Origin of the sequence: Bartonella sp. P0282 (assembly GCF_048452985.1) — a bacterium.
Classification (GTDB): Bacteria; Pseudomonadota; Alphaproteobacteria; order Rhizobiales; family Rhizobiaceae; genus Bartonella; species Bartonella choladocola.
Genome location: NZ_WTFO01000002.1, coordinates 621,049 through 678,719, shown reverse-complemented (window position 1 = coordinate 678,719; position 57,671 = coordinate 621,049). Strand labels below are relative to the sequence as shown.

General features: G+C 46.0%; 57 protein-coding genes (1 of these 57 running past the window's edge). 48 read left to right on the top strand and 9 right to left on the bottom strand.

Annotated features, from left to right (window positions below; all coding sequences use genetic code 11):
- The first annotated feature begins 576 nt into the window (after positions 1-576).
- The 32 genes from rpsL (at position 577) to GQS64_RS08190 (ending at position 22,217) form a co-directional block, all read left to right on the top strand.
- Positions 577-948: a 30S ribosomal protein S12 gene (gene rpsL, locus GQS64_RS08345; protein ID WP_002964366.1), complete on the top strand. Its 372-nt coding sequence runs from the start codon at positions 577-579 to the stop codon at positions 946-948.
- Positions 949-966: 18 nt separating this feature from the next.
- Positions 967-1,437, top strand: coding sequence for a 30S ribosomal protein S7 (gene rpsG / locus GQS64_RS08340; RefSeq protein WP_075868529.1), 471 nt, complete (start codon positions 967-969; stop codon positions 1,435-1,437).
- A 30-nt stretch (positions 1,438-1,467) separates the two neighbouring features.
- On the top strand, positions 1,468-3,552 hold the full coding sequence (gene fusA / locus GQS64_RS08335; RefSeq protein ID WP_077992537.1) for an elongation factor G: 2,085 nt from the start codon (positions 1,468-1,470) through the stop codon (positions 3,550-3,552).
- A gap of 64 nt (positions 3,553-3,616) precedes the next feature.
- Positions 3,617-4,792, top strand: a complete 1,176-nt coding sequence (gene tuf, locus GQS64_RS08330) for an elongation factor Tu (RefSeq protein WP_077991855.1) — start codon at positions 3,617-3,619, stop codon at positions 4,790-4,792.
- 66 nt (positions 4,793-4,858) lie between these two features.
- Positions 4,859-5,167: a 30S ribosomal protein S10 gene (gene rpsJ / locus GQS64_RS08325; protein WP_075870855.1), complete on the top strand. Its 309-nt coding sequence runs from the start codon at positions 4,859-4,861 to the stop codon at positions 5,165-5,167.
- 27 nt (positions 5,168-5,194) lie between these two features.
- Positions 5,195-5,932, top strand: a complete 738-nt coding sequence (gene rplC, locus GQS64_RS08320; protein WP_077992535.1) for a 50S ribosomal protein L3 — start codon at positions 5,195-5,197, stop codon at positions 5,930-5,932.
- Between the two features lie 2 nt (positions 5,933-5,934).
- Positions 5,935-6,555 carry a 50S ribosomal protein L4 gene (gene rplD, locus GQS64_RS08315; RefSeq protein ID WP_077992534.1) on the top strand — a complete coding sequence of 207 codons (621 nt, stop codon included), beginning with the start codon at positions 5,935-5,937 and terminating at the stop codon, positions 6,553-6,555.
- Positions 6,552-6,845 (top strand): 50S ribosomal protein L23, encoded by a 294-nt coding sequence (locus GQS64_RS08310; RefSeq protein ID WP_077992532.1) that lies wholly within the window; start codon positions 6,552-6,554, stop codon positions 6,843-6,845. The genes rplD and GQS64_RS08310 overlap by 4 nt, the downstream gene beginning before the upstream one ends.
- Positions 6,846-6,865: 20 nt before the next feature.
- On the top strand, positions 6,866-7,699 hold the full coding sequence (gene rplB / locus GQS64_RS08305; RefSeq protein ID WP_077992531.1) for a 50S ribosomal protein L2: 834 nt from the start codon (positions 6,866-6,868) through the stop codon (positions 7,697-7,699).
- A 15-nt stretch (positions 7,700-7,714) separates the two neighbouring features.
- Positions 7,715-7,993, top strand: a complete 279-nt coding sequence (gene rpsS, locus GQS64_RS08300; protein ID WP_075870482.1) for a 30S ribosomal protein S19 — start codon at positions 7,715-7,717, stop codon at positions 7,991-7,993.
- A 2-nt stretch (positions 7,994-7,995) separates the two neighbouring features.
- A complete protein-coding gene (rplV, locus tag GQS64_RS08295; protein ID WP_075870483.1) occupies positions 7,996-8,385 on the top strand; it encodes a 50S ribosomal protein L22 in 390 nt (129 codons plus the stop codon).
- Positions 8,385-9,095 carry a 30S ribosomal protein S3 gene (rpsC, locus tag GQS64_RS08290; protein WP_077992529.1) on the top strand — a complete coding sequence of 237 codons (711 nt, stop codon included), beginning with the start codon at positions 8,385-8,387 and terminating at the stop codon, positions 9,093-9,095. Before rplV ends, rpsC begins: the two co-directional genes overlap by 1 nt.
- Before the next feature lie 38 nt (positions 9,096-9,133).
- Positions 9,134-9,547 carry a 50S ribosomal protein L16 gene (rplP, locus tag GQS64_RS08285; protein WP_077992527.1) on the top strand — a complete coding sequence of 138 codons (414 nt, stop codon included), beginning with the start codon at positions 9,134-9,136 and terminating at the stop codon, positions 9,545-9,547.
- Positions 9,548-9,559: 12 nt separating this feature from the next.
- Complete coding sequence (rpmC, locus tag GQS64_RS08280; RefSeq protein WP_077992526.1) at positions 9,560-9,760, top strand: 50S ribosomal protein L29; 201 nt, start codon at positions 9,560-9,562, stop codon at positions 9,758-9,760.
- A gap of 12 nt (positions 9,761-9,772) precedes the next feature.
- On the top strand, positions 9,773-10,012 hold the full coding sequence (gene rpsQ / locus GQS64_RS08275) for a 30S ribosomal protein S17 (RefSeq protein ID WP_077992524.1): 240 nt from the start codon (positions 9,773-9,775) through the stop codon (positions 10,010-10,012).
- A gap of 146 nt (positions 10,013-10,158) precedes the next feature.
- Positions 10,159-10,527: a 50S ribosomal protein L14 gene (gene rplN / locus GQS64_RS08270; RefSeq protein WP_008039971.1), complete on the top strand. Its 369-nt coding sequence runs from the start codon at positions 10,159-10,161 to the stop codon at positions 10,525-10,527.
- A 12-nt stretch (positions 10,528-10,539) separates the two neighbouring features.
- Entirely contained in the window at positions 10,540-10,854 is a 315-nt protein-coding gene (gene rplX / locus GQS64_RS08265; RefSeq protein WP_077992523.1) for a 50S ribosomal protein L24, read from the top strand.
- Positions 10,847-11,404 (top strand): 50S ribosomal protein L5, encoded by a 558-nt coding sequence (gene rplE, locus GQS64_RS08260; protein WP_077992521.1) that lies wholly within the window; start codon positions 10,847-10,849, stop codon positions 11,402-11,404. Before rplX ends, rplE begins: the two co-directional genes overlap by 8 nt.
- 24 nt (positions 11,405-11,428) lie before the next feature.
- On the top strand, positions 11,429-11,734 hold the full coding sequence (rpsN, locus tag GQS64_RS08255) for a 30S ribosomal protein S14 (RefSeq protein WP_077992517.1): 306 nt from the start codon (positions 11,429-11,431) through the stop codon (positions 11,732-11,734).
- Positions 11,735-11,748: 14 nt separating this feature from the next.
- Entirely contained in the window at positions 11,749-12,147 is a 399-nt protein-coding gene (rpsH, locus tag GQS64_RS08250) for a 30S ribosomal protein S8 (RefSeq protein WP_077992515.1), read from the top strand.
- Between the two features lie 37 nt (positions 12,148-12,184).
- Entirely contained in the window at positions 12,185-12,718 is a 534-nt protein-coding gene (gene rplF, locus GQS64_RS08245) for a 50S ribosomal protein L6 (RefSeq protein WP_077992513.1), read from the top strand.
- 12 nt (positions 12,719-12,730) lie between these two features.
- Positions 12,731-13,093, top strand: a complete 363-nt coding sequence (rplR, locus tag GQS64_RS08240; protein WP_077992511.1) for a 50S ribosomal protein L18 — start codon at positions 12,731-12,733, stop codon at positions 13,091-13,093.
- 101 nt (positions 13,094-13,194) lie between these two features.
- Positions 13,195-13,755, top strand: a complete 561-nt coding sequence (gene rpsE, locus GQS64_RS08235; protein ID WP_077992509.1) for a 30S ribosomal protein S5 — start codon at positions 13,195-13,197, stop codon at positions 13,753-13,755.
- 33 nt (positions 13,756-13,788) lie between these two features.
- Positions 13,789-13,995, top strand: coding sequence for a 50S ribosomal protein L30 (gene rpmD, locus GQS64_RS08230; RefSeq protein WP_077992507.1), 207 nt, complete (start codon positions 13,789-13,791; stop codon positions 13,993-13,995).
- A 20-nt stretch (positions 13,996-14,015) separates the two neighbouring features.
- Positions 14,016-14,483: a 50S ribosomal protein L15 gene (gene rplO, locus GQS64_RS08225; RefSeq protein ID WP_198231239.1), complete on the top strand. Its 468-nt coding sequence runs from the start codon at positions 14,016-14,018 to the stop codon at positions 14,481-14,483.
- A 228-nt stretch (positions 14,484-14,711) separates the two neighbouring features.
- A complete protein-coding gene (secY, locus tag GQS64_RS08220) occupies positions 14,712-16,058 on the top strand; it encodes a preprotein translocase subunit SecY (RefSeq protein WP_077992503.1) in 1,347 nt (448 codons plus the stop codon).
- Complete coding sequence (locus tag GQS64_RS08215; protein ID WP_077992500.1) at positions 16,055-16,633, top strand: adenylate kinase; 579 nt, start codon at positions 16,055-16,057, stop codon at positions 16,631-16,633. Before secY ends, GQS64_RS08215 begins: the two co-directional genes overlap by 4 nt.
- 185 nt (positions 16,634-16,818) lie before the next feature.
- Positions 16,819-17,187, top strand: a complete 369-nt coding sequence (gene rpsM / locus GQS64_RS08210) for a 30S ribosomal protein S13 (protein WP_075870498.1) — start codon at positions 16,819-16,821, stop codon at positions 17,185-17,187.
- Positions 17,188-17,316: 129 nt separating this feature from the next.
- The gene (gene rpsK / locus GQS64_RS08205) at positions 17,317-17,706 is read left to right on the top strand and encodes a 30S ribosomal protein S11 (protein ID WP_075870499.1); all 390 of its coding nucleotides are present in this window, start codon (positions 17,317-17,319) and stop codon (positions 17,704-17,706) included.
- Between the two features lie 93 nt (positions 17,707-17,799).
- Positions 17,800-18,813, top strand: a complete 1,014-nt coding sequence (locus tag GQS64_RS08200) for a DNA-directed RNA polymerase subunit alpha (RefSeq protein WP_198231238.1) — start codon at positions 17,800-17,802, stop codon at positions 18,811-18,813.
- 23 nt (positions 18,814-18,836) lie between these two features.
- Positions 18,837-19,262, top strand: a complete 426-nt coding sequence (gene rplQ, locus GQS64_RS08195) for a 50S ribosomal protein L17 (protein ID WP_077992496.1) — start codon at positions 18,837-18,839, stop codon at positions 19,260-19,262.
- A gap of 1,722 nt (positions 19,263-20,984) precedes the next feature.
- Positions 20,985-22,217, top strand: coding sequence for a DNA cytosine methyltransferase (locus GQS64_RS08190; RefSeq protein WP_198231237.1), 1,233 nt, complete (start codon positions 20,985-20,987; stop codon positions 22,215-22,217).
- Between the two features lie 9 nt (positions 22,218-22,226).
- Here the strand turns inward: GQS64_RS08190 and GQS64_RS08185 are convergent, their stop codons facing one another.
- Both GQS64_RS08185 and GQS64_RS08180 read right to left on the bottom strand, forming a co-directional pair.
- Positions 22,227-23,150: a response regulator gene (locus GQS64_RS08185; protein WP_198231236.1), complete on the bottom strand. Its 924-nt coding sequence runs from the start codon at positions 23,148-23,150 to the stop codon at positions 22,227-22,229.
- A complete protein-coding gene (locus tag GQS64_RS08180) occupies positions 23,147-25,519 on the bottom strand; it encodes an ATP-binding protein (RefSeq protein ID WP_198231235.1) in 2,373 nt (790 codons plus the stop codon). The genes GQS64_RS08185 and GQS64_RS08180 overlap by 4 nt, the downstream gene beginning before the upstream one ends.
- A 1,965-nt stretch (positions 25,520-27,484) precedes the next feature.
- On the opposite strand from GQS64_RS08180, the gene GQS64_RS08175 reads away from it, so the two are divergent.
- From GQS64_RS08175 to alaS, 6 genes are all read left to right on the top strand, one after another.
- Positions 27,485-28,882, top strand: a complete 1,398-nt coding sequence (locus GQS64_RS08175; RefSeq protein WP_369805240.1) for a DegQ family serine endoprotease — start codon at positions 27,485-27,487, stop codon at positions 28,880-28,882.
- A gap of 48 nt (positions 28,883-28,930) precedes the next feature.
- Complete coding sequence (locus GQS64_RS08170; protein ID WP_077994571.1) at positions 28,931-30,211, top strand: replication-associated recombination protein A; 1,281 nt, start codon at positions 28,931-28,933, stop codon at positions 30,209-30,211.
- 111 nt (positions 30,212-30,322) lie between these two features.
- On the top strand, positions 30,323-30,994 hold the full coding sequence (locus GQS64_RS08165) for an OmpA family protein (protein WP_077992493.1): 672 nt from the start codon (positions 30,323-30,325) through the stop codon (positions 30,992-30,994).
- A gap of 220 nt (positions 30,995-31,214) precedes the next feature.
- Positions 31,215-32,297 (top strand): recombinase RecA, encoded by a 1,083-nt coding sequence (recA, locus tag GQS64_RS08160; protein ID WP_077992491.1) that lies wholly within the window; start codon positions 31,215-31,217, stop codon positions 32,295-32,297.
- A 477-nt stretch (positions 32,298-32,774) separates the two neighbouring features.
- Positions 32,775-32,954 (top strand): hypothetical protein, encoded by a 180-nt coding sequence (locus GQS64_RS08155; protein ID WP_198231233.1) that lies wholly within the window; start codon positions 32,775-32,777, stop codon positions 32,952-32,954.
- A 131-nt stretch (positions 32,955-33,085) separates the two neighbouring features.
- Entirely contained in the window at positions 33,086-35,752 is a 2,667-nt protein-coding gene (gene alaS, locus GQS64_RS08150) for an alanine--tRNA ligase (protein ID WP_198231232.1), read from the top strand.
- Positions 35,753-36,130: 378 nt separating this feature from the next.
- Here the strand turns inward: alaS and GQS64_RS08145 are convergent, their stop codons facing one another.
- A complete protein-coding gene (locus GQS64_RS08145; RefSeq protein ID WP_198231231.1) occupies positions 36,131-36,271 on the bottom strand; it encodes a hypothetical protein in 141 nt (46 codons plus the stop codon).
- Between the two features lie 71 nt (positions 36,272-36,342).
- Between GQS64_RS08145 and GQS64_RS08140 the strand changes: the two genes are divergently transcribed.
- Entirely contained in the window at positions 36,343-36,519 is a 177-nt protein-coding gene (locus tag GQS64_RS08140; RefSeq protein ID WP_198231230.1) for a hypothetical protein, read from the top strand.
- A gap of 217 nt (positions 36,520-36,736) precedes the next feature.
- On the opposite strand, the gene GQS64_RS08135 is transcribed toward GQS64_RS08140, so the two are convergent.
- Positions 36,737-38,554 (bottom strand): glucan ABC transporter ATP-binding protein/ permease, encoded by a 1,818-nt coding sequence (locus GQS64_RS08135; RefSeq protein WP_077992481.1) that lies wholly within the window; start codon positions 38,552-38,554, stop codon positions 36,737-36,739.
- Between the two features lie 209 nt (positions 38,555-38,763).
- Between GQS64_RS08135 and GQS64_RS08130 the strand changes: the two genes are divergently transcribed.
- From GQS64_RS08130 to GQS64_RS08115, 4 genes are all read left to right on the top strand, one after another.
- Entirely contained in the window at positions 38,764-39,747 is a 984-nt protein-coding gene (locus GQS64_RS08130) for an RluA family pseudouridine synthase (protein WP_198231351.1), read from the top strand.
- Positions 39,744-40,421, top strand: coding sequence for an HAD-IA family hydrolase (locus GQS64_RS08125; protein WP_198231229.1), 678 nt, complete (start codon positions 39,744-39,746; stop codon positions 40,419-40,421). The genes GQS64_RS08130 and GQS64_RS08125 overlap by 4 nt, the downstream gene beginning before the upstream one ends.
- The gene (locus tag GQS64_RS08120; protein WP_198231228.1) at positions 40,414-41,202 is read left to right on the top strand and encodes an ATP12 family chaperone protein; all 789 of its coding nucleotides are present in this window, start codon (positions 40,414-40,416) and stop codon (positions 41,200-41,202) included. Before GQS64_RS08125 ends, GQS64_RS08120 begins: the two co-directional genes overlap by 8 nt.
- Before the next feature lie 91 nt (positions 41,203-41,293).
- Positions 41,294-41,722: an organic hydroperoxide resistance protein gene (locus GQS64_RS08115; protein WP_077992475.1), complete on the top strand. Its 429-nt coding sequence runs from the start codon at positions 41,294-41,296 to the stop codon at positions 41,720-41,722.
- Positions 41,723-42,641: 919 nt separating this feature from the next.
- Here the strand turns inward: GQS64_RS08115 and GQS64_RS08110 are convergent.
- The 3 genes from GQS64_RS08110 to GQS64_RS08100 form a co-directional block, all read right to left on the bottom strand.
- Positions 42,642-43,187, bottom strand: coding sequence for a hypothetical protein (locus tag GQS64_RS08110; RefSeq protein ID WP_077992473.1), 546 nt, complete (start codon positions 43,185-43,187; stop codon positions 42,642-42,644).
- A gap of 142 nt (positions 43,188-43,329) precedes the next feature.
- A complete protein-coding gene (gene glnA, locus GQS64_RS08105) occupies positions 43,330-44,739 on the bottom strand; it encodes a type I glutamate--ammonia ligase (RefSeq protein ID WP_198231227.1) in 1,410 nt (469 codons plus the stop codon).
- A 75-nt stretch (positions 44,740-44,814) separates the two neighbouring features.
- Entirely contained in the window at positions 44,815-45,153 is a 339-nt protein-coding gene (locus GQS64_RS08100; protein ID WP_198231226.1) for a P-II family nitrogen regulator, read from the bottom strand.
- A gap of 224 nt (positions 45,154-45,377) precedes the next feature.
- Here GQS64_RS08100 and GQS64_RS08095 point away from each other — a divergent pair, with 224 nt between their 5' ends.
- The gene (locus GQS64_RS08095) at positions 45,378-46,922 is read left to right on the top strand and encodes an NAD(P)H-hydrate dehydratase (RefSeq protein ID WP_246798523.1); all 1,545 of its coding nucleotides are present in this window, start codon (positions 45,378-45,380) and stop codon (positions 46,920-46,922) included.
- 130 nt (positions 46,923-47,052) lie between these two features.
- The gene (locus GQS64_RS08090) at positions 47,053-48,294 is read left to right on the top strand and encodes a porin (protein WP_198231225.1); all 1,242 of its coding nucleotides are present in this window, start codon (positions 47,053-47,055) and stop codon (positions 48,292-48,294) included.
- A 1,037-nt stretch (positions 48,295-49,331) separates the two neighbouring features.
- Here GQS64_RS08090 and uvrA read toward each other — a convergent pair.
- Positions 49,332-52,250 carry an excinuclease ABC subunit UvrA gene (uvrA, locus tag GQS64_RS08085; protein ID WP_198231224.1) on the bottom strand — a complete coding sequence of 973 codons (2,919 nt, stop codon included), beginning with the start codon at positions 52,248-52,250 and terminating at the stop codon, positions 49,332-49,334.
- Positions 52,251-52,486: 236 nt separating this feature from the next.
- Here uvrA and GQS64_RS08080 point away from each other — a divergent pair, with 236 nt between their 5' ends.
- Positions 52,487-52,984, top strand: a complete 498-nt coding sequence (locus tag GQS64_RS08080) for a single-stranded DNA-binding protein (protein WP_077992462.1) — start codon at positions 52,487-52,489, stop codon at positions 52,982-52,984.
- A gap of 429 nt (positions 52,985-53,413) precedes the next feature.
- Here the strand turns inward: GQS64_RS08080 and GQS64_RS08075 are convergent, their stop codons facing one another.
- Complete coding sequence (locus GQS64_RS08075; protein WP_077994569.1) at positions 53,414-54,046, bottom strand: MarC family protein; 633 nt, start codon at positions 54,044-54,046, stop codon at positions 53,414-53,416.
- 402 nt (positions 54,047-54,448) lie between these two features.
- Between GQS64_RS08075 and gyrA the strand changes: the two genes are divergently transcribed.
- Both gyrA and coaD read left to right on the top strand, forming a co-directional pair.
- Positions 54,449-57,169, top strand: coding sequence for a DNA gyrase subunit A (gyrA, locus tag GQS64_RS08070; RefSeq protein WP_198231349.1), 2,721 nt, complete (start codon positions 54,449-54,451; stop codon positions 57,167-57,169).
- A 41-nt stretch (positions 57,170-57,210) separates the two neighbouring features.
- Positions 57,211-57,671 carry the 5' portion of a pantetheine-phosphate adenylyltransferase gene (coaD, locus tag GQS64_RS08065; RefSeq protein ID WP_198231223.1) on the top strand. The gene runs 34 nt beyond the window's last position, so only the first 461 of its 495 coding nucleotides appear in the window; the start codon lies at positions 57,211-57,213; its stop codon lies off the right edge, out of view.

The following is a 57,671-nucleotide window of genomic DNA, read 5'->3' as shown; positions in this document are numbered from 1 at the left end:
AAAAGCACCGCATCAATTCAAGGGAACGTTTTTTTAATGATTCCGTTCAGACTCATGCTTCGATTCTCTTGATAGAGGAAATCGGGCGCACATGCGCAGTGCGTCAAAATTCGGAATATTCATAAATTACCGGATTTATCGGAATTTTTGCGGCGTGTGATTTCTCCTGAAATGGTCTCAATCGACAATCTTCCTGTTATAAACTGTCGATTGGTCGTCCAAACGCCGTAAAAATCGCGATTTCATTGTTTTTCTCGGCTATAGGACTTGACGCAACACTTGTTTATCGTTAATAAACCGCCATCGGAGCCGATGTGAGGTTAGCTACATTTTCAAAACGACACGTTTTGGAGTTCGCCTCAAACAGGGTTCGTTTTACGGTTTTGAAACGCAAATGCCGGATGCATGAGGCTTTTACGGTCTCCTCTGCTTATAGTCGGGTGATCTGCACGATAGCGGTGAAGCCCGGTTTTTTGTGCATGCGTTTACTGTTGTCGCCAGTTTTTGCTGGCAACTGAATAAAGTGAAGCGGCCCAGATTGGGCGAGACAAAAGAGATTGAAAAGAGGAAGGTTGAATGCCTACCGTAAACCAGTTGATCCGCAAGCCGCGTACAGCGCCGGTCAAGCGTAATAAGGTTCCTGCATTGCAGGCAAACCCGCAAAAGCGTGGCGTGTGCACACGCGTTTATACAACGACACCAAAGAAACCGAATTCGGCTCTCCGTAAGGTTGCCAAGGTTCGTTTGACCAATGGTTTTGAAGTTATTGGTTATATTCCCGGTGAAGGTCACAACCTTCAGGAACACTCCGTTGTCATGATTCGTGGCGGACGTGTTAAGGATTTGCCTGGTGTTCGTTATCACATCATTCGTGGTGTGCTCGATACGCAAGGTGTCAAGAATCGTAAGCAGCGCCGTTCCAAATACGGTGCCAAGCGTCCTAAATAAGTTTGAGAGACGAAGCCAATGTCCCGTCGCCATAGAGCAGAAAAACGTGAGATTAATCCAGATCCGAAGTTCGGTGATCTTGTGATTACAAAATTTATGAATGCCATCATGTTTGATGGTAAGAAGTCGGTTGCAGAGCGCATTGTTTATGGTGCGCTTGATGCAGTTGGTGATAAAGCAAAAACGGAGCCGGTTGCTCTGTTTCACCAGGCATTAGAGAATGTTGCTCCTCATGTTGAAGTCCGTTCTCGTCGTGTTGGTGGTGCAACTTATCAGGTTCCTGTTGATGTACGTCCCGATCGCCGTCAGGCATTGGCCATTCGTTGGCTTATTGCAGCGGCACGTAACCGTAACGAGACAACCATGGTTGATCGTTTGTCGGGCGAATTGATGGATGCAGCGAATAATCGTGGTTCGGCTGTCAAGAAACGCGAAGATACACACCGTATGGCTGAAGCCAACCGCGCATTCTCGCATTATCGTTGGTAAGTGAACTCTTTTTAATCGAAAGCAAAAAATATGGCTCGCGAGTATAAAATCGAAGATTATCGTAATTTTGGTATTATGGCTCATATTGACGCCGGTAAGACCACAATGACCGAGCGTATTCTTTACTATACCGGTAAGAATCATAAAATCGGCGAAACGCACGACGGCGCTTCAACAATGGACTGGATGGAGCAGGAGCAGGAACGCGGTATTACCATTACTTCCGCTGCCACGACAACGTTCTGGAAGGGGCGTAATGGTGAAAAATGCCGGTTCAATATTATCGACACTCCCGGACACGTTGATTTCACAATTGAAGTCGAGCGTTCATTGCGTGTGCTTGATGGTGCGATAGCTCTTCTTGATGCGAATGCCGGTGTTGAGCCGCAGACTGAAACTGTCTGGCGTCAGGCTGAAAAATACCATGTACCGCGTATGGTTTTTGTCAATAAAATGGACAAGATCGGTGCGGATTTCTATCGCAGTGTTGAAATGGTCGGCTCGCGTCTTGGCGCGAATGCACTGGTTCTCCAGTTGCCGATTGGTGCCGAGAACGATTTCGAGGGCGTCATTGATCTTATCGATATGAAAGCCCTTACATGGGATGGTTCTATTGGTGGTCACACTGTAAGCAGTGAAATTCCGGCAGATATGAAGGCTAAAGCCGAAGAATATCGTGAAAAGCTGGTAGAAGCTGCTGTTGAAGTTGATGAGGCGGCTACCGAGGCCTATCTCGAAGGCAAAATGCCAACCAATGAAGAGCTGATTTCACTGATCCGTAAAGGTACTTGTGAAGTGCTTTTCCATCCGGTTCTTTGTGGCTCTGCCTTTAAAAATAAAGGTATCCAGCCATTGTTGGATGCTGTTGTTTCTTATCTTCCTTCGCCGGTTGATGTTCCTGCTATTCAGGGCATTGACGTTAAGACGGGTGAAGAAACAACACGTGAATCGTCGGATGCAGCACCTTTGTCAATGTTAGCATTCAAGATTATGAACGATCCGTTTGTTGGTTCGTTGACCTTCTGCCGCATCTATTCGGGTGAGCTTCACAAAGGTGTCTCTCTTGAAAACACCGTAAAGGGTAAAAAAGAGCGTATCGGCCGTATGTTGTTGATGCATTCCAATGCCCGTACCGATATTGAAGAGGCTTACGCAGGTGATATTGTTGCATTGGCCGGTTTGAAAGAAACTACCACGGGCGATACTCTTTGCGATCCGCTTCATCCGGTTATTCTGGAACGTATGGAGTTTCCGGAACCGGTTATCGAAATTGCAATCGAACCTAAGACTAAAGCCGATCAGGAAAAAATGGGCATTGCTCTTAATCGTTTGGCGGCTGAAGATCCGTCATTCCGTGTAAAATCGGACGAAGAGTCGGGGCAGACAATTATTGCCGGTATGGGTGAACTTCACCTTGACATCATTGTTGATCGTATGCGCCGCGAATTCAAGGTCGAGGCGAATGTCGGTCAGCCGCAGGTTGCTTATCGTGAAACGATTACAAAGCCTGCTGAAATTGATTATACCCATAAGAAGCAGTCCGGTGGTTCGGGCCAGTTTGCACGTGTGAAGATTCTTTTTGAACCTTATGACGGTGACGGCTTGCTGTTTGAATCGAAGATCGTCGGTGGTGCGGTTCCGAAGGAATACATCCCCGGTGTCCAGAAAGGTCTGGAAAGCGTTATGGGTTCCGGCCCACTTGCTGGCTTTCCTATGCAGGGTGTCAAAGCAACATTGCTTGATGGTGCTTATCATGATGTTGACTCCTCCGTACTGGCATTCGAGATTGCTGCTCGTGCTGCTTTCCGTGAGGGAGCCCAGAAGGCCGGCGCACAACTTCTTGAACCTATCATGAAGGTCGAGGTTGTTACACCGGAAGACTATGTTGGTGATGTTATCGGTGATTTGAACTCCCGTCGCGGTCAAATTTCCGGCACAGAGCCAAGAGGTATTGCTACTGTGGTGGATGCCATGGTTCCGCTCGCAAACATGTTTGGCTATGTCAATAGTTTGCGTTCGATGAGTCAGGGGCGTGCCCAATATACAATGCAATTCGATCACTATGAACCAGTGCCTACGGCGGTGGCTCAGGAAATTCAGAAAAAATTCGCGTAATCAGGCGGTTACGTATTAACTTTCAACTCAGCCCCGAACGGGGCAGAAAATGGAGAGAGCTCAGATGGCAAAGTCCAAATATGAACGTACGAAGCCGCATGTAAATATCGGCACGATTGGTCACGTTGACCATGGTAAAACAACGTTGACGGCAGCGATTACAAAGTATTTTGGCGAGTTCAAGGCGTATGACCAGATTGATGCTGCGCCGGAAGAACGCGCTCGTGGTATCACGATTTCTACAGCACACGTAGAATACGAGACAGAGAAGCGTCACTACGCCCATGTCGATTGCCCCGGACACGCTGACTATGTCAAGAACATGATTACCGGTGCTGCCCAGATGGACGGTGCAATTCTTGTTGTTTCTGCTGCTGATGGCCCGATGCCCCAGACACGCGAACACATTCTTCTTGCCCGTCAGGTTGGTGTTCCTGCTATTGTTGTTTTCCTGAATAAAGTCGATCAGGTAGACGATGAAGAGCTGTTGGAACTGGTTGAACTTGAAGTTCGCGAACTTCTTTCAAAATATGATTTCCCCGGCGACGAGATTCCGATTGTCAAGGGTTCGGCATTGGCTGCTCTTGAAGGCACCAACAAGGAAATCGGTGAAGATGCTGTTCGTCTTTTGATGCACGAAGTTGATGAATATATCCCGACTCCGAAGCGTCCGATCGACCAGCCTTTCCTGATGCCGATTGAAGACGTGTTCTCGATTTCCGGTCGTGGTACAGTTGTGACCGGCCGTGTTGAACGCGGTATTGTCAAGGTTGGTGACGAAGTTGAAATCGTAGGTATCCGCCCGACGACAAAGACCACAGTGACCGGCGTTGAAATGTTCCGCAAGCTTCTTGATGAAGGTGAAGCAGGCGACAATATCGGTGCTCTTCTTCGTGGTATTGAACGTGAAGGTGTTGAACGTGGACAGGTATTGGCAAAGCCCGGTACTGTTACACCGCACACCAAGTTCAAGGCAGAAGCCTATATTTTGACAAAGGATGAAGGTGGTCGTCACACACCATTTTTCACCAATTATCGTCCTCAGTTCTATTTCCGTACAACAGACGTTACCGGTATTGTAACATTGCCGGAAGGTACAGAAATGGTTATGCCGGGTGATAACGTTACGATGGATGTTACACTGATTGTTCCGGTTGCTATGGAAGAGAAGCTCCGCTTCGCTATCCGTGAAGGTGGCCACACAGTTGGTGCCGGTATCGTTTCCAAAATCATTGAATAATTGAATTTTAATTGTTAAGGAGCGTCTTTGTGAAAAGACGTTCCGATTGACAGGGATAAAAAGAGTATGAACGGTCAGAACATCCGCATTCGCTTAAAAGCGTTTGATCACCGGATTCTTGACGCATCGACACGTGAGATTGTGTCGACCGCCAAGCGTACTGGCGCCAATATCCGTGGACCGATTCCGCTTCCGACGCGAATCGAGAAGTTCACGGTTAATCGTGGGCCGCACATCGATAAGAAGAGCCGTGAGCAGTTTGAGATGCGCACACACAAGCGTCTTCTTGATATTGTTGATCCGACGCCGCAGACAGTGGACGCGCTTATGAAGCTCGACCTTTCTGCTGGTGTTGATGTCGAGATCAAGCTTTAAGGCTTGGGGACGGAAGGAACGAACCCGATGCGTTCAGGTGTAATAGCACAAAAGCTGGGCATGACCCGCGTCTATAATGATGCCGGTGAACATGTGCCTGTTACAGTTCTTCGTTTGGAGAATTGTCAGGTAGTTGCACAGCGTACAGTTGAGAAGAATGGCTATACTGCTGTTCAGTTAGGCGTAGGGCTTGCCAAGGTAAAGAATACCTCTCAAGCATTACGTGGTCATTTTGCAAAAGCTTCGGTAGAGCCGAAAGCAAAAATTGCGGAATTTCGTGTAAGCCCCGATAATCTTTTGGAAGTTGGGGCTGAAATTACTGCGGAACATTTTGTTCCCGGTCAATTGGTTGACGTGACTGGTACGTCGATCGGTAAAGGTTTCGCCGGTGTTATGAAACGTCATAACTTTGGTGGACATCGTGCTTCGCACGGTAACTCCATTACACACCGTGCCCATGGTTCGACAGGCCAACGCCAGGATCCGGGCAAAGTGTTTAAGGGTAAGAAAATGGCTGGCCATATGGGGCAGACCAGAATAACGACTTTGAATATTGAAGTTGTGTCAACAGATGCCGATCGCGGGTTGATTCTGGTTCGTGGTGCTGTTCCGGGGTCAAAGGGTGCTTGGATTTTGGTGCGGGATGCTGTCAAGAAGAGCGTTCCTGAAAATGCGCCGAAGCCTGCCGCCTTGCGTCAGTCAAAGAATGCAAAAACAGATGCTGCTGCCCCGAAGGCGGAAGCTACAGTCGCTGAGGGAGCCTGATAATGGATCTCATCGTAACAACTCTTGACGGTAAGGATGCTGGCAAGTTGAAGGTTTCGGAAGAAGTCTTCGGTTTGGATCCTCGTGAAGATATTCTACAACGTGTTGTCCGTTGGCAGCTCGCCCGTCGTCAGCAAGGTACGCATCAAAGCCAGACACGTGCCGATGTATCGCGGACCGGTGCAAAGATGTATAAGCAGAAGGGTACTGGTCGTGCCCGTCACTCATCTGCACGTGTTCCGCAATTCCGTGGTGGTGGTAAGGCTCATGGGCCGGTTGTTCGCAGCCACGCTCACGAGTTGCCGAAGAAAGTCCGTGCTTTGGGCTTGCGTCATGCGCTGTCTGCAAAAGTGAAATCGCAAGATCTGATTATTGTTGACGAATTGAACGTCAAGGAAGCCAAAACCAAGGTATTGGCGAAGGATTTTGCCAAACTCGGTTTTTCGGATGCATTGCTCATCGGTGGTAAGGAAATTGATTTGAAGTTTTCCCGTGCCGCATCGAACATTCCAAATGTTGATGTTTTGCCGGTTCAGGGGATCAACGTTTATGACATTCTGCGTCGTGGCAAACTGGTTTTGTCCAAAGCAGCCGTCGAAGCCCTTGAGGAGCGGTTCAAATGACAGATCTTCGCCACTATGATGTCGTCGTAAGCCCGGTTATTACCGAAAAATCGACGATGCTATCGGAAAATAATCAAGTCGTGTTCAAGGTTGCACCGAAGGCGACAAAATCAGAAATCAAAGCGGCTGTTGAAGCTTTGTTCGGTGTCAAAGTTACAGCAGTGAATACAACAACCCGCAAGGGTAAGGTGAAACGTTTTAAAGGCGTTGTCGGTCGACAGAGTGATGTCAAAAAAGCGATCGTGACGCTGGCTGAAGGTCAGTCAATCGACGTTTCGACTGGTCTTTAAGAGGCTCGGAGTTAGGAATAATGGCACTCAAGCACTTTAATCCGACCACGCCAGGGCAGCGTCAGCTTGTCATTGTAGATCGTTCAGGTCTTTACAAAGGCAAGCCTGTGAAAGCGCTGACCGAAGGTCTGTCGTCGAAAGGCGGTCGTAATAATCACGGTCGCGTAACTGCCCGTTATCAGGGTGGTGGTCATAAGAGAACTTATCGCTTTGTGGACTTCAAGCGTTTGAAACGCGACATGCCTGCGAAAGTGGAACGTTTGGAATATGATCCGAACCGCACAGCGTTTATTGCGCTTATTCGTTATGAAGACGGTCATCTGAGCTACATTCTCGCTCCGCAACGTCTGGGCGTCGGCGACACAGTTGTTGCCGGTTTGAATGTTGACGTTAAGCCCGGTAACTCGATGCCTCTTGGCAATATGCCTGTTGGAACGATTATCCACAATGTCGAGATGAAGCCTGGTAAAGGTGGGCAGATTGCCCGTTCAGCCGGTACTTACGCCCAGCTCGTCGGTCGCGATCAGGGAATGGCTATTCTGCGTCTCAATTCGGGTGAACAGCGTCTGGTTGCCAGTGGTTGTTACGCAACGGTTGGTGCAGTTTCTAACTCGGATCATGGTAATATCAATGATGGTAAAGCGGGTCGTGCCCGTTGGCGCGGTAAACGTCCGCACGTTCGTGGTGTTGCGATGAACCCGGTAGATCACCCGCATGGTGGTGGTGAAGGCCGTACTTCTGGTGGTCGTCATCCGGTATCGCCTTGGGGCAAGCCTACAAAGGGTAAGCGTACACGCTCGAACAAAGCGACTGATAAATTCATTATGCGCTCACGTCATCAACGCAAGAAGTAAGAGAGGTAGTCTGAAGTGGCTCGTTCAGTATGGAAAGGACCGTTTGTTGACGGCTATCTTCTCAAGAAAGCTGAGAAGGTACGTGCCGGCGGTCGTAACGAGGTTATAAAAATGTGGAGCCGCCGCTCCACGATTTTGCCGCAATTTGTCGGCCTGACCTTTGGTGTTTACAACGGAAACAAGCATGTTCCTGTTTCTGTTTCGGAAGAAATGGTCGGACATAAGTTCGGTGAGTTCGCTCCCACCCGCAGCTATTATGGTCACGGTGCGGACAAGAAAGCGAAGAGGAAGTAATAATGGGCAAAGCTAAGGCTCCGCGCCAGCTTAAAGATAATGAAGCAAAGGCAGTCGCTCGCACAATTCGTGTAAGCCCGCAGAAGCTCAATCTTGTAGCAGCAATGATTCGCGGTAAAAAGGTTAATACAGCTCTTGCAGATTTGACGTTTTCTCGTAAGCGCATTGCCGATACGGTGAAAAAGACGTTGGAATCTGCGATTGCGAACGCAGAAAACAATCACGATCTGGATGTCGATTCGCTTATCGTAGCGGAAGCTTCTGTCGGTAAATCAATTGTTATGAAGCGGTTTCATGTGCGTGGCCGTGGTCGCGCAAGCAGAATTTTGCGTCCGTTCTCTCATCTTACAATTGTTGTTCGTGAAGTGTCCGATAAAGAGGAGGCCGCATAATGGGTCAGAAGATCAATCCAATCGGGCTTCGTCTCGGTATCAACCGCACATGGGATTCTCGCTGGTATGCTGATACAGGCGAATATGGTCGGCTGTTGCATGAGGATTTGAAAATCCGCAAATATGTTATGGACGAATTGAAACAGGCTGCGATTTCGGAAGTTGTTATCGAACGTCCGCACAAGAAATGCCGTGTGACCATTCATTCGGCTCGTCCTGGTCTTATCATTGGTAAGAAGGGTGCCGACATCGAGAAGTTGCGTCGCAAATTGTCTGAAATGACACATGCCGATACGGCTTTGAACATTGTCGAAGTCCGTAAGCCGGAAATTGATGCCGAATTGATTGCCCAGTCGATTGCACAACAATTGGAACGCCGTGTGGCTTTCCGTCGTGCTATGAAGCGTGCTGTCCAGTCAGCTATGCGTCTTGGTGCCGAAGGTATCCGTATCAATTGTGGTGGTCGTTTGGGCGGTGCTGAAATTGCCCGTATGGAATGGTATCGTGAAGGACGTGTTCCGCTTCATACCTTGCGTGCGGATATTGATTACGGTACAGCCGAAGCCAATACTGCCTATGGTATTTGCGGTGTGAAAGTCTGGGTATTCAAGGGTGAAATTCTTGAGCATGACCCGATGGCTTCCGAACGCCGTGCTATGGAAGGCGATAATCAAGGTTCAAACACGAACCGCCGTCGTGAAAACGCCTGATTTTTAGACGGGCAAAACAGGATTTGGAGTAGAGAACAATGTTGCAGCCAAAGCGCACAAAGTTCCGTAAGCAGTTTAAAGGCCGTATTCATGGCGTTTCTAAAGGCGGTACGGAACTTAATTTTGGTGCTTACGGCCTTAAGGCCATGGAGCCCGAACGTGTTACTGCACGTCAGATCGAGGCGGCTCGTCGTGCTATCACACGTCAGATGAAGCGTGCCGGTCGTGTGTGGATTCGCGTTTTTCCGGATGTTCCGGTATCATCGAAGCCTACCGAAGTCCGTATGGGTAAAGGTAAAGGCGCAGTAGAATATTGGGCAACACGTGTTGCACCAGGACGTATCATGTTTGAGCTTGACGGCGTACCTGAAGATGTGGCACGGGAAGCGTTACGATTGGGTGCATCAAAGCTTCCGATTAAAACACGTTTTGTCCAGCGTATAGCTGAATAAAGGGACTAAGCGATGAAAGCCGCAGAAGTACGGGCTCAGACGCTCGATCAGATGAATGATGAGTTGGCCAAGCTGAAGAAAGAGCAGTTCAATCTGCGTTTCCAGAAAGCAACCGGTCAGTTGGAAAAAACAGCGCGCGTTAAACAGGTTCGCCGTGATATCGCACGCATAAAAACAATCGCCCGCCAGAAGGCGGCCGAAAGCAAGGCTTAAGGAAGTTAAGACATGCCTAAACGCATTCTGCAAGGCGTTGTCGTCAGCGATAAGAACGACAAGACTGTTGTAGTCAAAGTAGAGCGGCGCTATTCGCACCCGCTGTTACAGAAGACTGTCAGCCAGTCGAAGAAGTACAAAGCGCATGACGAAAACAACGAGTTCAAAGTTGGTGACGAGGTTTTTATTCAGGAATCCAAGCCAATTTCCAAAGATAAACGCTGGGTCGTTGTAAAAGACGGCGCTGCTTAATCAATCGGATTTTTTTACAGACAGAAGGTTGGGTATTTTTGTGCCCAACATTTTGTTTTGAAAAAGTCTTAATCATAATTTGACAGGCAAGTCCGAATGTGTCAAATGCACTGCCGGACGTAAACATTAAGAGAAGGCGGCCAGTCATGATTCAGATGCAAACAAACCTCGACGTCGCGGATAATTCCGGCGCCCGTCGTGTCATGTGCATCAAGGTGCTGGGCGGCTCGAAACGGAAATATGCTTCTGTCGGCGACATTATTGTTGTCTCGGTCAAAGAAGCTATCCCTCGTGGCCGCGTAAAAAAAGGTGATGTGATGAAAGCCGTGGTAGTACGTACTGCCAAGGATATTCGTCGCGCAGATGGTAGTGTTATTCGTTTTGATAAAAACGCTGCTGTTTTGGTTGATAATAAGAAAGAGCCGATCGGTACTCGTATCTTCGGACCGGTTCCCCGTGAACTTCGCGGTAAGAATCACATGAAGATTATTTCGCTCGCGCCAGAAGTTTTATAGGGAGCCGTTGCGATGAATAAAATTCGTAAAGGCGATAAAGTCGTCATCCTTTCCGGTAAGGATAAAGGGCGTAACGGTGAAGTAATCAAGGTTAACCCTGAAGAAAATACTGCCATTGTTCGCGGTATCAATATGGTCAAGCGCCACCAGCGTCAGACCCAAACTCAGGAAGCCGGTATTATTTCCAAAGAAGCTCCACTTCATATTTCAAAATTGGCTATTGCTGATCCTAAGGACGGAAAGCCTACACGTGTCGGCTTTCGTATCGAAGAAGGCGGCAAGAAGGTTCGCGTTGCCAAGCGTTCGGGAGATCTGATCGATGGCTGATAAGATTCAAGCGCCGCGTTTGAAAACGCATTATGTCGAAGTTGTTCGCAAAGCCCTGCAAGAAAAGTTCAAATACGAAAACAGTATGCAGGTTCCTTGTGTCGAGAAAGTTGTTCTCAACATGGGTGTTGGCGAAGCAACTGCGGATTCCAAGAAACCTGCCAGAGCAGCCGAGGATTTGAGCCTTATTGCCGGGCAGAAAGCTATTGTTACACATGCACGTAATTCTGTTGCGACGTTTAAAGTTCGCGAAGGAATGCCTCTCGGAGCAAAAGTAACATTGCGTAGAGACCGTATGTACGAATTTCTGGATCGTCTGGTAACGATTGCTTTGCCACGCGTTCGCGATTTTCGTGGTCTTAATCCTAAAAGTTTTGACGGTCGTGGCAATTTTGCCATGGGTATCAAAGAACACATTGTGTTCCCGGAAATTAACTACGATCAGGTAGATCAGATCTGGGGTATGGATATCATCGTTTGTACGACAGCGAAAACGGATGATGAAGCACGTGAATTGTTGCGTGGTTTCAATTTTCCGTTCCGTGCGTAACGGCAAGCGTAGCGAGGTAAAATTATGGCCAAAACAAGTGCCGTTGAGAAGAACAATCATCGTCGTGCGATGGTTAAGCAATATGCCGCACGTCGTGCGCGTCTGAAAGCAATTATAATGGATCAGAAGGTTCCGCTTGAAGAGCGGTTCCGTGCATCTATTCAACTTGCAGAGTTGCCTCGTAACTCTGCAAAGGTTCGTATTCGCAACCGCTGTGAAGTAACCGGTCGTCCGCGTGGTTATTATCGCAAGCTTAAAATGTCGCGTATTGCATTGCGTGATCTTGGTTCGTTCGGTCATATTCCGGGCGTTGTCAAATCAAGCTGGTAAGAGGAGTTTTGTAAATGTCTATGTCAGATCCTCTTGGAGATATGCTTACCCGCATTCGTAATGCGCTCGGACGTAAAAAAACCAGAGTTTCGACTCCTGCGTCCCGGTTGCGTGCGCGTGTTCTCGACGTTCTTCAGACAGAAGGTTATATCCGCGGATATAGCCAGATCGATTTCGAGAACGGAAAATCGGAACTTGAAATTGAATTGAAATATTTCGATGGTGCACCGGTTATTCGGGAAATTTCCCGTGTTTCAAAGCCCGGTCGCCGCGTTTATGTTTCAGTGAAGTCTATTCCACAAGTTGCAAACGGTCTCGGCATTTCGATCCTTTCAACTCCGAAAGGTGTGATGGCCGATCATGAGGCTCGTGAGCAGAATGTTGGTGGGGAGCTTCTTTGCCGCATCTTCTAATGGATGTCGGAGAAAGCTAGAAAGATAGGTTATAACAATGTCACGTATTGGAAAAAAACCGATTCATGTCCCGGCTGGCATTACTGCTTCAGTTGACGGGCAGGCGATCAAGGTCAAGGGGCCGAAGGGCGAGTTGAGTTTTGTCGCTGATGATGAAGTTCATCTCAAATTGGAAGATAATGTGGTTCATGTCACGCCACGTGACCAAACCAAGGAAGCACGTTCTAAATGGGGTATGTCCCGTTCGATGATTGAAAATATCATTGAAGGTGTTAAGAGCGGCTTCGAGAAAAAGCTTGAAATAAACGGTGTCGGTTATCGTGCTGCGATGCAAGGCAAGAATGTTCAGCTTTCTTTGGGTTTTAGTCATGATGTCGTTTATCATGTTCCCGAAGGCATTACAGTTGCCGTGCCCAAGCCTACTGAAATTCTGGTTTCAGGTATTGATAAGCAGAAAGTAGGGCAGGTTGCTGCGGAAATTCGCGAATATCGCGGACCAGAACCTTATAAAGGTAAGGGTGTCAAATATGCGAACGAGCGTATTGTTCGCAAAGAAGGCAAGAAGAAATAAGGAACTTGGGTCATGGCTTCGCCTAAAGAAATACTTCAGCGCCGCGCACAGCGCGTTCGCCGGCAAGTTAAAGCAGTCGCTAACGGCCGCTTGAGATTGAGCGTTCATCGCTCGAATATGAATATCTATGTTCAGATCATTGATGATCTTCACAGTCGTACAGTCGCATCGGCTTCAACTTTGGATAAGGAACTTCGTTCCTCGCTTAAAGGTGGTGCCAATGTGGAAGCTGCAACAGCAGTTGGCAAGCTTATTGCCGAACGGGCAAAAGCTGCCGGTGTCAAGGACGTGGTGTTTGATCGTGGTGCCTATATTTATCACGGTCGTATCAAGGCTCTTGCCGATGCAGCCCGCGAAGGTGGTTTGAGCTTTTAAAATTGTCGGCCCGGATTTTTCGGGCTTCTCGCCCAGGAATTCCTCTTTTTGGAGGAATTCTTTTTTGATAAGTGCTTCCGGAAAAGAAAAAGGAATTAGGAATGGCACAAAAAGAACGTAACAATCGTGATGAGCGTCATGAGGAACGTGATAGCGAGTTTGTTGACAGACTCGTCCATATTAATCGCGTCGCCAAAGTCGTAAAGGGTGGTCGTCGCTTCGGCTTTGCTGCTCTTGTTGTTGTTGGTGACCAGAAGGGTCGTGTCGGTTTTGGTCACGGCAAAGCTCGCGAAGTGCCTGAAGCAATTCGTAAAGCGACAGAAGCAGCCAAGCATGAAATGATTTATGTGCCGCTGCGTTCGGGGCGTACACTTCATCATGATGTTGAAGGGCGTCATGGTGCCGGACGTGTATTGTTGAGATCGGCTGCTGCCGGTACCGGTATCATTGCCGGTGGTCCGATGCGTGCTGTTTTTGAAACACTCGGTATGCAGGATGTTGTTGCAAAATCGCTCGGTTCATCGAACCCTTACAACATGATTCGCGCGACATTCGATGCGTTGAAACGTCAGGTTCATCCGAAGGATATTGCTGCCCAGCGCGGCATTAAATATTCGACGTTGCAGGCCCGTCGTCAAAGCTTGATCGGCAATGAAGAGTAATTCGTGGAACTTGCGATATAGAGGAATTTGAAAATGGTTGGGAAAAAAACCCATAATGGCAAAAAGGTTACTGTCGAGCAAATCGGCAGCCCGATTCGTCGTCCGCAAGTTCAACGTGCCACGTTGAAGGGGCTTGGACTTAACAAAATGCATCGCCGCAGCACATTGAACGATACCCCGGCTGTGCGTGGTATGATTGCAAAAGTAGAGCATCTCGTCCGCGTTGTGGATGAAGGCTGAGGATTGTAGGAGTAAAGAACATGAAACTCAATCAACTGCGCGATCAAGAAGGCGCTACAAAGAATCGCAAAAGAGTAGGACGCGGCATCGGTTCCGGAATGGGTAAGACTGCCGGACGCGGTGTTAAAGGCCAGAAAGCACGTTCAGGTGTGGCTATTAACGGTTTTGAAGGCGGGCAAATGCCTGTTTACCGTCGCCTGCCGAAACGCGGTTTTAACAATATTTTTGCAAAAAGCTTCAATGAAGTATCGGTTGGCCGTATTCAGGCTGCTATCGACGCCGGGAAATTGGATGCTGCAAAGCCGGTAGATGGTGCAGCGTTGAAAGCTGCCGGCATTATCCGTCGCGAAAAAGATGGCATTCGGCTTCTCTCGGATGGTGAATTGAAAGCCAAAGTGACATTTGACATTGCCGGCGCTTCCAAAGCCGCGATTGAAAAAGTTAGCAAGGCCGGTGGCGTTGTTAATCTTCGTGACTCTGCCGAATAATTCATTCGCTTGAACAGTTCTGGTCTGGTGTGACGTGATAAACGTTCATTCCAGACCTTTTTTTATGAATTATTTCATGTTGCAAAAATTATTTTTATCAGGCAAAACGGCCTTGAGTTAAAATAGCTTTAACAGGCGTTGTTTCTCTTTGCGTTTTTTTGCGCAGGGGGGTAAAGCATGTGTTGATTTTCACGGTATTTTGCCGTGAATTAAAACCGGAGAGATTTTATGGCATCTGCCGCAGAACAACTGGCTTCCAATCTTAATTTTGGCGCATTTTCGCGCGCTACCGAACTGAAGAAACGTATCTGGTTTACTTTGGGTGCATTGCTTGTCTATCGTTTCGGTACTTACATTCCTATGCCGGGAATCGATGTTAATGCATTAAGACAGACATTTGCCCAGCACGCATCCGGCGTTTTGGGTCTATTCAATATGTTTGCCGGTGGTGCTGTCGGGCGTATGGCGATTTTTGCACTCGGCATTATGCCATATATTTCAGCGTCGATCATCGTGCAGTTGATGACTTCCGTGATCCCTTCGCTTGAAGCTTTGAAGAAGGAAGGCGAGACGGGGCGAAAGATTATTAATCAATATACCCGTTATGGAACTGTTTTTCTGGCGTTGATCCAGGCTTATGGTATTGCGATTGCTCTTGAGAGCGGAATGGGAACGGGTCTGCAGATTGTGACCGAACCCGGAATGATGTTCAGAATCAGTGCTGTTATTACACTGACCGGCGGCACGATCTTTTTGATGTGGCTGGGCGAGCAAATCACCTCTCGCGGAATTGGTAACGGTATATCGCTCATTATTTTTGCAGGCATTGTTGCAAATCTCCCCTCAGCGATTGCGCAGCTTTTAACAGCTCATGCGCAAGCCGATCTTTCAACGTTCATGTTGCTTCTTATTATTGTTATTTGTATTGCGGTTATTGCTGTTATCGTTTTTGTGGAACGGGCGCAACGCCGGATAATTATTCAATATCCCAATCGTCAGATGGGTAACCGGATGTTCAAAGGCGATACATCGAATTTGCCGTTGAAGCTTAACACTGCCGGTGTCATTCCTCCCATTTTTGCGTCGTCACTTTTGATGCTACCGGCAACGATAAATAATTTTTCGCAAAACATGCCTCATTGGCTGCAAACGATTTCGTTTTCGTTAAGCCATGGGCAGCCGCTTTATATGGTGGTTTATGCGGGGCTTATGGCATTTTTCTGTTTCTTTTACACGGCCATTGTTTTCAATCCGAAAGACACAGCCGACCAGTTGAAAAAACATTCAGGCTTTATTCCCGGAATAAGACCTGGCGAACGGACAGCGCAATATATTGATTATGTGCTTACACGCATTACCGTTGTAGGGGCTATCTATATTATTCTAGTTTGCCTGTTGCCGGAATTTTTAATGTCGACCTTGCATGTTCCGTTCTATCTTGGTGGTACGTCGCTTTTGATCGTTGTGACTGTTACACTTGATACAATTGCACAAATTCAGGGGCATCTCGTCGCTCACCAATATGAAGGCTTGCTTAAGAAATCAAAACTCAGAAGCGGGAAAAGAAATAGATGAAACTGATCTTTTTAGGACCGCCCGGTGCCGGTAAGGGTACTCAGGCAAAGATTTTGACCGAAAAATACGGTATACCGCAACTATCAACAGGTGACATGTTGCGTGCGGCTGTTGCTGCCGGAACAGAAGTCGGTAAACGTGCAAAGTCGATTATGGATGCCGGCGGGCTGGTTTCCGACGAGATTGTGAACCAGATTGTTTCGGAGCGGATTGACGAGCCGGACTGTTCAAAAGGCTTTATCCTTGACGGGTATCCGAGAACGGTAGGGCAGGCAGAGGCTTTGCAGGAAATTCTGAATAGCAAACATACGAAACTGGACGCAGTGATCGAACTTGTTGTTGATCGGAATGCACTTGTTGATCGTATGAAGACGCGCGTTGCAGAAACCATTGCCGCAGGTGGCAAGGTGCGCTCCGATGATAATCCGGAAGCATTTGCGAAGCGGCTCGTAGAATATAGTGATAAAACTGCTCCCTTGTCGCAGTTTTATGAAAAAACCGGACTGTTGAAGAAAATTGATGGTATGGCTTCTGTCAAGGATGTCACACTTGCAATCGAAAAAGCACTTCACTGATAACAGTCTGTCATATAAGTGAAAGAGGAGTTGACTTTTCCGGCGAAATCCGTCAAAGACAGCACAATTTCATTTTTTTGAGAGATGATTGGAATCGGCATTGTGTGCGGTTCTGGTCGGTTTGTGCTTTAGTTCAGTGTTGACTAAAGTGCAAATGGTTGAAATTTAATTTAAGGAGAACAGGCGTGGCTCGTATTGCTGGCGTCAACATCCCGACGAATAAGCGCGTTATTATCGCTCTTCAGTACATTCACGGGATTGGACCGAAATTTGCTAAAGAAATCGTTGATAAAGTCGGTATTCCTGCTGAACGCCGTGTGAGTGAACTTTCGGATGCTGAAGTTCTTCAAATCCGTGAAGCTATCGATCACGATTATCAGGTGGAAGGTGACCTTCGCCGCGAAGTTTCGATGAATATCAAGCGTCTCATGGATCTTGGTTGCTATCGCGGTTTGCGTCATCGTCGTTCGTTGCCGGTTCGCGGTCAACGTACACATACCAATGCGCGTACCCGCAAAGGCCCGGCACGGGCTATTGCCGGTAAGAAGAAATAATAGATAAAATAATTTTTGCCCCAACTGGCTTCATAGAACGAATAATAGTTTCTTTTATTATGTTGGTCGGGGTCAATAAGGTGTAGCCGCTGGAAATACGGCGGTGCAGAGATCAGTGAAAGGAAAATTATGGCCAAAGAGCCTACGCGTATTCGCCGTCGCGAACGTAAAAATATTTCGTCGGGCGTTGCCCATGTCAATTCGACATTCAATAACACGCTCATAACAATTACCGATGCCCAAGGAAATACGATTTCCTGGTCGTCTGCCGGTGCACAGGGCTTTAAAGGCTCGCGTAAATCGACACCTTTTGCCGCTCAGGTAGCAGCAGAAGATTGTGCAAAAAAGGCGCAAGATCACGGTATGCGGTCTCTCGAAGTGGAAGTTTGCGGACCGGGTTCCGGTCGTGAATCAGCTTTGAGAGCACTTCAGGCTGCAGGTTTTATTATTACATCTATTCGTGATGTGACACCCATTCCGCATAATGGTTGCCGTCCGCGTAAGAAACGCCGCGTTTAATCCGGTTGTTTTTCGGTGTCAGAGCTTGGCTCTGGCGTTCAAGCTGGCCGTCACGGCTGAATGGTGACGGAAGTAAAGGACAGGAATAGGAATATGATCCAGAAAAACTGGCAGGAACTGATTAAGCCTAACAAAGTCGAGTTTCAGACGCAGGGTGGTTCTAACAAAGCTGTTGTGATCGCCGAGCCGCTGGAGCGTGGTTTTGGTTTGACATTAGGTAACGCTTTACGGCGTGTATTACTGTCTTCTTTGCGCGGTGCGGCAATTACTGCTGTGCAGATTGATGGTGTGTTGCACGAATTTTCGTCGATACCCGGTGTGCGGGAAGACGTTACAGATATTATTCTGAATATCAAGGAAATCGCTATCCGCATGGAAGGCGAAGGTCCGAAACGGATGGTTGTTCGCAAAGAAGGTCCGGGTGTTGTCACGGCAGGCGATATCCAGACAGTCGGCGATGTCGAGATTCTCAATCCAGAACATGTGATTTGCACGCTCGATCAGGGTGCCGAGATCAGAATGGAATTTACGGTCAACACCGGTAAGGGCTACGTTCCTGCCGATCGCAATCGTAATGAAGATGCTCCAATCGGGCTTATTCCCGTTGATAGCCTCTATTCGCCCATTCGCAAAGTTTCGTACAAGATCGAGAACACACGCGAAGGTCAAGTTCTCGACTACGACAAGTTGATCCTGACTGTCGAGACGAACGGTGCGGTTAGTGCAGAAGACGCTGTAGCTTTTGCTGCCCGTATCCTGCAAGACCAGCTTTCTGTCTTCGTCAATTTCGAAGAACCGCAGAAAGAAGCTCCGCAAGAGCAGGTTTCCGAGCTTGCATTCAACCCCGCATTGCTCAAGAAAGTGGATGAACTGGAGCTTTCGGTTCGTTCGGCCAATTGTCTTAAAAACGACAATATCGTTTATATTGGTGACCTTATCCAGAAAACGGAAGCAGAAATGCTGCGTACGCCGAATTTTGGTCGTAAGTCACTTAATGAAATCAAGGAAGTTCTCGCGTCAATGGGGCTTCATCTTGGTATGGAAATCCCCGCTTGGCCGCCAGAGAATATCGACGACCTTGCAAAACGTTATGAAGATCAATACTGAGTTAGAAATTAAGGAGAAGGCTCATGCGCCATGGTAAATCAGGCCGCAAGCTGAACCGCACTGCTAGTCACCGTAAGGCGATGTTTGCCAATATGGCAACGTCACTGATCGAGCATGAGCAGATCGTGACGACGCTTCCAAAGGCAAAAGAAATCCGCCCGATTGTCGAGAAATTGGTAACATTAGGCAAACGTGGAGGTCTCCATGCTCGCCGTCAAGCCATTTCGGCAATTCGCGATGCAAAGCAGGTAGCAAAGCTTTTTGATACTTTGGCTCCCCGTTACGCAAATCGCAATGGTGGTTACCTTCGTATTATGAAAGCAGGGTTCCGTCAGGGTGATAATGCTCCGTTGGCTGTCGTCGAATTTGTAGAACGCGACGTAAATGCCAAAGGTGCGGCTGACAAAGCACGTGTTGAAGCTGCTGCCAAGGAAACAGAAGCAGCTTGATTGGCTATCATTTGAAAAATGATTGATAATTAAAAGAAACCCGCTGTCAAAGCGGGTTTTTTATTGTCTTAATTTATTTGCGTTTTCATCGGTTTTCTAGAATTCCGTTTTTTGATTGTGAAATGCGGGAAACAACTTTTTTAAACTTTAAAAAATTTGGTATTGTAACTTCATTTTGGAAAAAGCTTTTTCTTCATTACGCTCGTTCTTGTTTGAGATTGCGAGTATTGCCCGAATTAAAATTATTGCTCGAATTTGCTGGCTTGTAGGTCTGGCGGTAAATAATTCGCTTGCCTATTAAATCTTAATTTGAATGACATGGATGTTCCCAAATCGAAAAATGGAAGAATTTCCAAATGAAACCATTGAATGGTTTTCAACATTGAATATCCGGAATTTTGCTATCACGAAAATATTGCTGAAGAAAATTGAATGCCAATATAAATGCCGAAAATGGCGTAGTCTGTAAAACTAGAAACATCTGCAATTTGAATTGTCTACGATCTTTGGCAAGTCGTTAAATTGCCGAACGAGGCTCGGGACTCATCAATCAGAATAGAAAATGACTATAAAGGCGATGTATCGAGCCGAGAAAAGCCTGTCTGCACATCGATCATAGCGAGTTGTATCAGCCGCCGGTCTTTGATCTTGGTAAAGAGAATCGCTGGTTTTGTTGCATAGTTGATAGGCTCGCCTCATGAAGAAGATTTGCGTGGTTCTAGTTTTTGTTGGAGGAAATGCCAGGCTTAATCTTCCTGATAGGCGGCCTCGCTGAACCAATGGGCATTATACCCCCGATCTGCAATAAATTTTCTGACCTCGGTTAATCGGAGCAACAGGAGAGGGCTCTTATCGTTATTCATCTGGCCTTCGACATTAGCAGCCAAATAGATTTATCAATTTTATTACAGATACTAGGCAGTTTGGAGTTCAAGCTACCTATAGAGCCGCAGCCAATATGGTGAGGAACATCTCCTTTTTTTAAACGGTGTGCGGCAGTGTGATACGCCTTGAGATGCGTTGCGTCGATCATAATGCATCGCGGTTTTGGGCCTTGCCGGATAAGAGGGTGGGAGAAATGCGGCCAGATACGCCAAATCATTTCCAACGGATAAAGCAATTATAGAGCGTTTTATTCGGGTGAGCCGAGGGGGCATCTTTCCACTGCAAACCTAGTTTGATGACATAGACAATGCGGCTCATAATGCGCTGCCAGTCATCGGCACACGTTCCTCCGTGTGACAATGGAAAAAGGGAGATGTACGCGCCATGCGATCTTAGTTAAGTAAAACAACTCACTTATTGGTTATTCCTCCCTCATACGACCAATCAATCGTAATTCAATCAAACAGGAAAACAATAAAATTAATAGGCCCTGTGTCCAAGCTAACTATTATAGTACAAGTAGTATTGATATGTCCTCCTGTCATTCAAGTCTAGTTTTAGACATAAGTCATTGGTTTCAGTTGACCACTTTTGCGTATAAAAAACACGCTTCTATGATAAGGAATAATTGACAATTGTTATTAGAGATTGCAGCGTGAAGTTATCAATGATAATCAATATACGATTTATATACCAATTTTAGAAAAAGTTTGTCTAATTTCTTGATGAATTAAATAAAACGTTTATCGATAATCGTCGACATGTTGTGCGCAGCACCTCGTTGAGGACAGTATGAAGGTTTCGTAAGCTAATTTACCTTAGATGGCCGTTAGTCTAATGCCGAGATATAGATTTATAGATATTTTTGCAGGATGTGGTGGATTAAGTTTAGGCTTAATGCAAGCTGGGTGGCAAGGACTTTTTGCAATTGAACGTGACGTCAATGCGTTTCAAACATTGCATGATAATTTAATAGCGTCAAATAGTTCGTTTCAATTTGCTTGGCCAAAATGGCTTCCGAAAGCGGCGATTAACGTAGCGGACTTAATTAAAACTCAGAGATTTCAACTAGCTAAATATGCTGATACTGTAGATTTATTGGTTGGGGGCCCACCATGTCAAGGTTTCTCATCGGCGGGTAAGCGTAACCCTAATGATCCGCGCAACCGCCTTGTGGAGGAATACTTTACATTCGTCGATCTTCTGAAACCGCGAGTGGTTTTAATTGAAAATGTCCGTGGTATTACTACTGACTTTAAGGGTAGCCTACTAAATGGAGAAAAATTGAATTATGCGCGTTGGATTGTAAATACACTGAGTAAAGATTACGTGGTTTCAACGAGAATGATCGACGTATCTTCCTTCGGTGTTCCACAAAAACGTCATAGGTTTTTTATTGTAGGTTTTCGGAAAGGAACTGGATTAGATCGAGTGGATTTTTTCAACAAAATTGAACGCGACCGTCAAATGTTTCTTAGCCGTAAAGGTATTAATTGCACGCCAATACCCACTAAGGCAGCAATTTCCGATTTGGAAGTTTCGCGTAACGGTATTATACCAAGCCGTGATACTAAGGGCTTTAAAGATATTGCTTATAATGGCCCACTTACTACTTATCAGACATTGATGAACAACGGATGTGAAGGTATTCCTCATGACACCCGGTTGGCACGACACCATCCAGAAATTTCAGCTCGTTTTGCAAAAATCATTGATCTCTGTTACGCTAATGGCCGATTAAATAGGTCGTTGTCACCCGATATTAAAGCAAGTTTTGGTCTTAAAAAAAATGCTATTCGTGTGCTTGACCCTGATGCACCATCGCCAACTATTACGAGCATGCCAGATGACTTGATTCACTATTCCGAACCGCGTACTCTTAGTGTGCGAGAAAATGCAAGGCTTCAAAGTTTTCCAGATTGGTATGCTTTTAAAGGAAAATATACGACCGGTGGACAACGAAGAAAAATGGAAGTTCCCAGATTCACTCAGGTCGCAAATGCAGTTCCCCCTCTGGTTGCGGAAGCGATTGGCGTATCTCTTGCTAAATTACTTCGCGAAATCGATTAGCTAAAAAACTTATATTTCGTCCAATAGATCTTGGAAATCTAGGAGCGCAGTTCTAAGCTTTGTCATATCTTCCGAGGTAATCTTTTCACCTTTACGGTTAAAAAAAGTGCAGGTAAAACCTTCCTTTTCAACGGTCATATGTGCCAGATCATTACGTTGTGTTATTATTTTGTCATGGTAAAATTTAAATTTATCTTCGTTATTTTTATATTGTTCAGAATTTTCAATTAGTTCTTTAAATAAGTGGAAACAATCAATACTCGTGTAAATCCAATGATACTTTTTTATATGTTCAATATCACTTAAGTTTTTCTTTATTTTTTTAAGAATTTCTTTATATTCGTTAATATCTTCTTCAAACTTTACACTCTTTTTTCCTACTTTTTCTATTATTTTTTCTATGATTTCCTGTTTTTCTTTATCGGGGGAACAATTGAAAATTTCACAAATCTTGCGAAATATCATGTAATCGATGTCGCTTGTTGCACCCATTACAATTCCGCGTGAATGATCAATATCCAACACCTTTTTTATCAGGCTCTCGAATACCCCTGCGACAACGTCAGGAAGATCTGTTCGCTGACTAATAAACAAACCTTCAATCTCTTTCCGCGCCTTTTCCTTTATCTCTCGGAAATTCTGATTTGCTGAATAAAATATAATATCTTTATAGGGAAATTTTTTTCTTACTTTTCTTAGGCCGTCCATACCATCTTCTTTACCTTCACCGAGATCATAATCCATCAAGACTAGATCAATATGGTCTCCATAAATGTCGTCGGCCAAATACTCCTCAGCTTCATCGACTGTCTTAGCAAACTCTACGGAAAGTCGGAAACCATGCTTACGTATGAGATGGCTGATACGATCCTCTTGATCTGTAACATTCGCGGGCTGATCTTCAACCCAAAGTACATTAAAGTCTAATCTCATTTGGCAATCCTAATAAGAAAGGACGCCCCATTCCGACCATCCGGAGTCATTGGCTCAATAGTACCGTTCATTTCACCTAGCACTTGCCGAACGTGGTAAAGCCCCAAACCTGAACCATCGGTGGTTGTAAAACCTTTTTCGAATAAACGCTCAAGATCAGTAATATTTGAATCAAACCCTTTTCCGTCATCGCTCACTTTGACATGTATTGTCGATTTCGTAGGATGGCTTATTTCAAACTTGATTGATGTAGCCCGCGCTTTTCGTGCATTGGTTATTAGGTTGTCAATCACCACTGATATATCAATTGGCTTGAACCGCTGTTGAAAGCCTTTATCATCACTTTCAACGCTTATCGTCAGCGGGCCTGACAGGAAGTCCTTTGCAACGTCGTTTATGTATTGCTTTATATATTCCCCAAGATCAGCATCAATATTTTCTGAATCAAGCCTAAAATTGGCCTTAGTCGCGAATTTTGAAACGCCAAGAACTTTGCTATTAAGAAACGAAATTGCGTCTAAAACGTCGATAACCTCAGTAAAAGATACAGTTTTGGATGCCGATAGTTTTACCAAAAAATTTTCAATTTTCTGTTTAATTGCTGCCGCATATATCGTGACCTGATGGTGTAATGATAGGACTGTGTCGGTATCAAGTGTAGATATAGAAGATAGGAAAAGGTTTCGCTTTCGCTCTTCGTCCAATTGCTCCTGAGTTTCAGCAATTGCTTTCTCCGCGAAGTAAGCACGAGCTTGAGCTGTTTCTTTTGCTCGTCTTTCCTCATCAGCTTGTTTACGAGCATATTCTTCAGCTTCTCGAAGCTCTTCAAAACGCTTTTCTGCTACCTTTATATTGTCAAATAAATTTTTATCTTTTGTCTTTTCAGCGATAGCACGCAAGTTGCTTAATGAGGCCTCAAATTGGGCCGAACGTTCACTGAGAATTCCTATTAATTTTTTACTATAATCCAATAGTTCAACATTTTTATCATCAACTAATTTTGCCACAGCTTCTGTAACGCGAGCACGTCCTGGATCGGTTAAAAGCCGTGAAACATCACTAGTGTTTTTATCTTCTTTATCAACAAAGGTAACCGGTACAACATAACGTTCGAGACGAACCAGACATTGGTCTCGGAAACACTTACGCAGTTGGGCCACTGCTGGTGTTTCTATAAGTCCGGCGTTCCGACTGGATGCTTCTTGAAAATCTTCGTCAGTTCCTGACACATCGATACGCCCAATGACATCACGTGTGCCCAAATAACGTGCATATCCTTGCGTTTTTCTTCGGTTCATTCCAAGCCAATCATCAAACTCTTCACCGATCGGATAAACTCGAAAACCATTTCTGAAGAGGAAGACAGAACCAAACTGAACCGAAGGAACGCCCATACGACGTGCAAAAGTAGTTTTCGCAGATTGGTTTAAAAAATAGACCTGACATTTGAATCCCGAGTTTACGAGCAAAGGGTATTCATTTGGCTCTCGTATTTGATAGATTAGTTCACCGCGATCAACCAGTTTGCTCTCAATATGTTTTCCATCACTGTCAATGTTAACCTCTATAAAAGTCGTTTTTTCTCGCAAGGTATCGAAAATGAAATTGCCAACCGCACCATTTACAATAGAGTTTGCATTCACCTCTCCCCCTTTATTTGCGGCTCGTGCGGCTTCATGCTGGTCCGTTGCCTTTTCAATTGGAGCATGAATTATAATTGCAAATTTATCTACATTTGTACCAAATGGATTTATCAATTTTGCCAAAGCCGCCTTTAATTTAAGGATTTTATCACGGTCCCAGGCCTGTCGTGTTTTTTCTATAGTTATTGCCGTTCCATAATTTGGAACGTTAAGGTTATCAGGAAGCAAAAATCCCTCTGGCCGAGCAACATAACTTAGTTCAATATTCTCAAAGTGTTCTTTATGGTCCTTATCAAAGCGATCCCAATCAATAATGATGCAATGAACTGGTCCGTCGATTTCTGATTTTGGCCGAGTTTGCAAGTGAAGCAACGATCCAAGTCTATCTGATGAAAATCTTCCTATTCCTTTGCTTCCCGCGTAATGCCGACGTTCTGCTATATCATCACGAAAACTAGTTTTCTGATTAGATTCACGTTTTGTTGAATAGGCAACAAAGAGCCATTTGCGCTTAATATCATCATAAGACATGCCTTTTCCATTATCAGCGATTATGATTTTTGACTTGTCAAAATAAAGCTCAACCAAACTCGCCCCCGCATCAAACGAGTTCTTTACCAACTCAAATATCGCAACTTCGTCATCCGTTATAAGTTCACTACCGAGTATACTTTTAAGACCAGTGCTTATATCAAAATGAAGTTGCGGCTTTTGCTCAGTAGTCATTGATTCTCTTCCTAAACATCACAGCTATCGTCTCGCCTGCATATTCTATATATAGAAGTAATTTTGACGATTAACACATCAATTTATTATTTTATCAGACTATATCTATAGATTTTATTTTAAAATAAAATCCAAAATTCAACAAGATTCATATCTTTAGGAGCATACGCATTAATTAAAATAGAAGGCAACTGTAGCGGCGACGCATATAGCCGAGAAAAAGTGAGTGCACATTGGTCATACCATACGGCAACACGCTGCCAGACTTTGAATTTGGCAAATAGATTCTCGGTTTTAGTGGCGAAGCTGATAGCTTCGCTTGTTGAAAGAAGTTTGCATACTTCTAACCATTGTTGGGGGGAGCTTCTTGGTATGCAAAGTTTGTCTGAACTGGTCGGCATCATAACCCGGATCTACCATAAATTCCCTGACATCAGTTATTCAGAGCAACGAGAGAACGGCCCTCTTATTGTCCCTCATCCCGCCTTTTGACAATAATGGGAAATTAGGTTTGTCCGTTTCATGGCAAACACTATGCAGTTTGGAATTTAAGCTGCATTTTGTGCGACCAAAATAGCGAGGAACAGTTCTTTTCTGTAAAGGGTTGCGACTATGCGGTGCGCCTTGAGATATGTTGCATCGTCATAATGATTCGCGGTCTCAGCCCTTGCCGAAAAAGAGGAAATGCAATCAAATACGCCTAAATCCTCTCCAACGGATAAAACGGTCAGAGAGTATTTTATTGGAGCCAGCCTATGGGGCGTCTTTTCATTGCAAACTTCGTTTGATGGCGTAGATAATGCCGCTCATAACGCGCCGCCGCTCATCGACACATTTTACTTCGTGCGACAAAGAAAAAAGTGCAATATGTGCGCCATCCGATCTTTTTAATGAAAAAACATAAATTGGGCTCGTGTTCGATAATAAACAGCGATAGGCAATGAATGATTGAATGTAATTAAAAAGCTTTATAAGTTCGTTGTTGTCGTATTGGTCGGCGCAATAGAGCAAGGGATGTTGACTAGCTTTCTGAAAAGGTTAAAATGTGATCGGATTTATCCTTAAAGTCTTCCTTTATAAAGTAAGGTGCCATTGAGAAGGAAAATGGGTTTTTTCTTATGGAACACTGAAAGGCGTGCTCTGTGGTTTCGGTGAATATGAGAGAAATAATGATGGCTAATTCCGTTATTGATCGTTTAAGTCGCAAAATAACAAAGCGAATATGCAATCTTCGATTTGTCACTTTTATTGAATGAAACATATTATTATTCAATAATAATATTAAGTTATTTTTAATTTAAACGAATAAAAAATATTATTGTGTTGAAAAAATACAAATTGAGAAAATAAAATATGTATAAAATAATAAAAATATTTTGAAATTTAAAGTTTAATTAATTGTTTTTTTAAATATATGGATAGAATTTTTGATATTTTCTTTTTTAAAATTAAAACACATAATACGAAATAATTATTTTGCTCATAAAAATTGAAAATATTAGGCATAAATGTTCTGGAGTGATGCAGATAGCGTGAAACTATTGAATTTTACACTAATCCTGAATTGATAGACAAAAGCAATTCTAAAATGTGGCGTGGAAATATTATTTAATTATAAGCGCCGACAGAGTAAAATAACAGTCGAAGGCACGAGAAAAGTGATTTAATAGACGAAAGGCGGTATGTTCCCGGTCGTTTAAAGAGAATCGAAGGAAGAATTTTCAGACGGCAAGCTGGTGACATTCCTTCGTTTCAACTACGCTTTTCCAATTTCTTAAATTTTCGATTTCTTTGCTCCAAACAACCCAGTTGATAAATTGTATTTGATATCGTTCTTTTGCCAAAAATTATTAATAACATAGAAATTGTTTGAATGAATGTGGGCAAGGATTTTACAGTTGCAGAAAAGCGATGATCAAAAAATTCTTGGGCAAATCATAAGACGCACACTGGTGTAAGGAAGCGATGATGAAACTTTTGTTTAAGATTATTGGCCTGTGCAGCTTTCTAGCACTCATTGGACCTCAAGCCGGTCTTGCAGAAGTTCCGCAGTCGCAAGCAGAGATCAAATTGAGTTTCGCGCCTCTGGTTAAAAAGACCGCACCGTCGGTTGTGAATGTCTATGCTGCAAGAATCGTTCGTGCGCGGTCACCTTTTGCCAATGATCCGTTTTTTGAACAGTTTTTCGGACAATCGTTCAAAAATGCACCCTCGCGCAAACAGTCATCTCTGGGGTCGGGCGTGATAGTCGATGAGAGCGGTCTGATTGTCACGAACTATCATGTTATTCGTGATGCTGATGAAATCAAGGTTGCTTTGTCGGATGGCCGCGAATTTGAAAGTAAAGTTATGCTTAAAGATGAAGCGACCGATATAGCTGTCCTGAAAATTACGCCCAAGGGCGCACCTTTTCCGGTTTTGCCGCTCGGTGATTCAGATGCGGTCGAGGTAGGCGATCTCGTTTTGGCAATCGGCGACCCCTTTGGCGTCGGGCAAACTGTTACAAGTGGCATCGTATCGGCGCAGGCACGTACCCGCGTGGGAATATCCGATTTCGACTTTTTCATCCAGACAGATGCTCCGATCAATCCCGGTAATTCGGGCGGCGCGCTTATTGATATGAAAGGCGAGCTGATTGGCATCAATACGGCTATCTATTCCCAATCGGGAGGGTCGGTCGGTATCGGCTTTGCAATTCCGGCAAATCTTGTAAAAACCGTTCTTGATGCGGTAAAAAGAGGCGAGCAGACATTTGAACCTCCCTATATCGGTGCTTCTTTTCAAAATGTAACGGCAGATGTTGCCGAAGGTTTGGGAATGGCTCAACCTTATGGCGCCATTATTATTGATGTTGCAAAGGGAAGCCCTGCTGAAAAAGCCGGTCTTAAAATCGGTGATGTTATTTTGAAGGCACAAAATGTGCGTATTGATAATCCGGACAGCCTTGGTTACCGCCTGATGACAACGGGAATCGGTCATACGCTCGATATTGAGTATCTGAGAAATGGCGAGACCGGAAAGACCTCTATTTCTCTCACTTCGGTTCCCGAAAACGAGGTTTTACGTCCGGAAAAATTGACAGGAAATACTCCTTTTACCGGTGCCGAAGTTATGAATTTGACGCCAATGAATGCACGCCGGTTTCATGTAGCACCAGATGCGGCAGGTGTTGTAATCAATAATGTCGACGATAATAGCAATGCCGCCGGTCTCTTTCAGCGCGGAGACATTATCCATGGTCTCAATGGCAAGGAAGTCAAGACAGTTGCCGATTTGAAAAAAATTCTTTCAAATGGTCAACCGCGTATCTGGCAGCTTGAATATGAACGGAATGGCATGTTGGTTCGGCAATTTGTACGTTGAGGTATTTTTTTGGCTAACGATCTTTTTTCAGCTACGACCGATTTGCAGATGGACAAGACCAAACCGCTTGCCGAGCGTATGCGGCCTCAACATCTGTCAGAAGTTATCGGGCAAGAACATATCACCGGTCCGGAAGGCGCATTAAGCAGAATGATCGCCTCCGGTTCGATGGGGTCAATGATTTTCTGGGGACCACCCGGTACAGGAAAAACAACTGTTGCAAGATTACTTGCAAATGAAACGGAACTCGCTTTCGAGCAGATTTCGGCAATTTTTTCCGGTGTGAGCGAGCTAAAAAAAGTATTTGAAAGTGCGCGCGCAAGACGGATGTCCGGCAGGCAGACGTTGCTGTTTGTCGACGAAATACACCGGTTCAATCGTGCACAACAGGATAGTTTTTTGCCGGTTATGGAAGATGGCACGGTTATTCTTGTGGGGGCAACAACGGAAAATCCGTCTTTCGAGCTTAATGCGGCGTTACTTTCGCGCGCACGTGTGCTGACATTCCATTCACTTGATGAAAAGAGTCTGGCAACAATTCTTGAAAGAGCCGAAAAAATAGAAGGCAAGCCACTTCCTGTCGACGAGGGGGCCCGTGATATGCTGGTACGTATGGCCGATGGAGATGGTCGCGCCGTACTTACAATGGCAGAAGAGCTATGGAGAGCCGCACGGACAGGCGAGGTGTTCAATGAAACAACCTTGCAGGAGATTGTCCAGCAACGTGCGGCGATCTATGACAAAGGGCAGGATGGGCATTATAATCTCATATCTGCTCTTCATAAGTCGGTACGCGGTTCGGACCCCGATGCAGCCCTTTACTATCTCTCGCGTATGCTGGATGCAGGCGAAAACCCGCATTATATCGGAAGGCGGCTCGTGCGTATGGCGGTTGAAGATATAGGATTGGCAGATCCGCAGGCTCTCGTCATTGCCAACGCCGCGAAAGATGCCTACGATTATCTTGGCTCACCCGAAGGCGAACTGGCATTTGCCCAAGCCTGTATTTATCTCGCAACCGCTCCCAAATCCAATGCCGGTTATGTGGCATTCAATAAGGCTATGCGTTCGGCGCGCCAGAACGGTTCGTTAATGCCGCCCAAATATATTCTTAATGCGCCGACAAAACTTATGAAACAGGAAGGTTATAACGAAGGTTATCATTATGACCATGATGAGCCTGACGCATTTTCAGGACAGGAATATTTTCCTGAAAAAATGGGACATCAGCATTATTATGATCCGCCTGAACGTGGCTTTGAACGTGAAATAAAAAAGCGCTTGGAATGGTGGGAAAGACTACGTAAAGAACGTAACAGACAAAAATAAACTTGGTATAAGCAGGTAAAATTCAAACTCGTGCGATGAAAATTGCTAAATCCCCCCTATAATCTCCGTCAGGAGATTTAAATGAATCCTTTTAAACGGAGATTATCAAATATGTTGAAAAAGTTGGGCATCCTTTTTCTATCGGCCAGTTTTTTGACCGCATGTGAAACAACGAATCCCTATACCGGTGAAAGTCAGGTATCAAAAACTGCAACTGGCGCAACAATCGGTGCCGTAGCTGGTGCTCTCGGCGGGCTGATGGTGGGTGGTTCAAGCCACGCCCAAAGAAATGCGGTGTTGATCGGTGCAGGCGTCGGCGCACTCGGTGGTGGACTTATTGGTAATTATATGGACCGTCAGGAAGCCGAGCTTCGTCAACAATTGCAGGGAACCGGTGTGTCTGTTACCCGTTATGGCGACCAAATACGCCTGAATATGCCTGGAAATATTACCTTCAATACCGATCAGGATTCAGTCAAAGGGCAATTTTATCCGGTGTTGAACTCTGTCGCTATCGTCTTAAAGAAATATAACAAATCGCTCGTCGATGTTTTCGGTTTTACCGATTCGACAGGAAGTCTGGCACACAATCAGGACCTCTCGCAACGACGCGCGCTCGCGGTTGCCAATTATCTTAATAGTCAAGGTATTGATGGCCGACGTCTTGCAGTTCAAGGCTACGGGCCATCAAACCCGATTGCGTCGAACGATACTGTCGAGGGCCGTTCACAAAACCGCCGTGTAGAAATCCAGATTGCCCCCTTGCGTCAGGACGGTTATTGATTTTAACAGTTGGAACATCGTCTTTTGAAAACCGCCGCCTTTTGCGGCGGTTTTGTTTTATTCAAGCTTGTTTGTCGTGAGAACATTATTAGAACAAAAATATATAATAATGTAAAAACAACAAGTTGTCCCACTTGTAAAATGAGAACAAATAGTGTACAAAAAGATCACGAAATAAATGAGTGCTCTAGCTTCATATAATAGAAAAGGTTAGTGTAAGATGGCACAAAATACATTGCGACTCGTTGAGGATAAAACAGTGGATAAATCGAAAGCTCTGGATGCCGCACTATCCCAGATAGAACGTTCATTTGGCAAAGGCTCTATTATGCGCCTTGGCGATAACAAGCATATTGTAGAAATCGAAACAGTTCCGACAGGCTCGTTATCGCTGGATATTGCCCTCGGAGTGGGGGGGCTTCCCAAAGGGCGTATCGTGGAAATTTACGGTCCTGAAAGTTCCGGTAAAACGACTTTGGCTCTTCATACAATTGCCGAAGCTCAAAAGCGTGGTGGAATTTGTGCATTTATTGATGCCGAACATGCGCTTGATCCGGTCTATGCCCGCAAGCTCGGTGTTGATATTGAAAACCTTCTGATTTCACAGCCTGATACCGGCGAACAAGCATTGGAAATCACCGATACGCTGGTTCGCTCCGGTGCTGTGGATGTTCTGGTTGTTGACTCTGTCGCGGCTTTGACACCTCGTGCAGAAATCGAAGGCGAAATGGGGGATTCACTTCCCGGTCTGCAAGCCCGGTTGATGAGTCAGGCTCTGCGTAAATTGACAGCGTCGATTTCCCGTTCGAATTGTATGGTCATCTTCATCAACCAGATCCGTATGAAGATCGGTGTCATGTTCGGTTCCCCCGAAACGACGACAGGTGGCAATGCTTTGAAATTTTATGCTTCCGTCCGTCTTGATATTCGGCGCATCGGTTCGATCAAGGATCGTGATGAGGTTGTAGGTAACCAGACACGCGTTAAAGTGGTCAAAAACAAACTTGCTCCTCCGTTCAAGCAAGTAGAATTCGACATTATGTATGGCGAAGGCATTTCCAAACTTGGCGAGCTTATCGATCTCGGTGTTAAAGTCGGAATTGTTGAAAAGTCCGGTGCGTGGTTCTCTTATAATTCGCAACGTTTGGGGCAAGGGCGCGAAAATGCAAAGCAGTTTTTGCGTGAGAATAAGGAAGTTGCTGATGAAATTGAAGCAGCCCTGCGGCAAAACGCCGGTTTGATTGCAACAGAATTGCTGGAAAATGGCGGTCCGGAATCAGATGGTGAAAGCGAAGCGGTTTGATATTTTGATTTCTACAATATGAAATTGAAATATAAATTCAGTAAAAGCTTTATCACTCGTCATTAGTTCATCACGAATAAACAAACGGCGTCAGAATATAGGTCGTTTGTTTTTGTCGGGTAAAAACCGGTTTAAATTCGGTCAGATGAAATGTCGGTTTAAATTTTGTCAGATGAAACCGCGGTTTGAAAGTTGGCTTTATAAAGCAAAAATAGCAATTTGAAATTATAAACTATTTGATTGATAAGGAGCTGTGCAAAATTTGCTACGGCTCCTTTCTTATAAAATATCAGGCAAAATATCCGGTAGCAAAAGCGCATTGACGAGCGGTCGTTAAGGGGAAATAGAATGGCTATCGTTCGTTTTCGGATAATGTAAAATCCCGTTGGCCGAAGACAAATTGCATTATCGGAATTAAATCGGGCGTTCACGGCGCGTCATCTCCAGTGAAGGAGCTTGAAGAACCGGAATAGAGCTATGTCAAATGTAGACATTGCATCAAGCTTTAAAAATATTTCGTGTTATAGAAATCATTTTCCGGTTTTGGCGGAACGCACTTATATGCTGTTTATCTCAAGAGCGGTTACAGTTATTGGACATATTCATAAAGGTCACATTGTGCGTTACGAAACAGATGCCCATGTAAAAAGCGAATAATAAATCACATTGGTAAAGTGGCGTTAAAAAGTGGTTTCCAGATCAATGAATATGCTCTAAAAGGCAGACAATATAGTTTTAAAAAATCCTAAAAGCGCAACAGCGCTTTATGGCCAGTACAGGTGTCAGTTATGAATAGTGTTAACGAGATCCGGTCAACTTTTCTGGATTATTTCCACAGAAACGGGCATGAGATTGTTCCCTCAAGTCCGCTTGTGCCCAGAAATGATCCGACATTGATGTTTACCAATGCGGGAATGGTACAATTCAAGAATGTTTTTACCGGTCTTGAGCAGCGCCCTTATAAAAGAGCGACAACAGCACAAAAATGTGTTCGTGCCGGTGGTAAACACAATGATCTCGACAATGTCGGTTACACTGCACGCCACCACACGTTTTTCGAGATGCTCGGCAACTTTTCTTTCGGCGATTATTTCAAGGAACAGGCGATTTATTTCGCGTGGAATTTGTTGACCAAAGAATTTTGTTTGCCGAAAGAAAAGCTGTTGGTCACTGTTTATCACGAAGACGATGTGGCCGCTGATCTTTGGAAAAAGATTGCCGGGCTTTCTGACGACAAGATCATCAGGATTTCAACCAATGACAATTTCTGGGCCATGGGTGATACCGGCCCGTGCGGCCCCTGTTCCGAAATATTCTACGACCATGGTGATAAAATTTGGGGTGGAGTTCCGGGAAGTGCAGAAGAAGATGGTGACCGGTATATCGAAATCTGGAACCTTGTTTTCATGCAATACGAGCAGGTTACAAAAGACCAGCGTAATGATTTGCCGCGGCCATCCATTGATACCGGCATGGGATTGGAACGTATTGCGGCTGTCTTGCAGGGTGTTCATGACAATTATGATATTGACCTTTTCAAAACGTTGATCCGCGCTTCGGAAGAAGCAACAGGTGTCAAAGCAGAAGGTGAATTTGTTGCAAGTCACCGCGTTATTGCCGATCATTTGCGCTCATCCGCATTCCTCATTGCCGACGGTGTTTTGCCGTCAAACGAGGGGCGCGGCTATGTATTGCGCCGGATTATGCGTCGCGCCATGCGTCATGCCGAATTGCTTGGCGCTAAGGAACCTTTGATGTGGCGCCTTCTGCCGACATTGATACGCGAAATGGGGCAAGCCTATCCCGAACTTATACGGGCAGAGGCACTTATTTCGGAAACTTTGCGGTTGGAAGAAACACGCTTCCGCAAGACTTTGGAGCGCGGCCTCAATTTGTTGAACGAGGCAAGCCATAATCTGAAATCGGGCGATCATCTTGATGGCGAAACCGCATTCAAACTGTATGACACCTATGGTTTTCCGCTTGATCTTACTCAGGATGCGCTTCGTCGCCGCAATATAACGGTTGATGTCGAGGCTTTCGACAAGGCCATGGAACGGCAAAAGGCCGAAGCCCGTGCCAATTGGGCGGGGTCGGGTGAAGAAGCAACCGAAACCGTTTGGTTTGCTGTCAGAGATCGCGTCGGTTCGACCGAATTTCTAGGCTATGAGACAGAAAAAGCTGAAGCAGTGATTACTGCCATTGTCAAAGATGGAAAGATCGTCGACGAGCTTAAGGAAGGTGAAGAAGGGGCACTGGTGGTTAACCAGACGCCTTTCTATGGTGAATCGGGCGGACAGGTCGGGGACACCGGCACAATTTCCGGCGAAAAATTTACTTTCGATGTCACTGATACACAGAAAAAAGCCAATGGTGTGTTCATCCACATCGGAAGCTCGAAAAAAGGGTCAATCAAAACCGGTGACGTGGTCGAGCTTGATGTAGACCAAAAAAGACGCCGTAAAATCCGCGCCAATCATTCGGCAACACATCTTCTCCATGAAGCTCTTCGCGAAACACTTGGAACCCATGTCGCCCAGAAAGGGTCATTGGTAACACCGGAACGCTTGCGTTTCGACTTTTCTCATCCGAAACCCATGACTGCCGAAGAAATCAAGCAGGTAGAGGATTTGGCGAACGAAATCGTTTTGCAAAATAGCCCTGTCACCACACGGTTGATGAGCGTCGATGATGCGATTGCAGAAGGAGCTATGGCTCTATTTGGCGAAAAATATGGTGACGAGGTTCGTGTTGTTTCTATGGGGCAAAGGGTTGACCCGACGAAGGTCGGAAATCGGCCTTGGTCGCTCGAACTTTGTGGTGGTACGCATGTGAAACGTACCGGTGATATAGGACTTATCCGTATTGTATCGGAAAGTGCTGTTGCTGCGGGAGTTCGCCGTATCGAAGCATTGACCGGCGATGCCGCCCGTCATTATCTTGACGGTCAGGATCAACGCGTTCACGAAATTGCCAATGTGCTGAAAACAACGCCGCAGGAAGCACTGGAACGCGTCCATATTCTGGTCGAGGAACGTCGTAAACTTGAAAAAGAATTGAACGAAGCCAGAAAACAACTGGCCTTGACTGGCGGCACAGCCAACCATTCAGAACCCGATATTGAAGAGATTAACGGTGTATCGTTTATGGGGCGCGTTGTTCATGGCGTTTCTCCTAAAGATTTGAAGCCATTGGCAGATGCCGGAAAGAACAAGATCGGAAGCGGTATTGTCGCTTTCATCGGCGTTTCGGAAGATGGCAAGGCAAGTGCCGTCGTTGGCGTTACCGATGATTTGACGAGCCGTTACAATGCAGTGGCTCTGGTCAAAGCCTTATCGGAAGTCCTTGGCGGCAAAGGCGGCGGCGGTCGGCCGGATATGGCGCAAGCCGGTGGACCGGACGGTCAAAAAGCCGCGGATGCGCTAAAAGCTTTGCGGCAGAACCTGACAAAATAAGTTTAAAAAGCGGGCAAGTCCCGCTTTTTTATTGTTATCTTGCACAATTACACAATTGGCCGTTTCTGGTTTCAGGCAGCCGGATTTATGAATGTTATCGTATTTGAACCTTTTGTCGAGCGGAAGCCGGTTGCTCAATGTTTTTTGTCATATTTTATATTTTTATAAGAATTTATATCGCTTATTTAGTATAATTTTCACTATATTTTGTATTGTTAATATTCTTAACAAGATAACTTTTATATAGTTCTGAAAATAGATTGTTTCTTACGATTGAAGATCATCAAGTTTTGCGATGCTCTTTTGAAAGTTAATTTTATTGACTTAAATTTAAAAGAGAAATGGTTTTGAAACTCAAGCAGGCTGTGCGATCAATAGCTATTGTTTCAAAAATATCGATAAAGAGATCAGATGCCGATTTGATTTTGTAAGGCGATAATCCATTTCCCCGTCTTCCATTTCCTCGTCTTCCATTTCCTCGTCTTCCATTTCCTTGTCTTCCATCTCCGTGTTTTGCATTTCGGTGTCTATTGCGTCAGGTAAAGGAAACTGTTGCCTATGTTCGTTCTTTATATCGGAGCGTTAGCGGAATGGCGCGAAGTGTCAAAAGCGATGAAACCGGATTGGCTTTTCGCCAGATTTATCATTCGAGTGAAAAGACCTGCCAATGTGTCAATGGATGCAATACAGCACTCGCCGTTTCAGTGCTATTTTTCAGATTATTTGTCTCGAAAGGTGTCGGCACTTCAAAATCATCTATCACATGAGATAGGCGACAGGAGAGTTTGAAGGAGGGGGTTTAGGCTTCAGCTCCTGTTTTTTGCTGTTATGAATGCTATCGTTATGCATGTGCGGGGTTCAAAAGTCCACTTGCTTATGCGGCTACAGGAACAATGTCCGGCAGTTTTACAATACCGGTTCTGCGGTATTCGTCATTTCATTGCCGGAACGAATGTTCAAAGCCAATTATTTTAGATAGGCGATCTAATGTTGGGCAACATTATCGTGGTTGAGTGCATGGGGTGAATGGTCGATCGTCAAGCCACCCGCTTTGAGGAGCGCTGTAAAGCGGCCACCTTTTTCAGCAAGTTCGTCAAAACTTCCTTGTTCGACAATGTGTCCACGATCCATAAACAAGACCAGATCGGCGTTACGAACTGTCGATAGGCGATGAGCAATAATAATCGTTGTGCGGTTCCGGCTTACTGTGTCGATTGCTTCTTTAACACGCGCTTCTGTTTCAACATCCAATGCACTTGTTGCTTCATCAAGAACGAAGATAGGGGAATTTTTCAATACAGCTCTGGCGATTGCGAGCCTCTGGCGTTCGCCACCGGAAAGGAGAGAACCGCGTTCTCCCACCCTTGTGTCGTAACCATTGGTTTTTGCACGAATAAAATCATTGGCTGCCGCGATCTTGGCGGCTTCATATATCTCTTCGTCGGTTGCTTCAGGCCGGCCGATGCTGATATTTTCCTTGATCGTCCGGTTGAATAAACCGGAATCCTGAAACACGGTCGCCATAGCATGACGAAGTGATGCGCGATTGACCGTCCGTGTATCGACACCATCTATCGTTATCACGCCCGATTCAGGGTCATAGATGCGCTGCAAGAGATTAATCAGTGTTGTTTTACCGGCACCGGTAGGGCCGACAATAGCCGCCGTCTGGCCGGGCTTGATTTCAAAACTGATGTCATAGACACCTTGTAACGTGTTGGAGAATTCATGTGTTACATGGTCGAAACGAATGTCGCCTTTAACATTGGTCAAAGACGGTAAACCTTCCGGTTCGGCAGCAGCAATTGTTGAATCCATCATGTCGTAGAATGCATCAAGCTTTGCACGGTTGGAACCGATGAGATTGATGAAATTGCTGATTTGGTCGAGCTGTCCGATCATCATCTGTGAAAAGAAAACAAAAGCAACCACATCACCAATATTGAGAATGCCTTTTGAAACAAGATAGGCACCAAGAACAATGACAACGATGACTGTAATTGTCGAGGCCATGCGGTTAAGTCCGGCAGCCAATGCCCACCAGTTCAAAACCGGATATTGGGCTTTAAGAACATTTTGTGCGTTCTGTTTGACCCGCGCACTCTCTTCATCCCCGCGGTTATAGCTTTGAACAACCGAGACATTGGAAATGGAATCCGTGACATGTTCAAAGAGGGCGAGGTGGTATTTTTCGACCGATTCCTGACCGGTTTTTGTCTTGGTCATGACCAGCCGCGCAATCATAATGTAAATAATGCCAAGTGAAATCAGCACGATCGACAACCGGTAATCGGTCCAGATTGCGACACTCAACAAAATCACAAGCTGGATCATGGATGCCAAATGCTGACGCATGAATTCGAGCCACATGGTAAACATGGATTCACATGCGCGCAGCATGGTATGAAGTGCGTTGGATGTGCCTATCTTCTGGTGCCAGGCAAGCGGCATATTGATAATGCGCTGGTAGGATTCAGCCAATACTCCCAAGCGCCTGCGATGGGCGAGGCGGTCGGCACCGCGATCAACCATGACTGTTGCAATAATGGAAAACATGCCAAGTGCCGTCCACAGTGCAAGATAGGGAATCACCGCGGTAAATGTGTCACCGGCAGAAAAAGCAGTGCCGCTCGATACGGCTTGTGCAGTCAATGAAAGCTCGTCAATAATCCATCCGAAAATTTTCGGTATGAAAACTTGTACTGCCGCCATGGCAATATTGGCTGCACATATAATGATGACAGTTCTCTTTTCTGTCATCAAATAGCTGACTGCGCGCGTATAAGTTTTAAAAAGCGACAAGCTTATTCTCCAATGACGCCTTGCCCCGATAGCCGTCTGTTAAAAAATACGGTCAACTGTTTATAGCGTTTATGTAAGATGCGCTACCGTTCAATTTACGATCAGCGAAACCACTTTTAGCAACACAATGTAACGCTGCGTGATCGCGATGATAAATCATGTCGCTATTGTTGTCCGATGATGCTAGAGAGGGCGACAAGGAGATAATGATGGCCGGTGTAGAAATAAAACAAGTAGATGAAGACGAAAACGGCATGCGCGTCGACCGTTGGTTCAAGGCACACTATCCGGGGCTTGGATTTGGTCACTTGCAAAAGCTGTTGCGGTCGGGGCAGATTCGCGTTGATGGCGGTCGGGTCAAGTCGGATACAAGACTTCAAACCGGACAATCTGTCCGTGTTCCGCCGTTACCTGTTGATGAAAAGGGTACTCTACCGCTCACCGGCAAAACCATTCGCGGGCAGGACGACGGCGATGTTTTGAAGCAGATGCTGCTTTATGAAGACAAGAAGCTTTATGTGTTTAACAAACCGGCTGGTCTCGCCGTTCAGGGCGGCTCCGGTGTCACCCGTCATGTCGACGGAATGCTTGAAGCCTGGCGCAACCAAAAAGGCGAAAAACCGCGCCTCGTCCATCGTCTTGATCGTGATACAGCGGGCGTACTGGTTGTTGCCAAAACACGCTCGGCCGCTCAAGCTTTGGCAGCAGCCTTTCGTGCACGTGAAACCAAGAAAACCTACTGGGCTTTGGTAAGGGGCGTTCCCAAAAAACGCGAAGACAAGATTTCAACATGGCTCGTAAAAGAATCAACACCTGATGGCGATAAAATGCGGGTATGTCCCCATGGCGAACCGGATTCCGACCATGCGGTTTCGCATTATCGTGTTATTGATACACGTGGACAGATTTTGTCATGGCTCGAAATGGAACCTTATACCGGTCGTACCCACCAATTACGCGTTCATGCCGCCTATATTGGCCACCCCATTATTGGCGACCCGAAATATTTTTATGCAGACCAGAATTGGGAACTACCCGGTGGCATCCAGAACCGGCTACATCTTCATGCACGGCGCATAAGAATTCCTAATCCGTCGGGCGGGATATTGGACGTAACAGCACCGCTGCCACCCCACATGGTTCAAAGTTTCAATCTTCTTGCTTTTGATGAAAATGACGGAGATACCGATTGAGCGACACGCCGCTTCGCCTTGCGCTTTTTGATTGTGATGGAACACTGGTTGATAGTGCATTCACTATCCAGCATGTGATGACCACGGTGTTCCAACAATTTTCATATAAAGAGCCAAGCCTTGATGAAACCGAAAGGGTCATAGGCCTTTCGCTTGAAGTTGCAATAGCAGAGCTGCTGAAACGTCCGGTGGATGATGAAATTCTTGAAATGGCAACGGCCTATAAGCAGAATTTCACAAAATTCAGGGGGGATATTTCTTTTACCGAACCACTTTTCCCCGGAATTATGGAAACCTTGACGACGCTTGAACAGAACGATGATATTTTGTTGGGGCTTGTTACCGGAAAGACGCGATTGGCCGTCGATAAAATCTGTGAAGCATACAAACTTCATTGTTTTATCACCATCAAAACAGCCGATGATTGCCCTTCAAAACCCAATCCCGCCATGGTTCTGGAAAGCTGTAAACAGACTGGTGTTTCACCCGATAATACATTTGTAATTGGCGATTCAATTTACGACATGCAAATGGCCAAACTTGCCCATGCGAATGCAATCGGCGTTTCATGGGGTTATCATACGCCCGAAGCACTGAAAGAGGCGGGAGCGGGAACAATTGTCCGCGAACCGGAAGAGTTAATTCCGATATTGGAAAGAAAAAGCAATGCGTGAATTTCTTGAAGAATTGAATGATGAAGCCGAAAAGTCCGATCCGGTAAAACAGGCACAGCTCCTATCCAGACGCGAATTGCCGAAACGTTTTTATAAAAACGCAGCAGTCGAACAGGAAGGCGGCACATTTGCGGTGGTGCTTGACGGTAAAACCGTCAAAACTCCGGCGCGGAATAAATTGGTTTTGCCCAATGAAGCTCTTGCCCGCATGGTTGCACGCGAATTCGATACTCAAAAACAGACAATTGATCCTGCAAAAATGCCGATTACACGTCTCGTCAATTCCATTATTGATGGCGTCATCGACCATATGGAAGCCGTACGCGATGAAATATTGGAATTTGCAGGCAATGATATGCTCTTTTATCGTGCCGATTCACCAAAGGAACTTGCTGAAAGACAACATCTTCATTGGGACCCCGTATTGGACTGGATCCACCAGAATTATGGTGCGCGCTTCATGCTGACTGAAGGGGTCATGTTTGTAAAACAGCCCGATGAATCAATTCTGGCAATAGAAAATGCGCTTAAGGCTGTAGATTCGCCTTATGTGCTTGCGGCCTTACATTCCATCACCACACTTTGTGGCTCGGCTTTGCTCGCGCTTGCTGTCTGGAAAGGAAAAATAAATCTTTCACAAGCCTGGCAACTTGCCCATCTTGACGAGGATTGGACGATTGAACATTGGGGGGAAGATCAGGAAGCTGCTACCAAACGCGCCTATCACCAAGCCGAATATGAAGCGGCTGTTTCCGTCATCGCGGCAATCGAAAACCAATAATTTTCAGAACTAGCCCGCTCGATTATTGCTTCTCTATAAAAAAACACTAGGTTAAAGCCTTGAGTTTGTTTTACCAAGGAGTGAAAGCACCATGTTATCGAATATCGTTTATAGGACAACAGCTATTGCCGAAGGCGGACGGGAAGGGCATGTACATTCGGAAGATGGGGCGCTTGACATCGATCTGGTAAAACCCAAAGAAATGGGTGGAGACGGTAAAGTCGGCTTAAACCCCGAAACGCTTTTTGCCGCCGGATATGCCGCATGTTTTGAATCGGCTACACGTTTTGCAGCACAAAAAGCCGGTTTCAAAGTTGAACCCGGCAGTTACGTCAAAGCCGAAGTTGGCATTGGTCCACGCAAAACCACCGGTTTTGAACTATCTGTTATTTTGACGGTGCATCTTGAAGGGCTGGATAAACAGCAGGCTGAAATGGCGGCTCACACAGCCCATAACGAGATTTGTCCCTATTCAAACGCGACACGTAATAATATCAGTGTGCAGATCAAAGTGGTTTGATCGCTCTTTAAAACCTTCGCAGTTTTATGCTTGCTGATCGAAATTTACAAAACGGTCAATGAAAACAGTAAGTATGGAAAAGAACGCCTGAGACGGATAACAGCATTGATGCGGGAGCCACGCATTCCAGAAATGTTTGGACTTAAATTCCGGAATTATTTTGGCCTCCACATCAAGGCTTGAAAAAGGGCAGGGGAAGCCCGTTCGATTTCCATTTTGGCAACGCCAAAACTCGGTGTTGAAGCGGTTCCCCGGCTTCAAGGCTCGATAAATAGCGGGGACAGCCGCCACGATTTCTGTTTTGGCAACGCCAAAACTCGGTCTCGAAGCGGTTTTCCGGCATTAAGGCTTGATAAACAGCGAGGACAGCCGCCACGATTTCTGTTTTGGCAACGCCAAAATCAATAGTGATGCAGTTTTAATCTGTTGAATGAAATCTTTATGAACAGGCCGTGTCGAGATTCTTTAAGCGACCGGTTTTGCGCTGCATTCCGCTCAGAGTTGTTTATGATGACAACCATCCTTGTTGTCAAAGGCATTCTGCCTCTAGATTTATCCTTGATAATCAGATAGTTGAAGGGCTATCAATTGTAATGCTGGCATGTTGAGCAGAATAGCCGTTATAAACGCCTATTCCGGTTAGCTTGATCTTAAAAAAATAGCTTTGCGACAGCTATTTCAACAGCCACGTTTTTTAACCTACAATCGGGAAAGGCGTATTATCAAGGGCAACAAAAGCGCTTTCCGACCTTATCCGGACGGTTTTTGACCCCGCCTAACCATTTGGAAATCATGTTCAACACGCAACGATAAGGCGCTTCGCCGGTTGAAAAATCGCATATTTTCAACGGATATTGGCTACAAACACCCTTACAGTTACTTTACGATTCCTAAGGTTCCGGCCGACAGATGCAAAGGATTATTTTATCTTCTTTACTTCCGGTGCACTGAGTTTGATTTTTTCAAACCCCGGAAAGGCAGCGCTCATTGTTGAAAGCGTTGTTGCATCATCGCCGCGAACAAAATACCATTGATTATTATCGAGAATAGCGACGAGTTCGCCTTTAATCTGGTTTTTCTCGCTCCCGTTGGTTGTTATCACAAAGTCGGTCGGAATGATATAATAGGGCGTTCCATCTTCAAACTCGCCGGCGCGCTTTTTCGATTGGCCTATTGTTATCTTGTCAACTTTATAGGTTTCGGCGAGCTGTTTCATCTGGCTTACCATGATTTGCCGAAATTGTTCCTGATCGACTTTCGATTGCGCAGCAAGTGTCTGGATAATGCGCGGCGGAATCGCGTTTAAAACCGCATCGAAATTGGATGTCTGTAACGCTGTCGCATAATTATTCGTGGCATCGGTCAACATTTTAATTTCTTCATCAGTGGCGGAGCGCGCATGAGCCGCGAAAGTGCCGCTGAAAAGGAGTGAAAAACCAACGATAATTGGGAGGATACGGCGCATAACTTACCTTCGATACTAGTTACTCATAAATCCTTTATAAGGAACTCCCAGTTTAAAGGCAAAGCGTGACAGGAAAAAGGCAGCGATTGTTACAAAAACGGAGGCCGAAGCCCCCGTTTTCAATGATCTTGGTTAATGAAAATCAGACAGAATAATACATATCGAATTCGATCGGATGAGGTGTCATCTCGAAACGCAGAACCTCTTCCATCTTCAATTCGATAAACGAATCGATCTGGTCGTCATCGAATACATCACCGGCTTTAAGGAAGGCACGGTCTTTATCGAGACATTGCAGTGCTTCACGCAAGCTTCCCGAAACAGTCGGGATTTTTTTCAGTTCTTTTGGAGGCAGATCATAAAGATCCTTATCCATAGCCTGTCCGGGATGGATCTTGTTTTTAATGCCGTCGAGGCCGGCCATCAAAATTGCCGAGAAAGCCAGATAAGGATTGGCTGTCGCATCAGGAAAACGGATTTCCACGCGTTTTGAGTTCGGCGAAGAACCGAAAGGAATACGGCAGGAAGCCGAACGGTTACGTGCCGAATAGGCGAGCAGAACCGGAGCTTCATAGCCGGGAACAAGACGCTTGTACGAGTTGGTCGACGGGTTGGTGAAAGCGTTGATCGCTTTTGCGTGTTTGATGATACCGCCGATGAAGAACAGGCAGGATTCCGAAAGACCGGCATATTCATTGCCGGCAAATGTCGGCTTGCCATCTTTCCAGATCGACATGTGGACGTGCATACCCGAACCGTTGTCGCCAAAGATCGGTTTCGGCATAAATGTGGCCGATTTTCCGTAAGTGTTGGCGACTTGATGCACGACATATTTGAATATCTGCATTTTGTCGGCTTCACGCACCAATGTGTCGAAGCGGATACCCAATTCATGCTGGGCGGCTGCAACTTCATGGTGATGTTTTTCAACACGAACGCCCATATCGGTAAGCGCAGTCAACATTTCCGAACGGATATCCTGACAGGAATCAATCGGAGGAACCGGAAAATAACCGCCCTTGACGCGTGGCCGGTGACCGAGGTTGCCCATCTCGTATTCGGTGTCGTCATTTGACGGGAACTCGTTTGAATCAAGCTTGAAGCCGGTGTTGTAGGGGTCGTTTTTGAAGCGTACATCGTCAAAGATGAAAAATTCTGCTTCAGGACCAACATTGACCGTGTCGCCAATGCCCAAAGATTTCAAATAGGCTTCGGCTTTCTTTGCTGTCGAACGCGGATCACGGTTATAGGATTCACCCGATACCGGATCGAGAACATCGCAAAGAATAACCATTGTGGATTGGGCAAAAAACGGGTCCATATGGGCGGTGGTTGGATCCGGCATCAATACCATATCCGACTCATTGATTGCTTTCCATCCGCTGATCGAAGATCCGTCAAACATAACACCATCAGCGAATGTGTCTTCACTGATTTCAGCTATATCCATGGTTACATGTTGCAGCTTGCCTTTAGGATCACTAAAACGCAAATCTACAAAGCGAATGTCATTATCCTTAATTTGTTTAAGGACATCAGATGCAGTCGTCATATTACATTCCTTATTTAAAAGTAATAAAGGGTTGATCGGACATGCCCCTATGCGGGGCATGATTTTACTTATGGCTTAGATTGCGTCTACGCCCGTCTCTCCTGTGCGAATGCGGATAACCTCTTCTACAGAAGAAACGAAAATTTTTCCGTCGCCGATGCGACCGGTCTGGGCTGCCTTGCGTATTGCTTCAATTGCAGATTCTACAGTTTCATCGGCAACAACAATTTCAACTTTGACCTTGGGAAGAAAATCAACAACATATTCGGCACCGCGATAAAGTTCGGTGTGGCCTTTCTGACGCCCGAAACCCTTGGCTTCGGTAACGGTTATGCCTTGTAAACCGACGTCTTGAAGAGCTTCCTTCACTTCATCAAGCTTGAATGGCTTAATGATAGCTTCGATTTTTTTCATATTGATCTTGCCTCCAACGTTAAAATTTAGCTTCGGTAACCGCTTTATTTTGATTTGTTGTATTCACTAATATTTTATAAGCATGTTTTATGCCAAGTTGAAAAAATATCCGCTATCTCAACAAGATTTTGCCAGACAAAGCAATTCATACATTGTTAACCGTGGCAAATGCAGGGGAACCGGTTATACTGTGTTCGGGAATTTACGTGTGAGGTGAATAAAAAATGGGCGAACTGACTAAAAAACATGCAATGGCTAGGATTGAAGCGCATAAATTTCCGATAGAACTTTTAACCCCGAAAGAAATGGGCGAGGCGGATCATCTCGCTGCAAGCTTGAATGGCGGGGATAGTTTCAAGCTCATGGAACGTGCCGGAAAGGCTGTTGCCGACATTATTCTCGATGACTATCGTCATGTTCGCAAAATTGCTGTCTTGTGTGGTCCCGGAAATAACGGTGGTGACGGTTATATGGCCGCACATATTCTAAAAGCCCATGGTTTCGAGCCTTATATATTTTCATTGGCAAAACCAAGAGCAGGAAGTGACGCAGAAAAAGCAGCCGCTTTGTGGAAAGGTGACTGTCGGGCGTTTGACGCATTTTCGTCTCCGGAAGATTTCGATGTCATTATAGATGCATTATATGGGGCAGGACTTGATAGACCGTTGGATAAGCCGCTTCAGGCAAGTTTAAAAAAGATCAATGAAAGTGGTGTTCCCGTTATTGCGATTGATTTGCCTTCCGGCGTTTTCGGGCGCACCGGCGCTTTAAATGGCGAAGCGATCAAGGCAACGAAGACCGTAACATTCTTCCGGTTGAAGCCGGGACATGTTTGTTATCCTGGACGCGCCTGTTGCGGCGAAATCAGGCTTGCTGATATAGGAATTCCCGCGAGCGTTCTTCAAACAATAAAACCGGAAAATTATATCAATTTTCCGTCGCTCTGGCTGAAAGATTGGCCGACACTTGATTATGATACGCATAAATATCGGCGCGGTCATGCGGTGGTTTTTTCCGGTCATCAGTCGTCAACCGGTGCTGCAAGACTTGCCGCTCATGCCGCAGCCAGAAGCGGGGCGGGGCTTGTTACAATCCTCTCGCCGGAAGATGCACTTGCCGTTCATGCAATGCATCTCACCAGTATTATGCTCGACGAAATGGGCAGCGACACGGAAATTCTCGCATTTCTGGAAAATAGAAAAGTGCGATCGGTTATCTTGGGGCCTGCATTCGGTTCACTGGAACGGGCATTATCAATCACCCGATCAATATTGACAAAGAGCGGGGTTTTCACACTTGTTCTCGATGCGGATGCATTAACGGCCATAGCAGGAAAGAGCGAAGACATATTTCCACTTATCAAAAAGTCGCCGGTCAATGTGATATTGACGCCGCATGAAGGCGAGTTTCAGCGTGTTTTCCCTTCTGTTGCAAAGATGGACGGCCTGTCGCGTATCGAGAAAGCCGCGAAAGCAGCAATAGATTGCGGCGCTGTTGTTGTCTATAAAGGTGCCGATACAATCATTGCTTCTCCTGAAGGCCGTCTGGCAGTCAACGTCAACGGAACTCCCTATCTTGCCACTGCCGGTTCCGGAGATGTGCTTTCCGGCATTGTCGGCGGCTTGAGCGCGCAAAAAATGCTACCTTTCGAGGCGGCTTGCGCCGGTGTTTTTATTCATGCACGCTGCGCGGAACATTTTGGTATCGGTATGATTGCGGAAGATATTGTTTCGGCAATTCCCCTCGTTCTGGGTGAATTCGTTATGTGACTAATTTATCACAATTTAACTATAGATATGAATATTGAAAGATTTTGACTTTAAATTGCAGCGACACTGCCGCATAACACATCCATCATATTCTGATTAACAAACCTACCGAGCAGAGGGAGAATTCCTTATGAAAATAAAAGCACTATTGGCCGGTTCTGCTGCTGCCGTGGTCATATCGAGTGCATCTTATGCTGCCGATGTTGTTGTAGCCGAACCTGAACCCGTCGAATTTGTGCGTGTTTGTGATGCTTATGGGCAGGGTTATTTCTATATTCCCGGAACCGATACCTGTATGCGTGTTGGCGGGTATATGCGCGCCGACATAAAAGGTGGCGACAATGTCTATGCATATAAAGGCAAAAAAGACCGCGATACATATGCATGGCGTGCTCGTGGTGAATTGCGCTTCCAGACAGCAAGCGAAACCGAGCTTGGTACGTTGCGCACTATGGTTGAGCTGCGTAACCAATGGGACGATGGCAATGATACTTTGAGTGGGCAGGCTCACTTTGCTTATATAGAATTGGGCGGTTTGCGCGTTGGTGTTGACGAATCGATTTTCTGGCATTGGACGGGTTATCTCGGCAAGGTCTTGAACGATGATGTCGTCGATCCCGGCATGTTCCAGCGTACCAATGTTTTGAGCTATACATTTTCCGCTGATAACGGTTTTTCGGCAATCATCGGTGTTGAACAGGGGACTGATGGTGGCAGCGACAATGCTGGCGACAACTACTATCTGAAGGGCATGGGTAGACGTGTTGCAACGGATTCTGGAAAAGCCTACCGCAATGACCCCAATGCCCGCCATTTCTATAGTGGTAGCAGTATTGATGATTACACACCGAATGTTCTCCTTGGTGCGAAATTCGTACAGGGCTGGGGCTCCATCGCTGCTATTGGCGCTTATGATGCACAATGGGAAGAATGGGCTGCCAAGCTGCGTGTTAACTTGAACGTCACCGATCAATTGTCGGTTTGGGTCATGGGCGGTTACAAGAGCAATGACGACTATTACGCCTATGACGATGTTTATAACGATGATCGTCCCAACAGAAAGCATGATTACTATTATCGCATGCACACCAGCCAATATGGTGATTGGGGTGGCGATTGGGCCGTTTGGGGTGGTACAACCTATAAAGCTACCAAAAAGGCTTCTTTCAATTCGCAGTTGACCTATGATGACACAGACGTTTTCAGCGCATCGGTCAATATGGCTTATGAACTTGTTCCGGGTCTCGTTGTAACACCTGAAGTTTCCTATCTGAACTTCGGCAATGACAAGAAGTGGGACGATGGTTCGCGCGTTACATTCCATGGCGACAATGCCGTTCAGGGAATGTTGCGTATGCAGCGCAATTTCTAAAATCCTATCCAATAATATTTTTAATGGCGGCTTTGGCCGCCATTTTTTTATTCTCTATCATCTTATTCGTTTTGCCGAATATGAGGGCGCATAATTATTGCGCACATCCGGTTATTGAAGTCTTCCAGATCTTTGATTTTCAATGACATTGAATACGAAATTGCGTATTTTGTGTCTGTCCGCAAAGGCTTTATTTAATAAATTAAAAAAAACCTATAATGCATTGTTTTAATTTTATTATTATATTCGATTTTCGTCTTTTTGCGCCAAATGAAGCTTTTTTAAAGCTCGTTTATGCGGCCTCTATCGGCATTTTCGGCAAATAACTTGAAAGCCACACATAGAACTTACGGGATTTATGTCTCTGCACGAAATCACATTACTGCAATTTGGTTTCAGTAACTTGTCCGCAATTCACCCATTACCTCGCGGATATAACAATCCATACAAAAATAGGCAGCGGATGTAGCCAAGAAAAGAGAACCGAAACGTAACGCACAAAAGGAGGGTCGGAGACGTAGTCCACCAAGAGCAGGCCATGAACCCGACAGACAAAAACGTCATGAACGAGGGGCAAGAAAAGAGAACCGAAACGTAACGCACAAAAGGAGAGCTGGAGACGTAGTCCACCAAGAGCAGGCCATGAACCCGACAAACAAAAACGTCATGAACGAGGGGCAAGAAAAGAGAACTGAAACGTAACGCACAAAAGGAGAGCTGGAGACGTAGTCCACTAAGAGCAGGCTATGAACCCGACAAACAAAAAACGTTATGAACGAGGTGCACGAAAAGCGAGCCATGGGTGTAGAGTGCCGGAGACGTAGTCCACAAAAAACAAGCCTAGGATGTGCCGCATAAAAAGCGGGCTATAGATGTGGCGTACGAAAAGCGGGACGTGAATAAAGAGAGCCGAAGACGTGCCGAAAAGCAAGTAAAGGATGTGGACACATAAAAAGCAAATAAATGATGAATCAAATAAAAAGCGGGCTGTGAATGTGCCCGCTTTGATCTTCCTTGAAGTGTCGCTTTTCCTTCAATTATTGCGATAACGCTTTTTTCGTTGGCCGGCGTTCCAGAAGTTCTTTCAGGAACTGTCCGGTGTAAGAGCGTTCCACTTTCACAATATCTTCCGGACGGCCGACAGCAACAATTTCGCCGCCGCCATCGCCACCTTCCGGACCAAGGTCGATGATCCAGTCGGCAGTTTTGATGACTTCAAGATTATGCTCGATAACGGCAACAGTATTTCCCTGATCGACCAGTTCATGCAGAACCTCAAGAAGTTTCGCAACATCGTGGAAGTGCAGGCCTGTCGTCGGCTCGTCAAGAATATAGAGTGTCCGGCCGGTTGCCTTGCGTGCCAGTTCCTTGGCAAGCTTTACGCGCTGTGCTTCACCGCCGGAAAGAGTGGTCGCCTGTTGCCCGACCTTGATGTAGCCAAGTCCAACCTTGACCAATGTATCCATTTTGTCGCGAATGGCCGGTACTGCCTGGAAAAACTCCGCCGCTTCATCCACCGTCATATCAAGAACATCGGCGATGGATTTACCCTTATAGGTAACTTCCAGCGTTTCCCGATTATAGCGTTTGCCGTGGCAGACATCACATGTCACGTAGACATCCGGTAAAAAATGCATTTCGATTTTTATGACGCCGTCGCCTTGACAGGCTTCACAGCGCCCGCCCTTGACGTTGAATGAAAAACGTCCTGGCTGATAACCGCGGGCCTTTGCTTCCGGCAAACCGGCAAACCAGTCACGTATCGGGGTAAATGCACCGGTATAGGTTGCCGGATTTGAGCGCGGAGTGCGCCCGATCGGGGATTGGTCAATGTCGATAACTTTGTCGAGATATTCAAGCCCCTCGATTCGATCATGTTCGGCCGGATGTTCACGGCTTCCCATGATGCGCCGCGAGGCTGCTTTGAACAGTGTTTCGATAAGGAATGTCGATTTGCCGCCACCCGAAACACCGGTAACACAGGTAAACGTCCCAAGCGGAATATCGGCAGTAATGTTCTTTAAATTGTTGCCTCTCGCCCCGACAACACGCAATTTTTTTGTCTTGGAAATTTTGCGGCGTTCGGCCGGTACGGGAACGAACATTTTGCCTGAAAGATATTGGCCGGTGAGCGATGCCGGATCATCCATAATATCTTTTGGCGTTCCTTGAGCGACAACTTTACCGCCATTAACTCCCGCAGCCGGACCGATGTCGACGACATAATCGGCAGTCAGAATGGCATCTTCATCATGTTCGACAACAATCACCGTATTGCCGAGATCACGTAGATGTTTAAGTGTTTCAAGAAGACGTGCATTATCGCGCTGGTGCAATCCGATAGACGGCTCATCAAGAACATAGAGAACGCCTGTTAATCCTGAACCGATTTGCGAAGCAAGCCGGATGCGCTGGCTTTCACCGCCCGATAACGTACCGGAAGCGCGCGCCAGTGTGAGATATTCAAGCCCGACATCATTCAGAAATTTCAAACGGTCGCGAATTTCTTTCAAAATACGTGAAGCAATATTCTTCTGTTTTTCATTGAAAGTTTTATCCACTTCCTGAAACCATTTATCGGCTTTGGAAATCGACATTTCGGACACTTCGCCAATGTGAAGCTTGTTGATTTTTACAGCCAGTGCTTCCGGCTTCAACCGATAGCCTTTACATGCCGGACAAGGGGAAGACGACATATAACGTTCAATCTCCTCGCGTGACCAGGCCGAATCGGTTTCTTTCCAGCGCCGTTCCATATTGGGAATGACACCTTCAAAACTTTTTGTCGCAGAATAGGAACGCATCCCGTCGTGATAGGTAAAGGTGACTTCTTTCTTGCCCGTGCCGTAAAGAATCGCGTGACGGGCTTCTTCGGAAAGGTCTTTCCATTTGTCTGTGAGCTTGAAATGATAAGCCTTCCCAAGCGCTTCAAGTGTTTGATTGTAATAGGGTGAAGAGGATTTCGACCACGGAGCAATAGCACCTGCTTTCAACGACAAATTCTCGTCAGGAACCACCATGGCCGGATCAATTGCCTGTAGCGACCCCAAGCCGTCACAGGTCGGGCAAGCACCGAACGGATTGTTAAAAGAAAAAAGCCGTGGCTCTATTTCGGGAATCGTAAAGCCCGAAACAGGGCAGGCAAACTTTTCGGAAAAGAGTAAACGTTCGTGTGTATCGTTTTTCGATTTATTGGCCGAACCTCCGGCTGTCTGTTCTTTCGGAAGCGGCTTGTCGGCAAGTTCGGCAACAGCCAATCCGTCAGCCAGATGAAGGCAGGTTTCAAGACTATCGGCAAGACGGGCTGAAATGTCGGGTTTCACAACGAGACGATCGACGACAACATCAATATCATGTTTGTATTTTTTATCGAGTTCCGGAACATCGGCTATTTCATAAAAAACGCCGTCGATTTTGACACGCTGGAAACCTTTTTTAAGAAGGTCGGCCATTTCCTTTTTATATTCGCCTTTGCGCCCGCGCACGAGCGGAGCCAGAATATAAAGTCTCGTTCCTTCCGGGAGTGCCAGAATGCGATCAACCATCTGGCTCACAGTCTGGCTTTCAATCGGCAATCCTGTAACCGGTGAATAGGGCACACCCACCCGCGCAAACAACAAGCGCATATAATCGTGAATTTCTGTGACCGTGCCGACAGTTGAACGCGGGTTACGACTCGTGGTCTTTTGTTCAATGGAAATAGCCGGAGAGAGACCGTCAATCTGGTCTACATCCGGTTTTTGCATCATTTCCAGAAACTGTCTGGCATAGGCTGAAAGACTTTCCACATATCGCCTTTGCCCTTCGGCATAGATCGTATCGAAAGCAAGCGAGGATTTACCGGATCCGGAAAGACCTGTCATGACAATCAGTTTGTCTCTTGGCAGATCAAGATCTATGTTCTTTAAATTATGTTGGCGGGCACCACGTATTGAAATATATTTCTGATCGGACATATTTGGCCTTGCGGGGAAAGAACAAAAATGGAACACTCGCTCTCAAATAGGTGAGACTATCAGAAATTGCAATGGTAAGAATTCAACTTAAAAAATAACTGAAAAAGAAGTTCTGTGGAAATTGCACGAATAAACCGGCCTTTTTTGCCTCAAGCTTGAAAATAGATTATATGGTGGCAAATTGAGCTTTAGCATTTAATTTTCGGCTTTTTGCCGCGTGGTTTGGAGTTTTGATAATGGCAGGCAGTGTTAACAAGGTCATTCTGATTGGTAATCTCGGTGCAGATCCGGAAATTCGCAGAATGAATTCTGGCGATCAAGTGGCAAGTTTACGCATTGCAACGTCGGATACGTGGCGTGACCGTAATACAGGCGAGCGTCGCGAACGGACAGAATGGCACAGTGTGGTTATTTTTAACGAAAATCTGGTCAAAGTTGTCGAGCAATATCTTAAAAAAGGCGCGAAGGTTTATATCGAGGGGCAGTTACAAACCCGCAAATGGCAGGATCAGAACGGTAACGACCGTTATACAACCGAGATTGTTTTGCAAAAATATCGCGGTGAATTGCAAATGCTTGATAGCCGCGGCGAAGGTGGTGGCAGCCGTCAGCAGGTGAGCGATCAATCCGGTTCCGGCGGTTTTGGCGGCGGCTACGGCAATTCCGATCAGGGCGGAAACAATCAGTCAGGAAGCAATTTTTCGCGCCAGCTTGATGACGATGTTCCGTTTTGAGGCTCCCGTATTTTAACGGTTATCATAAATTGCGATTGCCGTTTAACGCGTTGAATTGAGATTACCGCACAATGCGGTGTCGTGATCTTTCTGGAACCTTATTTGCATCATTCAGAAATTTTAAACAGCTCCCCGTTTCCATTGTTTTCAGGCGAATCGCAGCTTTTAGAAAAAGAGGAGCAGGGAGCTTTTATCAAGCTGCAACTTTTATTTCTAAGATTTTTTGTCATACCAAACGTAGCCCATATTTGAGTATGCAAGATTGGCTGGACAGAAGCAGGATATTCGGGAACTGTTTTGCCCGATTGTCACCCGTATTGTCCGAAGTGTTTTGAACATTTCGTCGTTTAGACGTTCCGACGATTTTTCATGAAAATTGGAGCGGCAACGCTTCATATGCACAACAATCCTGAAATGATGCGTGCCGGTTCAGGCTATGTGAAACAAAGCCAGAATGCCGTTGGCGACGAATTGAACCGCCAATGCTGCAAGAATGACACCGAAGAGGCGGGTCAGTATCGTTCTACCCGTTTCACCAAGAAGTCGGTCAATCGGGTGGGCGAGAAGCATAAAACCGTAACAGACAATCACTGAAATCAGAATAACAAAACAGGAAACGGCAGTGCCGATAAAACCCGGATTCTTGCTCGCCATCAAAATGGTGGCGGAAATAGCGCCGGGACCGGCAATCATCGGTATAGCAAGGGGAAAGGCTGCGATATTGTGAATATGATCTTTTGTTACAGCCGTTTTCACAGATTTCTGTTTTCTTGCCGAGCGTTTTTCAAAAATCATCTCGAATGCAATGGCAAATAATAGAATACCACCGGCAATCTCGAATGCACCGAGCGAAATCCCCAGCCCTTCCAATATCGACCCGCCGATAAGTGCGAAAGCGAGCAGAATAATATAGGAAATCACAGATGCAGCCATCGCGGTGGATTTGCGTTGCATATTGGTCATGTCACGCGTCAGCCCCAAGAAAATTGGCACCAATCCCACTGGATCAATCGTGACCATGAGAGTGATAAACGCGTTCAGCAACAAACCTGCATCAAACATGATTGTTACTCCTTGAGTTTTCCTGCATTCGGCAAGATAGCCGGGTTCGGGGCAGTCGGATTCCGGATGCATTATTATTTCCGGATATATTATTATTCGATGAATGCCAAAGATAGAAATAAAGTCAAAAATCGCGATTTATAAAAATTCTTCAATTGCGCTCTCATGGCACAAAATTTCCTTAAAGTCATCCACCGATTTTTCGACCGGCTTGATAACACACTGAAAAGAAAAGCCAAATCCACACATAGATGGGCAAGAGAAATTAGCTTTTCAAGCCGTTTTTCGTTATAAAGGAAGGGCTGATTCTATTAAGGAAGTTGTGTAGCCGTGAACGATCAAATTATACCACCAGATTCAGGAAATCCGAACGGTATTGAGCCGGTCAATATTGTGGAGGAAATGGAGCGCTCCTACCTCGATTACGCCATGAGCGTGATTGTATCGCGTGCGCTGCCTGATGTTCGTGATGGTATGAAGCCGGTTCATCGACGCATTCTCTATGCGATGAACCAGATGGGCCTTTCTTATAACAAGCCTTATCGTAAATCTGCCGGTGTTGTCGGCGAGGTGATGGGTAAATTCCACCCGCATGGCGATTTATCTATCTATGATGCGCTGGTGCGCATGGCGCAGGATTTTTCGCTGCGCGTTCCGCTTATTGACGGGCAGGGGAACTTCGGTTCGATTGATGGTGATCCGCCGGCAGCTATGCGTTACACCGAATGCCGTCTGGAAAAAGTTTCCGATAGTCTGCTTTTTGACATCGACAAGGAAACGGTCGATTTTCAGGATAATTATGATGGCCGCGAGCAGGAACCGATTGTTCTTCCCGCACGTTTTCCCAATCTTCTGGTGAATGGTTCGGGTGGTATTGCGGTCGGTATGGCCACCAATATTCCGCCGCACAATCTTGGTGAAATTGTTGATGGTTGTGTCGCTCTCATTGATAATCCGGCCATAACACTCGACGAAATGCTCAAGATCATACCGGGGCCGGATTTTCCGACCGGCGGGATTATTCTTGGGCGCGCCGGTATTCGTTCGGCTTATGAAACCGGACGTGGTTCGCTCATCATGCGTGCCAAGGTTGAAGTTGAAGATATTCGTAATGACCGTCAGGCCATCGTTGTTACTGAAATCCCCTATCAGGTGAATAAAGCAACAATGGTCGAAAAAATTGCCGAGCTTGTACGCGAAAAACGGATTGAAGGCATTTCGGACTTACGCGATGAATCCGATCGTGAAGGCTATCGCGTTGTGATCGAGCTGAAGCGCGATGCCGTTGCCGATGTTGTTTTGAACCAGCTTTATCGCTACACACCTTTGCAAACCTCTTTCGGCTGCAATATGGTGGCCTTGAATGGCGGCAAGCCTGAACAAATGACACTCCTTGACATGCTCAAGGCGTTTGTTCTGTTCCGTGAAGAGGTTGTTACCCGGCGTACCAAGTTTTTACTGCGCAAAGCACGTGAACGTGCCCATGTCTTGGTTGGTCTGGCAATTGCTGTTGCCAATATTGACGAAGTCATCCAGCTTATCCGTAATGCACCGGACCCGCAAACCGCGCGTGACCAGTTGATGACGCGGCGTTGGCCGGCAGCAGAAGTGCGCCATCTGATCGAACTGATTGATGACCCACGTCACATTATTCACGAAGATAACACCTATAATCTTTCGGAAGAGCAGGCGCGTGCCATTCTTGATCTGCGCTTGCAACGCCTGACAGCTTTGGGCCGTGACGAGATTGCCGATGAACTCAATAAAATTGGCGCAGAAATTACCGATTATCTTGATATTCTTGGGTCTCGTTTGCGTGTCTTGACGATTGTCAAAGACGAATTGATGGCTGTTCGCAATGAATTTGCTACACCCCGTCTCACATCATTCGGCTCCGGTGGCGCCGAAATGGATGACGAAGACCTGATTGCGCGTGAGGAAATGGTCGTCACTGTAAGCCATAGCGGCTATATCAAGCGGGTTCCGCTCAACACTTATCGGGCGCAACATCGCGGTGGTAAAGGCCGCTCCGGTATGACAACAAAAGACGAGGATTTTGTAACCCGCCTGTTTGTCGCCAATACACATGCGCCGGTTCTGTTCTTCTCTTCACGCGGCATTGTTTACAAAGAAAAAGTGTGGCGTTTGCCGGTCGGAACACCCCAATCGCGCGGCAAAGCGCTTATCAATCTTCTGCCGTTGCAGCAAGGCGAACGCATCACCACAATCATGCCTTTGCCGGAGGATGAGGAAAGCTGGAGCGAACTCGATGTGATGTTTGCGACAACGCGCGGCACTGTGCGGCGCAACAAGCTTTCCGACTTTGTGCAGGTTAACCGCAACGGCAAAATTGCGATGAAATTCGACGATGATGAAGATGAAATTCTCTCTGTCGATACATGTACAGAAAATGACGATGTGGTTCTGACCACTGCCGATGGTCAATGTATTCGTTTCGCCGTTTCCGATGTTCGTGTCTTTGCCGGTAGAAATTCCATCGGTGTGCGCGGTATCAATCTCGGTGAGGGTGATAAAGTCATCTCGATGGCTATTCTGGAGCATGTCGAAGCAACACCGGCCGAACGCTCGGCCTATCTCAAACGCGCCGTTGCCGAACGCCGTGCAGCCGGTAACGATAGCGATGATGTGACAATTACTGACGAAGAAGAAGCAACAGGCGATGCCGAGCTTAGCGACGCACGTTATAATGAACTGTCTCAACATGAACAGATGTTGTTGACGGTAAGTCAATTCGGTTATGGCAAACGTTCTTCATCCTACGAGTTCAGAATTTCCGGTCGCGGTGGCAAGGGGATAAGAGCGACTGATCCTTCAAAGACTGCCGAAATCGGTAAACTGGTTGCAGCTTTCCCTGTCGAAGAAAAAGACCAGATCATGCTTGTTTCGGATGGCGGAAAACTCATCCGTGTTCCGGTGGCAGGAATTCGTATTGCAGGCCGGTCGACAAAAGGTGTCACGATTTTCGATACAGCCGAGAACGAGAAAGTTGTTTCAGTTGAACGTATTTCTGAATCGGAAGAGGAAGACGACGATTCAAATGACAACAATACGAATGATGATAATAACGTTACAGATCAGGCAGATACGCAATCGGATGTCTGAATAATCGGACAGGTTCAGGATGGCTTAACGGGAGGTGAAAGATGAAAGTGGCAATTTTTGCTGGTTCGTTTGACCCGATTACCAATGGTCATCTTGACGTTTTGCGGGGGGCGTTTTCAGTGGCTGACAAAGTTGTTGTTGCTATTGGAATCCATCCGAGCAAAGCTCCGCTTTTTACGTTTGAAGAACGTAAGAAACTGATCGAAACCATTGCAAAGAATGTTTTGAAAGATACAGAAAAGCGTTTGGAAGTTATTTCATTCGACAATTTGCTGGTTGATAAAGCACGCGAGATCGGCGCAAATTTTATCATACGCGGTTTGCGCGATAGCACGGATTTCAACTATGAAATGCAACTTGCCGGCATGAATAGGGCGTTGGCACCCGGAATACAGACATTGTTCTTGCCGGCAGCGGATGCGGTTCGTTCAATCTCCGCAACACTCGTTCGGCAAATTGCTTTGATGAGGGGGGATGTTTCGCCCTTTGTTCCCGAAAATGT

Excerpts from the sequence above, each read along its gene's own strand:
- rpsL (WP_002964366.1), top strand. The coding sequence starts at position 577 with ATGCCTACCGTAAACCAGTTGATCCGCAAGCCGCGTACAGCGCCGGTC.
- rpsG (WP_075868529.1), top strand. The coding sequence starts at position 967 with ATGTCCCGTCGCCATAGAGCAGAAAAACGTGAGATTAATCCAGATCCG.
- fusA (WP_077992537.1), top strand. The coding sequence starts at position 1,468 with ATGGCTCGCGAGTATAAAATCGAAGATTATCGTAATTTTGGTATTATG.
- tuf (WP_077991855.1), top strand. The coding sequence starts at position 3,617 with ATGGCAAAGTCCAAATATGAACGTACGAAGCCGCATGTAAATATCGGC.
- rpsJ (WP_075870855.1), top strand. The coding sequence starts at position 4,859 with ATGAACGGTCAGAACATCCGCATTCGCTTAAAAGCGTTTGATCACCGG.
- rplC (WP_077992535.1), top strand. The coding sequence starts at position 5,195 with ATGCGTTCAGGTGTAATAGCACAAAAGCTGGGCATGACCCGCGTCTAT.
- rplD (WP_077992534.1), top strand. The coding sequence starts at position 5,935 with ATGGATCTCATCGTAACAACTCTTGACGGTAAGGATGCTGGCAAGTTG.
- GQS64_RS08310 (WP_077992532.1), top strand. The coding sequence starts at position 6,552 with ATGACAGATCTTCGCCACTATGATGTCGTCGTAAGCCCGGTTATTACC.
- rplB (WP_077992531.1), top strand. The coding sequence starts at position 6,866 with ATGGCACTCAAGCACTTTAATCCGACCACGCCAGGGCAGCGTCAGCTT.
- rplV (WP_075870483.1), top strand. The coding sequence starts at position 7,996 with ATGGGCAAAGCTAAGGCTCCGCGCCAGCTTAAAGATAATGAAGCAAAG.
- rpsC (WP_077992529.1), top strand. The coding sequence starts at position 8,385 with ATGGGTCAGAAGATCAATCCAATCGGGCTTCGTCTCGGTATCAACCGC.
- rplP (WP_077992527.1), top strand. The coding sequence starts at position 9,134 with ATGTTGCAGCCAAAGCGCACAAAGTTCCGTAAGCAGTTTAAAGGCCGT.
- rpmC (WP_077992526.1), top strand. The coding sequence starts at position 9,560 with ATGAAAGCCGCAGAAGTACGGGCTCAGACGCTCGATCAGATGAATGAT.
- rpsQ (WP_077992524.1), top strand. The coding sequence starts at position 9,773 with ATGCCTAAACGCATTCTGCAAGGCGTTGTCGTCAGCGATAAGAACGAC.
- rplN (WP_008039971.1), top strand. The coding sequence starts at position 10,159 with ATGATTCAGATGCAAACAAACCTCGACGTCGCGGATAATTCCGGCGCC.
- rplX (WP_077992523.1), top strand. The coding sequence starts at position 10,540 with ATGAATAAAATTCGTAAAGGCGATAAAGTCGTCATCCTTTCCGGTAAG.
- rplE (WP_077992521.1), top strand. The coding sequence starts at position 10,847 with ATGGCTGATAAGATTCAAGCGCCGCGTTTGAAAACGCATTATGTCGAA.
- rpsN (WP_077992517.1), top strand. The coding sequence starts at position 11,429 with ATGGCCAAAACAAGTGCCGTTGAGAAGAACAATCATCGTCGTGCGATG.
- rpsH (WP_077992515.1), top strand. The coding sequence starts at position 11,749 with ATGTCTATGTCAGATCCTCTTGGAGATATGCTTACCCGCATTCGTAAT.
- rplF (WP_077992513.1), top strand. The coding sequence starts at position 12,185 with ATGTCACGTATTGGAAAAAAACCGATTCATGTCCCGGCTGGCATTACT.
- rplR (WP_077992511.1), top strand. The coding sequence starts at position 12,731 with ATGGCTTCGCCTAAAGAAATACTTCAGCGCCGCGCACAGCGCGTTCGC.
- rpsE (WP_077992509.1), top strand. The coding sequence starts at position 13,195 with ATGGCACAAAAAGAACGTAACAATCGTGATGAGCGTCATGAGGAACGT.
- rpmD (WP_077992507.1), top strand. The coding sequence starts at position 13,789 with ATGGTTGGGAAAAAAACCCATAATGGCAAAAAGGTTACTGTCGAGCAA.
- rplO (WP_198231239.1), top strand. The coding sequence starts at position 14,016 with ATGAAACTCAATCAACTGCGCGATCAAGAAGGCGCTACAAAGAATCGC.
- secY (WP_077992503.1), top strand. The coding sequence starts at position 14,712 with ATGGCATCTGCCGCAGAACAACTGGCTTCCAATCTTAATTTTGGCGCA.
- GQS64_RS08215 (WP_077992500.1), top strand. The coding sequence starts at position 16,055 with ATGAAACTGATCTTTTTAGGACCGCCCGGTGCCGGTAAGGGTACTCAG.
- rpsK (WP_075870499.1), top strand. The coding sequence starts at position 17,317 with ATGGCCAAAGAGCCTACGCGTATTCGCCGTCGCGAACGTAAAAATATT.
- GQS64_RS08200 (WP_198231238.1), top strand. The coding sequence starts at position 17,800 with ATGATCCAGAAAAACTGGCAGGAACTGATTAAGCCTAACAAAGTCGAG.
- rplQ (WP_077992496.1), top strand. The coding sequence starts at position 18,837 with ATGCGCCATGGTAAATCAGGCCGCAAGCTGAACCGCACTGCTAGTCAC.
- GQS64_RS08190 (WP_198231237.1), top strand. The coding sequence starts at position 20,985 with ATGCCGAGATATAGATTTATAGATATTTTTGCAGGATGTGGTGGATTA.
- GQS64_RS08185 (WP_198231236.1), bottom strand. The coding sequence starts at position 23,150 with ATGAGATTAGACTTTAATGTACTTTGGGTTGAAGATCAGCCCGCGAAT.
- GQS64_RS08180 (WP_198231235.1), bottom strand. The coding sequence starts at position 25,519 with ATGACTACTGAGCAAAAGCCGCAACTTCATTTTGATATAAGCACTGGT.
- GQS64_RS08175 (WP_369805240.1), top strand. The coding sequence starts at position 27,485 with ATGATGAAACTTTTGTTTAAGATTATTGGCCTGTGCAGCTTTCTAGCA.
- GQS64_RS08170 (WP_077994571.1), top strand. The coding sequence starts at position 28,931 with ATGGACAAGACCAAACCGCTTGCCGAGCGTATGCGGCCTCAACATCTG.
- GQS64_RS08165 (WP_077992493.1), top strand. The coding sequence starts at position 30,323 with ATGTTGAAAAAGTTGGGCATCCTTTTTCTATCGGCCAGTTTTTTGACC.
- recA (WP_077992491.1), top strand. The coding sequence starts at position 31,215 with ATGGCACAAAATACATTGCGACTCGTTGAGGATAAAACAGTGGATAAA.
- GQS64_RS08155 (WP_198231233.1), top strand. The coding sequence starts at position 32,775 with ATGTCAAATGTAGACATTGCATCAAGCTTTAAAAATATTTCGTGTTAT.
- alaS (WP_198231232.1), top strand. The coding sequence starts at position 33,086 with ATGAATAGTGTTAACGAGATCCGGTCAACTTTTCTGGATTATTTCCAC.
- GQS64_RS08145 (WP_198231231.1), bottom strand. The coding sequence starts at position 36,271 with ATGCAAAACACGGAGATGGAAGACAAGGAAATGGAAGACGAGGAAATG.
- GQS64_RS08140 (WP_198231230.1), top strand. The coding sequence starts at position 36,343 with ATGGCGCGAAGTGTCAAAAGCGATGAAACCGGATTGGCTTTTCGCCAG.
- GQS64_RS08130 (WP_198231351.1), top strand. The coding sequence starts at position 38,764 with ATGGCCGGTGTAGAAATAAAACAAGTAGATGAAGACGAAAACGGCATG.
- GQS64_RS08120 (WP_198231228.1), top strand. The coding sequence starts at position 40,414 with ATGCGTGAATTTCTTGAAGAATTGAATGATGAAGCCGAAAAGTCCGAT.
- GQS64_RS08115 (WP_077992475.1), top strand. The coding sequence starts at position 41,294 with ATGTTATCGAATATCGTTTATAGGACAACAGCTATTGCCGAAGGCGGA.
- GQS64_RS08110 (WP_077992473.1), bottom strand. The coding sequence starts at position 43,187 with ATGCGCCGTATCCTCCCAATTATCGTTGGTTTTTCACTCCTTTTCAGC.
- glnA (WP_198231227.1), bottom strand. The coding sequence starts at position 44,739 with ATGACGACTGCATCTGATGTCCTTAAACAAATTAAGGATAATGACATT.
- GQS64_RS08100 (WP_198231226.1), bottom strand. The coding sequence starts at position 45,153 with ATGAAAAAAATCGAAGCTATCATTAAGCCATTCAAGCTTGATGAAGTG.
- GQS64_RS08095 (WP_246798523.1), top strand. The coding sequence starts at position 45,378 with ATGGGCGAACTGACTAAAAAACATGCAATGGCTAGGATTGAAGCGCAT.
- GQS64_RS08090 (WP_198231225.1), top strand. The coding sequence starts at position 47,053 with ATGAAAATAAAAGCACTATTGGCCGGTTCTGCTGCTGCCGTGGTCATA.
- uvrA (WP_198231224.1), bottom strand. The coding sequence starts at position 52,250 with ATGTCCGATCAGAAATATATTTCAATACGTGGTGCCCGCCAACATAAT.
- GQS64_RS08080 (WP_077992462.1), top strand. The coding sequence starts at position 52,487 with ATGGCAGGCAGTGTTAACAAGGTCATTCTGATTGGTAATCTCGGTGCA.
- GQS64_RS08075 (WP_077994569.1), bottom strand. The coding sequence starts at position 54,046 with ATGTTTGATGCAGGTTTGTTGCTGAACGCGTTTATCACTCTCATGGTC.
- gyrA (WP_198231349.1), top strand. The coding sequence starts at position 54,449 with ATGGAGCGCTCCTACCTCGATTACGCCATGAGCGTGATTGTATCGCGT.